The following is a 57671-nucleotide window of genomic DNA, read 5'->3' on the forward strand; positions in this document are numbered from 1 at the left end:
GGGATCGCCTCAGCATGGCCGATATCCAGATGAGCTATCCGGTGATGGCGTTGCTGTCCCGAGGCGGGATCAGCGATCTCCCACATCTGCAGGCATGGCAGAAAAAGGTCGATATGCGTCCGGCCTGGCAGCGGGCGATCCAGCAAGGCGGTCCGTTCGAGATCCCCGGCGAGCCCTGAAAATGTTATCAAATTGCGCATTGACGATAACGTTTGCGCATCCTCTGTCTACTTCTTCGCCGTCCCGATCAAATTTTAGGGGAAAACGACAAAGTTAAGTTGAAAATGCCCGTGTTTAGGCCGGATAATCGTTTGCTTTTATTTCACCACCCGATTTGTAAGCGCGAAGCTAAACGTTTGCTTTTTTATGACGCCCCCTGGTGGTCATAAATTTCGCACAAGGATATGACGTTTCGCTGGCCGTGGATTGTCCATCACGCTTACAAACGACGATTATCATTTTCAGGGGATGTTTTCTATGTCTACGCCTTCTGCGCGTACCGGCGGTTCACTTGACGCCTTCTTTAAAATTTCAGCGCGCGGCAGCACCGCGCGTCAGGAAGTGGTTGCCGGTCTGACGACCTTCCTGGCCATGGTTTACTCCGTGATCGTGGTGCCAGGCATGCTCGGCAAAGCCGGTTTCCCGCCGGCAGCGGTCTTTGTTGCCACCTGTCTGGTTGCCGGCGTCGGCTCCATCGTTATGGGTCTGTGGGCCAACCTGCCGCTGGCCATCGGCTGCGCCATCTCTCTGACCGCGTTTACTGCGTTCAGCCTGGTGCTGGGCCAGCATATCAGCGTGCCGGTCGCGCTGGGTGCGGTGTTCCTGATGGGTGTGCTCTTTACCATCATCTCTGCCACCGGTATTCGTAGCTGGATCCTGCGCAACCTGCCGCAGGGCGTGGCACACGGCACCGGTATTGGTATCGGCCTGTTCCTGCTGCTGATTGCGGCGAACGGCGTAGGTCTGGTCATTAAAAACCCGCTGGACGGGCTGCCGGTTGCGCTGGGCCATTTCGCCAGCTTCCCGGTGATCATGTCCCTGATTGGCCTGGCGGTAATCATCGGTCTGGAAAAACTGAAAGTGCCGGGCGGGATCCTGCTGACGATTGTTGGCGTCTCCATCGTCGGCCTGATTTTCGATCCGAGCGTGCATTTCTCTGGTGTCTTCGCGATGCCATCCCTGAGCGATGAAAACGGTAACTCGCTGATCGGTAGCCTGGATATCATGGGCGCGCTTAACCCGGTGATCCTGCCAAGCGTGCTGGCGCTGGTGATGACGGCGGTCTTCGACGCTACCGGCACCATCCGTGCAGTCGCGGGGCAGGCTAACCTGCTGGATAAAGACGGTCAGATTATTGATGGCGGCAAAGCGCTGACCACCGACTCCCTGAGCAGCGTATTCTCAGGCCTGGTGGGCGCAGCGCCGGCGGCGGTGTATATCGAATCCGCAGCAGGTACCGCGGCAGGCGGCAAAACCGGCCTGACGGCGATCACCGTTGGCGTGTTGTTCCTGTTGATCCTGTTCCTCTCGCCGCTCTCTTACCTGGTTCCGGCCTACGCAACGGCCCCTGCGCTGATGTACGTTGGCCTGCTGATGCTGAGCAACGTAGCGAAAATCGATTTTGCCGATTTCGTTGACGCGATGGCGGGGCTGATCACCGCCGTGTTTATCGTGCTGACCTGTAACATTGTTACCGGCATCATGATTGGCTTTGCTTCGCTGGTGATTGGTCGTCTGGTCTCGGGCGAATGGCGCAAGCTGAACCTTGGCACCGTGATTATCGCTATCGCACTGGTGGCGTTCTATGCGGGTGGCTGGGCAATCTAAGCTGTCAACTGCTTAAAAAGACGGGTGGCTCAGGCCGCCCGTTTTCATTTTCGGAACACATCTCGTTGCCTTATGCGTTACTCTGGGGACGATACACTGTGGCAAGATGCCAATGAGTTAAACGTACAGAAATCTCGCAAACAGGGAACGCATGGAAATCTTCTTCACAATACTTATCATGACCCTTTTGGTCTCCCTTTCCGGGGTAGTCACCCGCGTACTGCCCTTCCAGTTACCGCTGCCGCTAATGCAGATAGCCATCGGTGCTCTGCTGGCGTGGCCCACGTTCGGATTGCATGTCGAGTTTGATCCTGAACTGTTTCTGGTGCTGTTTATCCCCCCCTTGCTGTTCGCCGACGGCTGGAAAACGCCCACCCGCGAATTTCTTGAACATGGCCGGGAGATCTTCGGTCTGGCGCTGGCGCTGGTCGTCGTCACCGTGGTGGGGATTGGCTTTCTCATCTACTGGGTGGTGCCGGGTATCCCGCTGATCCCGGCGTTTGCGCTGGCGGCGGTACTGTCGCCGACCGATGCCGTGGCGCTGTCCGGTATCGTCGGTGAAGGGCGCATACCGAAAAAAATCATGGGTATCCTGCAGGGCGAGGCGCTGATGAACGACGCCTCCGGCCTGGTCGCACTGAAATTTGCCGTTGCCGTGGCGATGGGCACCATGGTCTTCACCATCGGCGGCGCGACCGTTGAATTCTTTAAAGTGGCGATTGGCGGCATTATTGCCGGGTTTGTGGTGAGCTGGCTGTACGGCCGCTCGCTGCGCTTCCTCAGCCGCTGGGGCGGTGACGAACCCGCCACGCAAATCCTGCTGCTGTTCCTGCTGCCGTTCGCCTCGTACCTGATTGCGGAACACCTTGGCGTATCGGGCATTCTGGCGGCGGTGGCGGCGGGGATGACCATCACCCGTTCCGGGGTGATGCGCTCTGCGCCGCTGGCTATGCGTCTGCGCGCCAACAGTACCTGGGCAATGCTGGAGTTTGTCTTTAACGGCATGGTATTCCTGCTGTTGGGCCTGCAGCTGCCGGGCATTCTTGAGTCGTCGCTGGTGGCGGCAGAGGCTGACCCGAACGTCGAAACCTGGATGCTGTTCACCGATATCGTGCTGATTTACGCCGCGCTGATGCTGGTACGTTTTGGCTGGCTGTGGACGATGAAAAACTTCAGCATGCGTTTCCTGAAAAAGAAACCGATGGAATTTGGCTCCTGGTCCACCCGTGAACTGCTGATTTCCACCTTTGCCGGGGTGCGTGGGGCCATCACGCTGGCCGGTGTGCTCTCCATTCCGCTGCTGCTGCCTACCGGTGACGTCTTCCCGGCCCGCTATGAGCTGGTGTTCCTTGCCGCCGGGGTAATCCTCTTCTCACTGTTTGTCGGCGTGGTGATGCTGCCGATCCTGCTGCAACACATGGAGGTGGGCGATCACGTTCAGCAGCATAAAGAGGCGCGGATTGCCCGGGCGGCAACGGCTGAAGTGGCAATCGTCGCTATCCAGAAGATGGAGGAGCGTCTGGCCGCTGATACCGAAGAAAACATCGATACTCAGCTGCTGAAAGAGGTGAGTTCCCGGGTTATTGGTAACCTGCGCCGCCGCGCGGATGGCCGCAACGACGCGGAGAGCTCGCTGCTGGAAGAGAATCTCGAACGCCGCTTCCGCCTGGCCGCGCTGCGCTCTGAGCGCGCAGAGCTGTACCATCTGCGCGCCACCCGGGAGATCAGCAACGAGACGCTGCAGAAACTCCTGCACGATCTCGATTTGATGGAAGCGTTGTTGATTGAGAAGCAGTAGTGCGGCCTGACGCCCTCACCCCGGACTGTACACCCGCGGGGTTGAGGGATCCCCACAAAATAATTGGCACGGTCTGCTCCCTCTCCATTCAGGGAGAGGGCTGGGGTGAGGGGGAGCATGCGGCTCCGGTGGTGGTTCCGTTCACTTTAAGTGTTGTGCTTCTCTGTCAGTCGCGTCACCCGTGAACGTGCCAGGGCGGCTCAATCGCCACCGCTACCCGGGCTCCCGGCAAGAAAATCGCCGCTTCGCGGTACCCTCAGCTTATTCCTTTCGGCTTCGGGTCGGGCGCGATCCTACATCCATGTAGGTCACGCCCTCTCGGCGCATCCCTGCGCCTTGCCCCGGCCTACAGGAAGCGCTTCGGCGATTTTCAGCCGGACAAGGTAGTCGCTGTAAGTCTCTTATTATCCTGCAATTATTCCATTGCTTTAAGGATAAGAAAATTACTGGGGATTCCTCAGCCCGCGGGTAGAGAGAGAAGACATCAAAAACGGTAACCCGGTGGTTACCGTTTTGCTTTTACCTTGAAACCCAAAACCCTTCACAGCATTTCAGCCACGCCTGGGCGCTGTGCGACAGATAGACCCCCTCCCGCCAGATCATCCCCAGCTGCCAGTGCAGATCGCTCTGCAGCGGGATCCAGCGCAGCGTGTTTTTATCCAGCCGCTCGCAGATGGGCTGTGGCAATATCGCAATCCCTACCCCTGCCTGCACCATCGCCGCCAGAAAGTCCCACTGCCCACTGCGCACCGCGATGCGCGGTTTGACGCCGTGCTGGCTGAAGAGCTGCATCAGCTGGCGGCTGAGGGCAAAATCTTCGTTGTAGATCAGTAACGGGTGCTCGGCCAGCAGCTCAGGATTGATAGTGTCGAGCGACAACCAGTTGCCGGAGCGCGGTACCAGCACGCACAGGGGATGGCTGAACAGCGGCAGCGCCGTCAGACCGCTGTCCTCCTCCACCGGGAGGGCGGTCATCGCCAGATCCAGCTCGCCGTTGATCACCGCCTGCTGGACGGTTAAGCCGCCAAATTCAGAAATTTTTAGCTCCACGCCGGGATAGCGCTGGCGAAACAGGCCGATGGGTCCGGCCATCATCATCCCCACCATCGGCGGGATCCCGAGGCGCAGTATCCCCTTGTTGAGGTGGTTGATGTCGCCAAGCTCGGCCTCCAGCTGGCGAAACTCCGCGAGGATCGCCAGCCCGCGCTCAAACACCACCCGGCCGGTGTCGGTTAACAGCAGCTTGCGTCCGTCGCGGATCAGCAGGGTGCAGTTGAGCTCATCTTCGAGGTTTTTCAGCATCTTGCTGATGGTGGGTTGGGTGACAAATAGCTTCTCCGCTGCGCGGGTAAAACTCTGCTGACGAACCACTTCGACAAAGTAACGCAGCGTTCTTATGTCCATGATTATTCCTCGAAACTATACCTTTGATGATTTTAATTCATTTCTGTCAGCTACGTGCGCTCACTATACTGGCGCCTCGTCTCATTTTAAGGAATTCACCATGACCGTGGCGTCAGTTCGCGTTACGCCTGCCGTTGTGCAACGACTCCAGGTACCGGTTCAGGTACTGCTGTACGCGGCTCTTTTCGTCTTTGCTGAATACCTTGTCGACTGGCTGCATCTGCCGCTCCCGGCCAATCTGGTGGGGATGGTGCTGATGTTCAGCCTGATCCTGTGCCGTATTATCCCCCTGCGCTGGGTGCGGGCCGGTTCCCGCTGGCTGTTGGCCGAAATGCTGTTGTTTTTTGTCCCGGCGGTGGTGGCAGTGGTGAATTATGCCCAGCTTCTGCTGGTGGATGGCTGGCGCATCTTCGCGGTGATCGCCCTGAGCACCCTGATGGTGCTGGGCTCTACCGCGTGGGTGGTGGATAAAGTCTACCGCTTTGAAATCCGCAGGCAGAAGCATGACTAATTTTCAGATTAGCGTGCTGTGCCTGGCTGTTACCCTGGTGCTCTACTTCGCCAATAAACGTCTGTATCGCCGTTTCCCAAAGCTGCCGCTGATGCCGCTGGTCCTTACGCCGCTGTTACTGGTGATGATGCTGGTTTGGGGGCATATCTCCTGGCAGAACTATATCGGCGAATCGCACTGGCTGCTGTGGCTGCTCGGCCCGGCAACCATCGCCTTTGCCGTACCGGTGTATGACAATCTCGCCATCATCAAACGCCACTGGATGTCGCTCTCTGCTGGTGTATTAACGGCAACCGTGGTGGCGGTGACCAGCTCCGTGTGGCTGGCGCGGCTGTTTACCCTGTCGGATGAGATCCAGCGTAGCCTGGCGGTGCGCTCCGTGACCACGCCGTTTGCGCTGGCGGCGGCAAAACCGCTCGGCGGACAGCCGGATCTGGTGGCCCTGTTCGTGGTGGTGACCGGGGTATTTGGCATGGCGGTGGGGGATATGCTGTTTTTGCGCCTCGCCATCCGTGAAGGGATGGCGAAAGGCGCCGGGTTTGGTGCGGCATCTCACGGCGCGGGCACCGCACGCTCTTATGAGCTGGGCCCGCAGGAGGGCGTGGTGGCAAGCCTGGTGATGATGCTCTCCGGGGTGGTGATGGTGTTGATTGCCCCGCTGGTGGCATGGATGATGTTCTGAGCCGCCTTATGACTAACGGTTCAGACGCCGCACAATGCGCTCCACCTGCTGGCGGAAATCGGCCGCCACCTGAGCAGGGGTCTGCTTGCCCTGGTCCAGTTTTTCGCGCGCGGCGGTGAACTGGTCGATCACCTGCAAATCCTCGATATACGGCGTGGCGACGACGGTGGTGTGTAACGACTGCGCCTGACGCAATCCGGCAATCACTGGATCGTTCGGGTCAATCACCCCTTTCTCGGATAGCAGCGTTTCTGCCCCCTTGTTGAGCGGGATACCGCGCTCCAGCCCTAGCGCCTCGACCGACTGTGGATCGTTAAGCAGGAAGTTGACGAGGATCGCCGCCTCTTTTGGATGTTTGGTGGATTTCGCCACCGACAGCATCTGCGCCGTTTTGAAGTACACACCAGACTCGGTGCTGCCGGGCTGCATGACGTAGTCGCCCAGCACCAGCTTCGCCGGTGGGGTCATGTTGTTGGCGAACATACGGATGGTGATGTTCCAGGTGAACAGGCCGCCCCATTCGCCGTTGATCCACGGCTTCATCTCATACAGGTTGCCTTTGCCGTAAGAGGAGAGGGTCTTAGGTGATGGCAACACATGGTCGTCGCTCAGGCGTTTCACAAAGCTGAAGGCCTCGCTCCACTGCGCCTCGTTCCAGGCAAAGGTGCCGTCGCTGTTGAACATCGGCTTCTGATGCGTCTGCATCATCCAGGCATTGAGCAGCAGAATGACGTCCTGATCGACCATGGCGTAAGGGTAATAGTTGTTGCCGAGCTTTTGCTGGAACACTTTCCCGGCGGCAAAGAACTCATCCCAGTTTTTCGGGTACGCCAGCCCGGCTTTTTGCCAGGTGAGATCGTTGTAGTAAAACACCGGCGCGTTGACCGAGATCGGCAGGCCGTTGAGCTTGCCTTTGATGGTCGTGGATTGCAGGTCGTTGGCCTGATACTGGCTTAAATCCAGCCCCGCCTTCAACTTGTCGAGATCGTAATAGCCGTCGCCGTTTTTGGAAAAGAGGATCAGCCACGGCCAGTTGGTTTGCATCACGTCCGGCTCGGTGCCGCTGGCCATCTGGGTGGTCAGGCGCGAAAGGTGCCCGTCCCAGCCGGTATATTCGGCCTTCACTTTGATATCCGGATGCGTCTTCTCAAAAGCCTCCAGCGCCTTCAGCGTGGCCTGATGGCGGCTGTTGCCCCCCCACCAAGACATGCGTAACTCAACGGGCTGCGCCCAGGCAGCGGTACAGGAAAATAACAGCGATGCGATGACACCTGATACGAGTTTACTCATTATTGTCTCCAGGACTTTTATTATTAAACAGGTGAGTAACGGCTCAATACTGACCCCTCTCCGGCGCAGCCCTCTGCCGCGCCGGGATACGGTACTTAAGGTTTCGCCAGGCGCGACACCAGCTCAAACTCCTTAAAATTCACCGGACGCTGCTGCTGCATCGAGATATTGCCCGCAATCCCGGTGAGGATCGACATCGCCCCCGCGCGATGGTCGGCCGCCCGCTGCAGTGGGTCGTTGCCAGGCTGGCCGAACAAATCGGCCAGCATCGCGTTATCGCCGCCGCCGTGGCCGCCTTCGCCGAGGCTAAATTCCGCTTTCCAGGGTTCGGCAAACATCGGGAAGACGGTGATATCGCAGGCTTCCAGGCTGCCCTCTTCGGCGCGTTTCCCCCCGGCGTTGACGTAGGACTTCTCGACAATTTTCATCTCAAGACGGCCTTCGGTACCGTTAAAGACCACGTTCAGCCCTTCCCACGGCAGGTAGGCGTTCAGGGAGTAGGTCAGCTGCACCTGGTTCTGGTATTTCACCAGCACCGACATCGTGTCTTCGATGGTGATACCGTCGCTGAACACGCTCTGGTCGCGGAAGTAGTTATCTTCATGCTCGGCGTCCAGATACAGCGCTTTAAGCTGGGCGTTGTCCGCCATATGCAGCGCGAACGGGTCATCTTGCGCTTCGGCAAAGCCGTGGGCGCGTGGGTAGAACTGCGTCACCCCGCGCTTCTCGGCGTTCTCTTTGCCGTAGAACTGCAGGCTGCCTTCGGCGTAAACGCGTTCCGGATAGCTGCCGAGCCAGAAGTTCATCAGGTCAAAGTGGTGGGTGGATTTATGCACCAGCAGGCCGCCGCTGTTGCGTTTTTCACGGTGCCAGCGGCGGAAGTAGTCCGCGCCGTGCTCGGTATTCAGCAGCCACTCAAAGTGAACGGAGGTGACGTTGCCAATTGCGCCCTGCATTAGCAGCTCGCGCACTTTGCTGTGGTGCGGGGCGTAGCGGTAGTTGAAGGCTACGCGCACGGTGTGGCCGGTCTCTTCGATGGCATCGAGAATACGCAGGGCGCGCTGTTCGTCGATGGTCATCGGTTTTTCGGTGATCACATCGCAGCCCGCGTGCAGGGCGCGGACGATATAATCATCGTGGGTGCGGTCCATGGTGGTGACGATGACAATATCCGGCCGCGTTTCGCGGATCATCTCTGCAAACTGCGCCGCTTTCCAGGTGGAGACCGGCTCCGCGCCTTCGTTTTTTAACAGTTGGTTGGCGTAGTCCATTCGCGTCTGATTAGTATCGCAAAATGCGACCATTCTGGCATTATCACGCCAGGCACCACCGATGGCGGAAATATATAAACCGGCACGACCCCCGGTACCGACTAATGCATATTTTTTCATGGCATCCTCAATTAAGATATCAACTCAAATAGCAGCAAGGTGACGCCATGAAACGTATTCCGCATCAACTGATGGAGCTGAACAGCACTTTTATCTGGCACTGGCCCTGGTTTATTCAGGGCGTTAAAAGCGCGAAACAGCATGGTTTCACTGGGATCATCCTGCACCAACAGGAACTGCTTTCTGTTCTTGCGACGCCCTCGCCGTTAAGTCAGAAACTTAACGTCGAGAACTTAATTCATCAGCAACATTACGCGTTGCAGTATTTAAAACGCGTCGACCGTTATCTGGCGGACAATAATTTATCGTTCTGGCTGCAGGGTGAAGCCGCGCCAAATGACGACATTATTAAGCGTAAATTTCCCGAACTAACCTTCGATGAAAAAAGCGCCCCGGATTTCTGGCAGCATTTCTATTCGGCAATATTGCATCCGCTATTACATTCGCTGCCACATCTCAGCGGACTTATTCTCAGTCTGACGACGCCGGACTTTCAGACCACCCGCTGGCAGCAAAGCCTGCATGATGTCTGGAGCCTGCTGCGCGGCCAGGGCAAAAAGCTGGTGCTGCGCGACTTTATCGATGACAGCTGGCCGCGACAGCAGCTGTCCAACATTCTGGCGACCTTGCCGGACGACGTGCGCGCCTCGATCAAAGCCACGGAGCTGGATTACCACCCCGGTTTTGCCAACCATCCCCACATCGCCACGCTGCCGGGGCATAAAAAGTGGATCGAGTACGATCTCTTCGGCACCGGCTACGGCTGGACCGCGCTGCCATGCTATCTGGCCGATGAAATCAGCGGCCGCTTAAGTTGGGCGCTGAGCGCCGCAGAAAACGAAGTTGAAGCCGTGACCTCGCGCGTTAGCTGGCAGTGGCTGCCCGACAGCCGGGTTATGGATTCCGCCAACGCTATCAATCTGTTCGGCCTGACCGCCGCCAACCAGACCGCCGATTCGACGCTGCCCGCCCCCTTTGAGCGCTGGGCCGAACATCATCAGCTTGGCTTTCGATCCCTGCAGGATAAACATCAGCTCGATGCGATCCTGCGTGCCAGCTACGACTGGCTGTGTAAAACACCCAACTTCCTCGGGCGACGGCTGCACTATCAAAGCCAGATCCCCGAGAGCGTGGCCCAGGCGCAGCTGCTGCTGCATATGGACACCCGCAGTGCCAACTGGATGCACGCCTGGCAGCCGCTGATGCCCACCGACGATCCTGCGCTGGGCAAAGAGCAGCGCGAGCGGGTGGCGCTGGAAAAAGAGGCCGCCTGCTTCCTGGCGTCGCGCACGGTGCTAAACCTGCGTGAACTGATGCCGCGGATAACTTGCCCGGACGACACGCTGGAGATCCTGCTGGCCGCCTGGCGCAGCGCCGAAATCTACAGCCAGATGTTCTCCCATGTCGCCGCTGCGATGACCGATGTCCTGTGGCTCGACCATTACGGCGCTGACAGCCTGCCTGCTGATACCCTGTCGCAGCATCAGCAACAATTACTGCGCTACTCCGATACCCTGGAACGCTGGCTGGTGAACCCGCCCGCCAGCGGCCCGCTGTTTCTGCCGCTGCTGCTGAATCCCGAACGCCTGAACCGTTTCGCCCGCAGTCTGAGCAAGTCGCTGTGATATAAGAATAAAAACTGTGGCTGGAGTTGTCTGTAGGGGGGGCAGAGCGAAAGCTGAGGATTGGCGTGAAAACCGGGAAAGTGTGATGGCCTTTGCGAATCACAGATAAAGCTTGTGATACGCATCGGCTTTTTTGGTTCCGGTGACGTGATAAACGTCACCAGAAGGGGAAAAAAGTGTGATCCCCGACCAGCGGCCGGGGAGGGGGATTAGTGTGCGCGGCCCTGCTCGACACCCAGACCGGTTTGCGAGCGGATAAACTGGGCGCGGAACTGACCACGCTCCAGGTTGCCTGCCGGGGAGTTATCGGTAGCCGAGAAGAACCAGATCCCGATAAACGCCACCGCAATGGAGAACAGCGCCGGGTATTCATACGGGAAGATGGCCGTGGCATGACCGAGGATTTTCACCCAGATGGTCGGACCGAGCACCATCAGGATCACTGCCGTCATCAGCCCCAGCCAGCCGCCAATCATCGCCCCACGGGTGGTCAGTTTTGACCAGTACATGGAGAGCAAAATGATCGGGAAGTTACAGCTCGCCGCAATCGAGAAGGCCAGACCCACCATAAAGGCGATGTTCTGATTCTCGAACAGGATCCCCAGCAGGATCGCCACTACGCCCAGCACCAGCACGGTGATTTTAGAGACGCGCAGTTCATCACGCTCGCTGGCACCTTTACGGAACACGTTGGCGTACAGGTCATGGGATACCGCAGAGGCGCCCGCCAGCGTCAGACCAGCAACCACGGCCAGAATGGTGGCAAAAGCGACCGCCGAGATAAAGCCGAGGAACAGGTTGCCGCCCACCGCATCGGCCAGATGGACCGCTGCCATGTTATTGCCGCCAATCAGCGCGCCCGCAGCATCTTTAAACGCCGGGTTCGCCCCCACCAGCATGATGGCGCCAAAGCCGATGATAAAGGTCAGGATGTAGAAGTAACCCATAAAACCGGTGGCATAGAAGACGCTCTTACGCGCTTCGCGGGCATCGCTCACGGTGAAGAAACGCATCAGGATATGCGGCAGACCGGCGGTACCGAACATCAGACCAAGACCAAGCGACAGCGCGGATATCGGATCCTGCACCAGCCCGCCCGGACTCATGATTGCTGCCCCTTTCGGGTGGACCGCCATCGCTTCAGTAAACAGGTTATTGAAGCTGAATCCGACGTGTTTCATCACCATAAAGGCCATAAAGCTGGCGCCGAACAGCAGCAGAACCGCCTTAATAATCTGTACCCAGGTGGTGGCAAGCATGCCGCCAAACAGCACGTACATCACCATCAGCACGCCCACCAACACGACTGCAACGTGGTAGTTCAGGCCGAACAGCAGCTGGATAAGTTTACCGGCACCGACCATCTGCGCGATCAGATACAGGGCGACCACCACCAGCGAGCCACAGGCTGACAGGGTACGGATGGGACCCTGCTTAAGGCGATAGGACGCCACATCGGCAAAGGTATATTTACCCAGGTTACGCAGACGCTCAGCAATCAGGAACAGAATGATTGGCCAGCCCACCAGGAAACCCAGGGAGTAGATCAACCCGTCATACCCGGAGGTATACACCAGCGCGGAGATCCCGAGGAACGACGCGGCAGACATATAGTCGCCCGCAATCGCCAGCCCGTTCTGGAAGCCGGTAATATTCCCGCCCGCTGTGTAATAGTCATTACGTGAACGCACGCGTTTAGACGCCCAGTAGGTGATCCCGAGGGTAAACACCACAAACACCAGGAACATCACGATCGCCTGCCAGTTGGTTGGTTGGCGCTGGACTGCACCCGTAAGGGCATCCGCCGCGTTGGCGGCGAGGGGGAGCGTGGCGGCGAGCGCCGTCAGGACTCTCTTCATGATACTTTTACCTCGCGCAGTACAGCCTTATTCAGACGGTCAAACTCGCCGTTCGCCCGCCAGATATACACCCCGGTCAGGGCGAAGGAGATCAGAATCACCCCCACGCCAATCGGGATCCCGCGGGTGACGCTGGTTCCCGCATGCAGTGGCGTCCCCAGCCAGCCAGGCGCAAAGGCAATCAGTAAAATAAAGCTGATGTACACAGCCAACATGATGATAGATAACGTGAAGGCAAACCGTTGCCGCTTATCGACGAGCTCCCTGTAGTGCGCACTATTCTCTATCTGCAGACAAATATTCTCATTCATCACAGAGTCTCCAGCGTTTTTTGTAGGGTAGTGGTTTTTATTATTCCCTCTCCCCGGAAGGAGAGGGTGAGGGCGAGGGCATCAGACCCTCTCCCAGGGGGAGAGGGAGAAAAACGGTGTTACGACGGCATGGCGATGGCTTGCTTCTCTTCAAGCAGTTTTTCCACCACACCTGGATCGGCCAGGGTTGAGGTATCGCCCAGGTTACTGGTATCGCCCGCGGCGATTTTGCGCAGGATACGGCGCATGATCTTGCCGGAGCGGGTTTTTGGCAGTGAGTCGGTCCAGTGCAGCACGTCAGGAGTGGCTAGCGGGCCGATCTCTTTACGCACCCAGTTACGCACTTCGGTATACAGCGCTGGCGACGGCTCTTCGCCGTGGTTCAGGGTGACGTAGGCGTAGATCGCCTGGCCTTTAATGTTGTGCGGAATGCCGACCACGGCTGCTTCGGCAATCTTCGGATGCGACACCAGCGCTGATTCAATTTCTGCGGTTCCCAGACGGTGGCCGGAGACGTTCAGCACGTCATCCACGCGTCCGGTGATCCAGTAGTAACCGTCCTCATCCCGGCGCGCGCCGTCGCCGCTGAAGTACATGTTTTTAAAGGTGGAGAAGTAGGTCTGCTCGAAGCGGTCGTGATCGCCAAACAGGGTGCGCGCCTGACCCGGCCAGGAGTCGGTGATCACCAGGTTGCCTTCGTTGACGCCCTCCAGCTGAGTGCCTTCGTTATCCACCAGCGCAGGCTGGACGCCAAAGAACGGACGGGTTGCTGAACCGGCTTTCAGCTGGGTGGCGCCGGGCAGCGGAGTGATCATAAAGCCGCCGGTCTCGGTCTGCCACCAGGTATCCACCACCGGGCACTTCTCGTTGCCGATCTTCTTCCAGTACCACTCCCAGGCTTCCGGGTTGATCGGCTCGCCCACGGAACCGAGGATGCGCAGGGAAGAGCGGTCGGTGCCTTCGATGGCCTTGTCGCCCTCGGCCATCAGCGCGCGGATGGCGGTTGGCGCGGTGTAGAGAATATTGACCTGGTGTTTGTCCACCACCTGGCTCATTCGCGCCGGAGTTGGCCAGTTGGGTACGCCTTCAAACATCAGGGTCGTGGCGCCGCAGGCCAGCGGGCCGTACAGCAGATAGCTGTGACCGGTGACCCAGCCCACATCGGCGGTACACCAGTAGATATCACCCTGATGGTAATCAAAGACATATTTAAAGGTGGTGGCGGCATACACCAGATAGCCGCCGGTGGTATGCAGAACGCCTTTCGGTTTGCCGGTGGAGCCCGAGGTATACAGGATAAAGAGTGGATCTTCTGCGTTCATTGCTTCCGGCTGGTGCTGGTCGCTGGCTTGCTCAATCAGGTCGCTCCACCACAGGTCGCGTCCCTCATGCCATTCCACGGCGTTGCCGGTACGTTTGAGCACAATCACGCTGTTAACGCTGTTCACATTCGGGTTTTTCAGCGCGTCATCGACGTTTTTCTTCAGCGGAACCGCGCGACCGGCACGCACGCCTTCATCGGCGGTGATCACCAGTTTTGAGCTGGAGTCGATAATGCGTCCGGCGACCGCTTCCGGCGAGAACCCGCCGAAGATCACTGAATGCACGGCACCGATGCGGGCACACGCCAGCATTGCCACGGCGGCTTCCGGCACCATTGGCATGTAAATCGCGACGACATCGCCTTTTTTGATGCCTTGCGCCAGCAGCACGTTGGCAAAGCGGCAGACGTCGCGGTGCAGTTCACGGTAGGTAATATGCTTGCTCTGGGTGGCGTCATCGCCTTCCCAGATAATGGCCGTCTGGTCACCGCGCTCAGCGAGATGGCGATCCAGGCAGTTGGCGGCCAGGTTCAGGGTACCGTCTTCATACCATTTAATAGAGACGTTACCGGGGGCAAAAGAGGTGTTCTTAACCGTTTTATAGGGGGTAATCCAATCGAGGATTTTGCCCTGTTCGCCCCAGAAGGCGTCAGGATTGCTGATGGATTGCTGATATTGCTCCTGGTATTGCTCCGGATTGATCAGGCAACGGTCCGCAATATTGGCGGGAATGTCGTGTTTGTGGACTTGGCTCATGGCTTTTGTTCTCCTTGTTGAATGTTAATAATATGTCGCATAAAAGTTAATTACAGAGGGCTGGTCAGCTTTGTTTACTATTTGGGCGGCAGATCACGAGAAAATTGTGGAGTTCAAAAAATAAGCAAATGACACTTTCAAGAAAAATAATTGCCTAAAACGATTATTTACATTTGTGGATAAAAAAGGGTTTTTATAACAAAAGGTTATTAACCATGACTAATATAAATTAGCGTAATAACCTCATTTGTCAGTCAAATGCCTTGTTGTTAAAGGCTTGCGCAGCATGCCGTGCAAATGGTACTGATACGGCGCGTTAAAAAACCCCATAAATGAACGCAACACAATTCATACCCTTTCAGTATGTGTCGTCCCCGCCGTTTTACGAGTACGAACACTTCATTGAGGAAGTCTCTTGTTATGAAAAATTTGAAAGTCAGCCTGGCCTGGCAAATTTTGCTGGCCCTTGTGCTGGGTATCTTGCTGGGTAGTTATCTGCATTATCACAGCGACAGCCGTGAATGGCTGGTCGTGAATATGCTGTCGCCTGCAGGCGATATCTTTATCCACCTGATTAAAATGATTGTTGTCCCGATTGTGATTTCGACGCTGGTGGTCGGCATTGCAGGGGTGGGCGATGCGAAGCAGCTTGGGCGTATCGGCGCGAAAACTATCCTTTATTTCGAAGTGATCACTACGGTGGCGATCGTTCTCGGCATCACGCTGGCGAACGTCTTCCAGCCAGGCTCGGGCATTGATATGTCGCAGCTGGCGACGGTGGATATTTCGAAATACCAAAGCACCACGGCGGACGTGCAGAGCCACGCGCATGGCCTGATGGGGACCATCCTGTCACTGGTTCCGACCAACATTGTGGCGTCGATGGCGAAGGGCGAGATGCTGCCGATCATCTTCTTCTCGGTGCTGTTTGGTCTGGGGCTTTCCTCCCTGCCGGCGACGCATCGCGAACCGCTGGTGACCGTGTTCCGTTCTATTTCCGAAACCATGTTTAAAGTCACCCACATGGTGATGCGCTATGCGCCAGTGGGCGTGTTTGCGTTAATTGCCGTTACTGTGGCGAACTTCGGTTTTGCTTCCCTGTGGCCGCTGGCGAAGCTGGTTCTGCTGGTGCACTTCGCGATCCTGTTCTTCGCGCTGGTGGTGCTGGGACTGGTGGCACGGATTTGTGGCCTGAGCATCTGGATTTTGATCCGCATCCTAAAAGACGAGCTGATTCTGGCGTACTCCACCGCCAGCTCCGAGAGCGTGCTGCCGCGTATTATTGAGAAGATGGAAGCCTATGGGGCGCCTGCGTCGATCACCAGCTTCGTGGTGCCGACCGGTTACTCGTTCAACCTTGATGGTTCGACGCTGTACCAGAGTATTGCTGCTATCTTTATTGCCCAGCTGTATGGGATCGATCTCTCCCTGTGGCAGGAAATCGTCCTTGTGCTGACCTTAATGGTGACGTCGAAGGGGATTGCCGGTGTGCCGGGTGTCTCGTTTGTGGTACTGCTGGCAACGCTCGGTAGCGTAGGCATTCCGCTGGAAGGGCTGGCGTTTATCGCCGGTGTTGACCGTATTCTCGACATGGCGCGTACCGCGCTGAACGTGGTCGGCAACGCGCTGGCGGTGCTGGTGATTGCCAAATGGGAACACCAGTTCGACAGCAAGAAAGCGCGGGCTTATGAACGTGAAATGCTGGGCCGCTTCGATAAGACGGCGGATCAGTAAGACAGAACCATCCTCTCCCCCAGGGGAGAGGATGGGAAATTACTCCCCGCTTAACGTCTCAAACTCTTCGCATCCTGTATCAAACCCTTCGCTACAGCTCAGATTTAACCAGTACAGCGCCTTCTGTTTGTTGGGGGTGATAAACCCAACTTCCCCCTGCTGAAACACTTTGCCCGCCCAGTACTCCGCATAGCCCGTGCGCGAGAGGGTGGAACTGCGCTTAAACCAGGTGGTGGCCTGGGCGTCATCCTGGGCGACTTCCACGCCGTTGGCATAAATCAGCCCCAGCAGCAGCTGCGCATCCACCGCGGCGTCATCCTCGGTGTTTTCTGCGGCTTTCTCCAGCAGGCTCAGCGCCTGCGGGTAGTCGGTTTTACCGGCCTGGGTATTCACCAGCAGTCGCGCCAGCATCACCGCGCCCGGCGCGCTGCCCGCCACCATCGCCTGCTGTGCCAGCCCCTTCGCCTGGACCAAATCGCCATGCTTAAACTTGATTTGCGACAGCAGCGCCATGGCGTCGACGTCACCGCCGGTGGCTGCTTTTTCGGCCCACTGTTCGGCCTGCTTATCATCGCCGGAGCTGTAATAGGTTTCGGCCAAATAATACTGGGCGCGGCTGTCACCGGCCTGGGCCTGTGCCAGGTACGGACTGCCAATCTCCTCGGCAAATGCCTGTGAGGATAAAAGTAACAACAAGAGATAAAGATGTTTCATATGCTTTTTTCGTCTGGGTACATTGCGCGAGTATAAGCGCGGTACGAGAAGAAAAAAAAGTGTCTTAGTCCCTCAACATCTAATAAGCCGGGCGGGTGATCCCGCCCCTTTTTCCCACTTTCCATTCATTAATTGTCAGCCCATCGCGGTTTCGCGTAAGCGGTTTTTGAGTTGGGTATACTCCTCGATAACATATTGCTCAGCGGAAGACTGATCGGCGATAGGTTCTACGCGCACGGCACAATATTTATATTCCGGCGTTTTGGTTATCGGGCTTAAGTTTTCCGTCACCAGCTCGTTGCAGGCGCCAATCCACCACTGGTAGGTCATGTACACGGCCCCAGGGTTTGTCCGATCGCTAACCTGAGCCCGGGTGATGACCCGGCCTTTGCGCGAATTGACCCACACCAGCGCCTCATCCTCAACGCCGAGGCGTGCAGCATCGTCGGTGTTGATCTGTACATAGCCGGGTTCATCGGCCAGCGTTGAGAGGGCCGCGCAGTTGCCGGTCATCGAGCGACAGGAGTAATGCCCCACCTCGCGCACGGTAGAGAGCACCAGCGGATAGTCAGCATCGAGCTTATCCCTCGGTGCCATCCAGTCGCAGGTGAAGAACTGCGCCAGCCCGTTCGGGGTGTCGAAGCGCTCTTCGAACAGGAACGAGGTTCCCTGGTCGTCCGGGGATTCATCCCGGCACGGCCACTGGATATACCCCAGCTCACCCATTTTTTCGTAGGTCGCCCCTTTGAACCCCGGGCACAGCTGGCGCAGTTCATCCCAGATCTGCTGGGTGTTGTCGTAGTGCATCGGATACCCCATTCGGGTGGCGATCTCACTGATAATCTGCCAGTCGGTTTTCAGATCCCACTGGGGTTCTACCGCTTTAAAGAAGCGCTGGAAGCCACGGTCTGCGGCGGTATAAACCCCTTCATGCTCGCCCCACGAGGTGGACGGCAGGACAACATCCGCCACTGCCGCGGTTTTGGTCATAAAGATGTCCTGCACAATCACCAGCTCCAGGTCATCAAAGGCTTTACGCACCGCCGACAGCTCGGCATCGGTTTGCAGCGGATCTTCCCCCATGATGTACGCCGCGCGCACCTCTCCGTGCGCAACGCGGTGCGGCAGCTCGCTGATGCGATACCCGGTATGCGCAGGCAGGCTCCCCACGCCCCAGGCGCTGGCGAATTTCTCGCGGTTTTCCGGGTACTTCACAAACTGGTAGCCCGGGAAGGTATCCGGCAGGGCGCCCATGTCGCAGGCACCCTGCACGTTATTTTGCCCGCGTACCGGGTTGACCCCGACGTGGGCTTTGCCGAGATTGCCGGTCAGCATCGCGAGGCTGGTCAGCGAGCGTACGGTCTCCACCCCCTGCCAGAACTGGGTCACGCCCATGCCCCACAGCAGCGTCGCAGTTTTGGCCCCGGCGTACAGGCGCGCCGCCTGGCGGATCTGCTGTGCGCTGACGCCGGTGACGGCCTCGACCGACTCCGGCGTGTAGCCCTCGACTATTTGACGGTATTCATCAAAGCCTTCGGTGCGGGCCGCGATAAATGCCGGGTCATACAGCCTCTCGGCAATAATGACGTGGCCAATCGCATTCAGCAGGGCGATGTTCGACCCGTTGCGTAGCGCGATGTGCAGGTCGGCAATGCGCGCGCTTTCTATCCGGCGCGGATCGCAGACGATAATTTTGGCCCCGTTGTGCTTCGCACGCAGAATATGGTTTGCGACGATAGGGTGCGAATCCGCCGGGTTATAGCCAAAAATGAACACCAAATCGGTGTTATCAATCTCGTTGATGGCATTGCTCATAGCGCCATTACCGACCGACTGGTGCAGACCTGCAACCGAGGGGCCGTGTCAGACGCGCGCGCAGCAGTCGACGTTATTGGTACCAATTACGGCGCGGGCAAATTTTTGCATCAGGTAGTTGGTTTCATTCCCGGTCCCGCGCGAGGAGCCGGTGGTCTGGATGGCATCCGGGCCGTACTGGTCCTTGATGTCGCTCAGGCGGCGGGCGACGTAGTCCAGCGCCTCGTCCCAGGAGACCGACTCCAGCTTGCCGCCGCGCGTGCGGCGAATCATCGGGGTTTTCAGGCGCGGGGTGAGGATCTGGGTATCGTTGATAAAATCCCAGCCGTAGTAGCCTTTCAGGCACAGTTTGCCCTGATTGGTTTTCCCTTCAGCGGCCTCTGCACGCACGATTTTGCCGTTTTCGACCACCAGGTTTATCTTGCAACCCGAGGCGCAATAGGGGCAAACCGTGATGACGTTTTTCATCGCTCTCGCTCCGGTAATTTAAAATAGGCGGTTGTTTTTATTATGCCGTCTTAATGCCACATTCCTGTTGTGGGATCCCCCTGACTTTACGGGTGAATCCTGGTCAATAACCTGACGGAAAGCAGGCAAGGGGCAAAATCCGTCTCTCTTTCAGGGTGGGGATGTGACGGCGGTTGAATATCCGCGAGGGAAACGCCGTTTTGGCTGGAGGCTTGCACAGAATGGGCCAGACTGATCTTTACCCCCTTAATGGAAACCGGCAATGAAACCCGCAATTCTGGTGGTTGATGACGACATCGCAGTCTGCGAGCTGTTACAGGACGTGCTCAACGAGCATGTCTTCACGGTTTACGTGTGCCATACCGGCCAGGATGCCCTGCGTCAGGCGCAGCAGGCACCGGAGATCGCGCTGGTGCTGCTGGATATGATGCTGCCGGATATTAACGGCCTGCAGGTACTGCAGCAGCTGCAAAAACAGCGCCCGGAGCTGCCGGTGGTGATGCTGACCGGGCTGGGCAGTGAATCGGATGTGGTGGTGGGCCTCGAGATGGGCGCGGACGATTACATCGGCAAACCCTTTAACCCCCGGGTGGTGGTGGCGCGGGTCAAAGCCGTGCTGCGGCGCACCGGCGCGCTGGCGGCCGAGCCCGCAGTAACGCGGGCGGCGGGGTTAAGCTTTAACGGCTGGACGCTGGATACCGCCCGCTGTGAACTGGTGGATACCCAGCGCAGCGTGGTTGCCCTGACCCAGGGCGAGTACGGTTTACTGCTGGCGCTCACGCAAAATGCCCGCCGGGTACTGAGCCGTGAGCAGCTGCTGGAGCTGACCCACAGCGAAAGCGCGGAGGTGTTCGACCGCACCATTGACGTGCTGATCATGCGCCTGCGGCGCAAAATTGAAATCAACCCTCATCAGCCCCTGCTAATCAAAACCATTCGTGGGCTGGGCTACGTCTTTGCCGCCGACGTGCAGCACGGGGATCGGGCAGCCTAAGCCTGGCGGTTTTCGTCGATAAACAGCTGCAGCTCCGGCAGCGTTTTTGCTCCGTCGATGGCGTTGGCGGCCAGCAGGCTGGCCCGGGCGCAGGCGTGGGCCATCTGGATGCTCTCCTGCAGCGACAGGGATTGATGGCAACCGTATAAGAACCCGGCGCAGAATGCATCGCCCGCCCCAACGCTGCCGATAATCTCCTGCTGAGACAAGCGCCACGACGGGATCCAGATGCCCTCTTTCCCCGGCTCCTGACCCCATGCGCCTTCCGGGCAGTGGATCACCAGCCGCGCCTTCACCCCTTCCGCCAGCAGCAGTGCCGCGGCATCGGCAATGTGGGCGATATCCGGGGCATCGCTGCTATCACGCATCGGCAGGCCGCTAAATTCACCCGCCTCCAGCTCGTTAATCACCAGATAGTCGAGATGGCGCAGGGCAGGGAGCACCAGCGGCTGGTAGCGGGGATCGCCTTTGCGCGACACCAGGTCGAGCGAGGTCTGATACCCCAGCTCGCGCATCTGTGCCAGCAGCCGCGCGCTGCGGGTGCCGAACTCCTCATCCGGCATATCCAGGCTGTCAAGCAGCAGCAAATAGCCCAGATGGAAGATCTTCATGCTGGCGTCGAGCCGGTCGAAGGCGGGCAGATCCAGCAGGCGGTTGGCCCCCGGCAGGTGGAAAAAGGTGCGCTGCCCGCTGGGATCGGTCATCACCTGCGACATTGAGGTCGGGGCGAAGGTGGTGCGCTGCACGCGCTGGCGGTTAACGTGATACTGGTCGAGCATCGCCAGAATGTAGTCCCCGTCGTGATCGTCCCCCACCAGCCCGACGGCCTGTAGCGGGATGCCAACATGCATTTTGGCCAGCGTCAGCAGGACGTTAAGCGGGGCACCGCCAGTGGCGCGTTCGCTGTGGGTGATCTCTGCCAGCCAGCCGCGCTCCGGCCACTGAACAATCTGGTGGACATGATCCACCAGCATATTGCCCGCGGCGATAATCCCCCGGCGTTCCATTACGCGAACCCCGCGCTGCCAAAGGTGCGCATCTGCGTCGCGACGGTATCGGTGATCGCCTCTTCGATGCTTAACAGCAGCTCGGCAAACTCGTCATACAGCGGCTGCCGGTTGGCCATCCGCTGTTCTACCGACGCCAGTGCGGCCTGCGACATCCCGGTATAAAAGTTAATTTTGTGAATGCCCAGCTCGATGGCGCGACGGAAATCGGCATCGCTGATCCCCGAGCCGCCGTGCAGCACCAGCGGCAGACCGGTCTGCTGACGGATAGCATCCAGACGAGCGAAATCGAGCTTCGGCTCACCCTTGTATTTACCGTGGGCATTGCCAATCGCCACCGCCAGCGCGTCAATGCCGGTCTTGTCGACAAACTCGCGGGCAAGCCCTGGATCGGTGAAAAAGGCTTCGTCGGCATGGCCGTACAGCGCCCCGCCTTCATCGCCGCCCACCGCGCCCAGTTCGGCCTCTACCGACACGCCCACCGCGTGGCACATCTTCACCACTTCCCGGGTCTGGCGGATGTTCTCGTCGTAGCTGAGCGTGGAACCATCGAACATCACCGAGCTGAACCCTAAGCGTAGCGCCCGCACTACCGCCTCAAAATGCAGGCCGTGATCGAGATTGAGCACCACCGGAATGTCGTGCCGGGCGGCTTCGAATTTAACAGCCTCCACCAGTGAATCGAGGGAGACATACTTAAAATGCACTTCGGCAATGTTGATGATAAAGGGCGAGCTCTCCTGGCGCGCGGCGGCAAACAGCGCCCGCAGGAAGTGGGAGTCGAGGACGTTAAATGCCCCCAGTGCATAGCGATGTTCGCGGGCGTGGGCCAGCCCGTCAGCGAGAGAAATAAGCGGCATGATGACTCCTTAAGGGCGAAACAGGCTGTACTCGTTGCACAGCACCAGCACGGCAGGTTCGTCTTCTTCAATGGGGTTAAAGCGGGCGGTTGGCTGCAAAAAGTGGTTGTCGTGCTCGTCGTCATTCACCGAGGAAACTTCTCCCACCAGCACGTCGCCAAAGCCGCTTTCGCCCCAGAATGTGTGATACAGCCCAGGCGGCAGGCAGATACTCTCTCCCGGCAGCAGGCGTATCTGGCTGCCCGCAATGTGCGTCTGGCGACAGCCGTCGAGGGTCACTGTGACATCGCCCTCGATCTTCTCTTCATGCGCCCCGGCGTTCCACAGCTCGATAATCAAATTGCCGCCGCCGCGATTGATGATGTCCTCACGCTTGCGCCAGTGAAAGTGCAGCGGCGTGACCTGCCCGTCGCGCACGTGCATGATCTTTTCGGCGTAGCTTTTTTCCCAGGGTACGCCGTTGGGCGAACCGTTGCGCAAGGTAAAAAGGGTTAAGCCTTCGGCGGGGAAGTTATCCCCACCGAACGCGGTCACATCCCAGCCGAGCTTGAGGTCAAACACTTCACGCCAGGCGTCAGGATCCAGCTGCCGCCAGCGGGTCGGGGGGAAGCTGGCAAAGGGCGGTAAATGCACGTCGTGCATGGAGAAAAACTGGCGCGTGTGGCCGAGGATTTCGTTAATGTCGGAGCGTTTCATAGTGACTCCTTAAGTGATGTGCAAATATTACCCCTCACCCTAACCCTCTCCCCAAAGGGGAGAGGGAACCTGAGCACCCTCTCCCCTTTGGGGAGAGGGCCGGGGTGAGGGGGAACAGGCCGCACAAGGCTTATTTCACCGTCCAGCCCTTATAATTCCCGACGTTGCTCTTATCGATCATCGTCACCGGGATCAGCACGGGCTCTTTCGGCGCCGGTTTGCCCTGCAGAATGCCGTAGCCAATCTCCACCGCTTTGGACGCCATCACCTGCGGATCCTGGGCTGGGGTGGCGATAAACAGCGAGTTCTCGCGCTTCAGCGCCTCTTCCGCATCCGGGGATCCATCCACGCCAACGATAAAGAATTCGCTACGCTGGGCCTGCTTCGCTGCCAGATCGGCCCCGATCGCCGTCGGATCGTTTATCGCAAATACCCCGTCGATCTTCGGATTGGCAGCCAGCAGGGAAGTCATCACTTCCAGCCCGCCTTCGCGGCTGCCTTTGGCGTTTTGATTATAGGACAGCACCTTGATATCCGGATGGCGCTTGAATTCGGTCTGGCAACCTTCCACCCGGTTTTGCACCGCAGACACCGGAGGACCGTTGATAATCACCACGTTGCCTTTGCCTTTCAGGCGGTCGGTAATGAGTTTACAGGCCAGCTCACCCGCCTGGGTGTTGTTGGAGGTGATGGTGGCATCGGCTCCTTCGGCCGCCACGTCAACCGCGATCACCACGATCCCGGCGTCTTTCGCCCGCTTCACCGCCGGACCGATCCCTTTCGAGTCAGCGGCATTAAGAATGATCATATCGACTTTGGCGGCGATAAAGTTATCAATCTGCGACACCTGCTGGCCGAGATCGTACCCGCTGGAGACCAGGGTCACTTTCACGTTATCACCCGCCAGCTTGCGGGCTTCCAGCTCGGCCCCTTTCGTTATCTGCACGAAGAACGGGTTCGCCAGATCGCCCACCGTCACGCCGATAGATTTCAGATCTTTGGCCTGCACAAACGGCGCGGAGGCAAGCAGTGCGCCAGCACACAGCGCGGTAACAAGAGGTTTTAATCGCATGCTTTTATTCCTCGTTCTGTAGGGTATTGTTGTTATGCACTTTGATGATGTCGGGTACGGTATTTGTCTATCAGCACTGCAATGATGATCACCGCCCCTTTGATCACCAGTTGCCAGAAGTAAGAGACGCCCATCAGCGTCATGCCGTTATTGAGGGTGGCGATGATCAGCGCCCCGACCAGCGTGCCGGTGATCGTGCCGATCCCGCCGACAAAGCTGGTGCCGCCGAGGATCACCGCTGCGATCGCATCCAGCTCGTAGCCGGTGCCTAAGTTGCCGTTGGCGCTGTACAGCCTGGAGGCGCTCATCACCCCGCCAAGACCCGATAGCAGACCGCTCATGCCATAGACAAACAGCAGCACCAGCCACACTTTGATGCCCGTCAGGCGCGCCGCCTGCATGTTGCCGCCCACCGCGTAAATATGGACCCCCAGCGTGGTACGACGCAGGATAAACCAGCAGATGGCGATCACCGCCAGCGCAATCACCACCAGCCACGGCACCGGCCCAAGGTAGTTATTACCGATCCACTCAAAGCCGATACTGGAGTTAATCACCGTGGTGCCATCCGCCAACAGATACGCCGCGCCGCGCAGGGCCGTATAGGTGCCGAGCGTGACAATAAACGGCGGCAGTCCGGCAAAGGCCACCAGCGCCCCGTTGATGGTTCCCAGCGCCAGCCCGAGCATCAGCGCCGCCGGGACCGACAGCATCGACAGCTCCGGCATCAGCGATACCACCATCGCCGCCACCGCGGTGGTGCCCAGAATCGAGCCCACCGACAGGTCGATCCCGCCGGTCAAGATAATGAAAGTCATCCCCGCCGCCAGTACGATATTGATCGACGCCTGGCGGGTGATGTTCAGCAGGTTGCTTTCAGTGAAGAAGTTGGGCGCAATAAAGCCAAATACCGCGACAATCAGGATCAAAATCGGCAGGATGCCGACCGTTTGCATCAGATCGCCCATCAGCATCTTTTTGGCAGAAGCGGATTTGGCTTCCTGCTGCGGATTGGTTGAGTGAGTCATGGTGTTACCGCCTGGTGATGAGAGTCGTTAACGCCGGTTGCCAGCGTCATGATGTTTTCCTGGGAGATGTCGTTTCGGTGCAGCTCCCCGGCGATGCTACCTTCGCGCATCACATACACGCGATCGCTCATGCCGACCACTTCCGGCAGTTCGCTGGAGATCATCAGGATCGCCACCCCTTTGCGCGCCATCTGGTTCATGATCCGGTAGATCTCGCTTTTGGCACCGACATCCACACCGCGCGTCGGCTCATCGAGGATCAGAATGCGTGGGCCAATCGCCACCCAGCGCGAAATCAGCAGCTTTTGCTGATTGCCGCCGGACAGTCCGCCCGCGCGCACCTGGGCATGGGGTACGCGGATGTTCAGCAGGGCAATGGCGTCATCAGAAATTGACTGTGCCTTCTTGCGATTCAGCATCCCCCAGTTGGCGTCGCGTTCCAGCGTCGCCATGGTGATGTTGTCCTGCGCCGCCAGTTCCAGAAACAGCCCCTGCTCCTTGCGGTTCTCGGTTAAAAAGCCGATCCCGTGGTCGATGGCGGCGCGCGGGGAGTGGATCACCACCGGCTCGCCGTCCACCTCAATCATGCCGCCGGTGGCTTTGCGCACGCCAAAAATCAGCTGTGCCAGCTCGGAGCGCCCGGCACCCACCAGCCCGGCCAGGCCGACGATTTCGCCCGAGCGCACCTGCAGGCTGCACGGCTGCACTTTGCCGCCGTCGGTCAGGTGATGCACGTTGAGGCGCGGGCTGCCGAGGGGGATGTCGCGCTCTTTGTTAAACAGATCGCTTAAGGGTCGGCCGACCATCATACGCACCAGTTCGGTGGCGTTGAGCTTGTCGCGGGTCAGGCTGCCGACGTACTGGCCGTCGCGCAGCACGCTGACCCGGTCGGAGAGTTCATACACTTCCGCCATACGGTGGCTGATATAGATGATCGCCATCCCTTCGTCGCGCAGGCGCAAAATCAGTTCGAACAGGCGCTGGGTTTCGCGCGACGACAGGGCGGCGGTGGGTTCATCCATCACCAGAATGCGGCTGTTACGGTGCAGGGCGCGGGCGATTTCCACCTGCTGCTGCTCGGCAATGGTCAGCTTCATCACCAGGTCGGTGGCCTTGAAGTGCGCCCCCAGCCGATCGATAACCGCCTGCGCCTGCGCCGCCATGGTTTTGCGCTGCACCAGTCCGCCGCGCGACAGCTCGCTGCCCAAAAAGATGTTTTCCGCCACCGTGAGGTTCGGGGCCAGCTGCATCTCCTGGTAGATCAGGGTAATGCCCGCTGCAAGGGCATCTTTCGGCCCCTTGATGTGGAACGGCTGGCCGTCAATCAGGATCTCGCCACCGCTGGCGGTATACGCCCCGGCGAGAATTTTCATCAGCGTGCTTTTTCCGGCACCGTTTTCGCCCATCAGGGCATGGATCTCGCCGGGGAAGACCGTCAGATCCACACCCTTGAGCGCGTGGAAGTTGCCAAAGGTTTTGGCAATATTGCGCATCTCTAAAACCGGGGTCCTGCTCATGGCGGATCTCCTGTGAAGGTCGATATCCGCACTTCATCACAGCCTGATAAATGCAAAATGTCAGAAGTCGTTCATATTTGTCATAGTTATGAATAGTTAACGGGCGTCACAATTTTCCCCGTCATGGAGCCAACATGCCTTCACGCCGTCCCCCCTTTTTCGCCAGCGCCCGCGGGCGCCTGCTGATTTTCAATCTGCTGGTGGTGGCGGTAACGCTGATGGTCAGCGGCGTGGCAGTGCTGGGCTTTCGTCATGCCAGTCACATTCAGGAGCAGGTCCAGCGCCAGACGCTGGACGACATGACCGGCAGCATGAACCTGGCGCGCGAAACCGCCAACGTGGCGACGGCGGCGGTGCGCCTGTCGCAGGTGGTGGGAGCGCTGGAATATAAAGGGGAAGCCGAGCGGCTAAAACAGACCCAGACCGCACTGCGCGGTGCGCTGGAACAGCTTGCCGATGCTCCGCTGGCGCAGCAGGAACCGGCGCTGGTGGCGCGGATTATCCAGCGCAGCAATGAGTTACAGCAAAGCGTGACCGGGATGCTGGAACGCGGGCAGCGGCGTCATCAGGAACGCAACGCGCTGCTCAGCTCTCTCTACCAGAACCAGAGCTATCTCCGCCATCTGCAGGACATTAACCACCGCTACGCCAGCAACGTGCCGGACGCGCGGCTGCTCAGCGAGATGGATCGGCTGATAGCGGCCGCCATCGAAACCCCTTCACCGCGTGCGACCATTCAGCAGCTGGATACGATAACGGCGATGATCCCCCGGCAGGCCACCCAGCCGGTGGTGAACTTCGTGCTGCCCGATTTCAACGCCGAACTGAACAAGCTCGGCCCGCTTTCCCGGCAGCTGGAAGAGAGCGATCTGGCGATCGGCTGGTATATGTTCCATATCAAGGCGCTGGTGGCGATCTTAAACACGGATATCAATCAGTACGTGGAGCAGGTCGCCGAAGCCTCGCAGCTGCGCACCGCCCAGAGCCATCAGGAGCTGCGCTCAATCAGCGTCTTTATCTCGGTGTTTGCCGTCCTGGCGCTGATCATTACCGCCTGTGCCTGCTGGTATATCTACCGCAATCTGGGCTCCAACCTGACGGCGATCTCCCGGGCGATGTCGCGGCTGGCCCACGGCGAACAGGATGTGTCGGTGCCTGCGCTGCAGCGGCGGGATGAGCTGGGCGAGCTGGCGCGGGCATTTAACGTCTTTGCCCGCAATACCGCCTCGCTGGAGCACACCACCCGATTGTTGAAAGAGAAGACCTCGCAGATGGAGATCGATCGCCTTGAGCGGCAGGGGCTGGAAGAGGCGCTGCTGCACAGCCAGAAGATGAAGGCCGTTGGGCAGCTGACCGGCGGGCTGGCGCATGATTTTAACAACCTGCTGGCGGTGATCATCGGCAGCCTGGAGCTGGTAAACCCGGATTCGCCGGACGCGCCGCGTATCAGCCGGGCGCTGAAAGCCGCCGAGCGCGGGGCGCTGCTGACCCAGCGCCTGCTGGCGTTCTCGCGCAAACAGTCCCTGAACCCGCATGCGGTGGAGATGAAGCCGCTGCTGGAAAACCTCGGGGAGCTGATGTGCCATTCGCTGCCCTCCACGCTCACCCTCGAGATCGAAGCGCAAACCCCGGCGTGGTCCGCGTGGATTGACGTCGGCCAGTTGGAAAACGCCATTATCAACCTGGTGATGAATGCCCGCGACGCAATGGACGGACAAAACGGTGCGATCAGAATTCGCACCTGGAATCAGCGGGTGACCCGCAGCGATGGCCGCAGACAGGATATGGTGGCGCTGGAGGTGATCGACCACGGATGCGGCATGTCGCAGGCGATCAAGTCCCAGGTCTTCGAACCCTTCTTCACCACCAAGCAGACCGGCAGCGGCAGCGGGCTGGGGCTGTCGATGGTGTACGGCTTTGTGCGCCAGTCCGGCGGGCGGGTCGAGATTGAAAGCGCGCCAGGTCAAGGCACCACCGTGCGCCTGCATCTGCCCCGCTCGACGCTGCAGGCGCTTCCTCAGCCGGAAGCGCTGGCCACGGCCACCGCGCCGCAAAGCGATCGGCTGGTGCTGGTGCTGGACGATCAATCCGACGTCCGGCAAACCCTGTGCGAACAGCTCCACCAGCTGGGTTACCTGACGCTGGAGGCCGAAACCGGCGAGCAGGCGCTGCAGATGCTGGCGGCATCGACGGATATCGAAATGTTTATCAGCGACCTGATGCTGCCCGGCAGCCTGAGCGGCGCAGAGGTGATCCAGCATGTCCGCCAGCACTTCCCGCATCTTCCGGTGCTGCTGATGAGCGGCCAGGATCTCCGCCCGGCGCACAACCCACAGCTGCCGGAGGTGGAGCGGCTGCGCAAGCCGTTTACCCGGGCGCAGCTGGCGCAGGCGCTGCGTAAAATCGGAACACGTGCAGAAAAAAATAAGCGATATGTTTAAGAATTAATCAATCGCGTCATCGAAGTCAGTGATGCTAATCTGCGCAAAATTGAGTGGATTGGGATATAAAGGGAATTATGCCAGTACTGACGAGAGGGGACTCACATATGATCGTGATGCCTACAACCTATAGCCCGATGACCGTCGCACGCGCCTTCAAACGGGTTGAAGAGTTCGAGCTTTCTGGGCGTTTGCTGCATGTCATTTATGATAGTCAGACGCCCCGGGCTGCGATTATAGAAGCGGATATCGAAGTCTTTGAGGGCGTTCCACGCCACCGGGTTGTGGCGGCGCTGGATTTACAGCGCAAACCAACGCTCGGCAACGATATCGTTGCCGTCGAGCGCTGCTGGGAAGAGGCCAATGTTGTTCAGGTTGAAGGAGTATGCGTTGACCCTGGCGAGCGTGATAAAGGGCTGGCAACAAGGCTGTATGAGGCCCTGGTACTGCAGTGTGGCATGACGTTGATCAGCGACTTTGATCAGTACGAAGGTGGGAAAATGCTTTGGCAAAAGATTGCTCGTGAGTCGGATCAAATCGCTGTTTTCGTGCTGGATACCGAACAAGGTGCATTTTGGCCTTACGATGGCAGTAAGGTGATTTACGATGGCGGTTGTATTCCTGAGGATCGCATCTGGAGCCTTTCCCCTGACCAAAAATGCCGTGGTGTTGTTTTGGTTGCTGAGAATAAACAGAGAGCTAACCAGATGATGGAGGAGTCACCTCAGTACAGAATTTGAGATTCCTCCGCTACTTCCTTTTGTCACACTTTATTAACCTGAAGCCAGCCCACCCTGTGAGACTGGCTTTATGAAATCGACATCCCTTCCTCTGTTTTTTGTGCTGCTGACACTTATCAACCCGCTGGCGCAGGCCGATCTTATTGACGACGCGGTGGGCAATATCCAGCAGGCGATCAATGACGCCTATAAGCCGGACAATAGCCGCAGCGATGATGACGATCGCTATGACGCGCGGCGCAATAGCGACAGTCGGCAATATAACGATCGTCGCAAACAGCTTGAAGACCGACGTCAGCGTTTAGATGAGCGTCAGCGCCAGCTGGATGACGATCGACGTCGGCTGGAAGATGACGAGCGCCAGTTAGAGAATGATTACGATCGCTAGCGGTCGGGCCCCTGGGTTATAACGGCATACGTTTGTGTCGTCTCGCCACGAAAGGGCAGAGACGGCACAATCCACCCCATCATCATTCCGGCCATTAAGCCAGGTCCGACCGACATCCAGATAAATGCTTCATCCATCGCGCTGATAAAAACCAGCCAGACAATTGACGCGATGGCTGCCCCAATCGCACCGCAAATGAGCACTCTTTGCCAGACACACGCGTAAATCCGCGGCGGGAGACAGGCCATTGCAATACCGGTCAGTAAGGCAGGAACACCGCCGATAACCCATGTTAATACGATGAAAATGGGCAAAATACTGAGTATCTCCAGCAGGAACTGGCCAGGTGTGAGGGTAGTGCTTTGCATTTCCTCTGCGAGGGTGACCAGCACCCCAATATGTGGCCCCAACAAAGCAAACCAGCAGGCGTGATGGATGATGCGGCGTGTTTTCGTCATGTAATGTCCCTCCAGGGTATTGATTCTGAAGGGGAGGATAATCAGCGTAAGTGAAGAGACGGTGAAGTGATGTTAATCCAGCACCAGCACCATGCCGTCGTACCCCGCTTCAATTCCCTCCGGCAGCGGGTTGTTCATCATCCACACGTCGAACTGATGGCTGATGTGGGTCAGGATAACCTGCGGGCAGCCAATCACCTCATTCAGCGCGATAACGGTATTGAGATCGCAATGGTTGCGCGGGGTTTCTTCGCGCGGTTCGTGGCTGCAATCAATCACGATGACCTGCGGCTGATTATTGAGTAAAAACTTCAGCGTTTTTTCCGGCAGTCCGGCGGTATCAGAGAGCCACGCTACCCGGCTGTGGGCGCTTTCCAGTAAATAGCCATACGTCAGCTTCGAGTGGTTCAGCGGCAGCGGCGTGACCCGCAGGCCCTGCAGCTCAAACACCACAAAGGGTGCCATCGTATGGCTAAAATCCAGAATTCCCGGGTGTTTAAACAGGTCGTCACAGCCCGCGTCGTCCGGCGGGCCGTACACCGGGATCGTCGCCCCCACGCCCCAGCGCAGCGGGAACAGTCCCTGGACGTGATCCATGTGGTAGTGGGTGAGTAAAATCTGCTGAAAACTGCCCGCCGGCCAGTCGTCCATCAGGTGCGGGATCCCCGCGTCCAGCAGGGTCACCGCATCGTTGAATTTGACCACCGCGCTGCAGGGGCGACGGCGATACGCCTCCTGCAACCGCGCCCGACGGCAGGCCTGGCAGTCACAGCCAAAGGCGGGCACCAGCTGCGCACCGCCGGTGCCGGTCAGGGTGAGGGTCAGACTCATGGCGCCGCCTTACAGAGGTTTGGTGAAGCGGAAGTGGCTCTGCGCATAGCCTTCGCGCAGATAAAAGCGGTGCGCATCATGGCGCTTCACGCTGGTGGACAGTTCCGTCATCTCCGCCCCGGCCTGGCGGGCTTCGTGTTCTGCCCAGGCCAGCAGCTGGCTGCCGACCTTCAACCCGCGCGCCTGGGGCATCACCACCAGCTCCTGGATCTCGCCGATCCAGTTGGCGTGATGCAGGTGGAACTGCATATGCAGGCCGATCATGCCGACAATGTGCCCGTCCTGCTCGGCCAGCTGATAGCGCATATTGTGATCCTGCAGATTGGCGGCGAACCCGGCGTGAAACGCCGACCGGTCCAGCTCCGCCTGTTTGAGCTCGCAAATCAGGCCGTACACGGCCTCAACGTCCTCAGGGGTAGCCGGACGCAACGCACACTCAGGCATGGTTTTTCTCCTTCTGATGAATGAGTGAAAGCAGGTTGTCGACTGACTGTAGCAAACTTCCGTCGTTATCCAGTACCGGACACTGAGACGGCGTGTAGCGGGCCGCGCGTTCCAGCCGCTGGTCGATCTCTTTGGCGTTCTCCCGGCCGCGGCTTTGCAGTCGGCTACGCAGGATATCCGGTGAAACCTGCAGGCAGACCGGCAGCAGCGCCTTCGCGTAGCGCGCCTGCGCCTGGGGCAGATGCGCGCGCGAACCGTTCACGACGACGTCGAACCCGGCGTGCAGCCACAGGTCAATCTCCAGGCCCACGCCATAATAATAGCCGTTGGCGTGCCAGCTCAGGGCAAACAGCTGCTGCCCGGCGCGGGTAAAAAACTCCGGCTCGCTCAGGGCGATATGGTTTTCGCTGCCCGCATTGGCGGCGCGCGTAATGTAGCGGTGCGCCACCAGCAGCTGCGGGTGTGACTGCTGGCGCAAGGCCGCCAGCAGGCTGTCTTTTCCGGAGCCCGACGGCCCCATCAACCAGATAAGTCTTCCCATCAGAACACCCGTTTTCCCTGACGCCAGACGTGGTCAATATGAATGTGCTCACCTTTACGATGCGCCAGCACCAGGTCAGCCCGTTTACCTTCGGCGATGACACCACGATCCTGGAGATCGAGCGCCTGCGCCGGGTTGCTGGTTACCAGCCGGATCGCCTGCGGCAGCGTAAAGCTGTTGCCCTCGTCGTCGGCGACGCGGAACGCCGCATCCAGCAGGCTGGCCGGGTAGTAATCGGAGGAGAGAATATCCAGCAGGCCGAGGGTCGCCAGCGTGCTTGCCGCCACGTTGCCGGAATGCGATCCGCCGCGCACGATGTTCGGGGCGCCCATCAGCACGTTCATCCCGTGCTGGCGTGAGGCTTCTGCCGCCTCGAAGGTGGTGGGGAATTCGGCGATGACGCTGCCCAGCTGCTGGGATTCACGTACATGATCCGCAGTGGCGTCGTCGTGGCTGGCGAGGGCGATATTTCGTTCCCGGCAGATTGCCGCAATGGCCTGGCGGTTGGGCTGCGACCAGCGCGCCGCCAGTGCCAGTTGCTCCTCTTCGTAACGCGCCATCTGCTCGTCATTGAGGGAATATTTGCCCTGATAATATTCGCGGTACTTGTTGATATTGGCGAACTGGCGCTGGCCCGGGGAGTGATCCATCAGCGACACCAGGGTCACCGGCTCGCGGCCCACCAGCTTTTCGAACAGCGGCAGCGTAGTGTGATGCGGCAGCTCGCAGCGCAGATGCAGGCGGTGCTCGGCGCGGTTGAGGCCGCGCTTCTGCGTCTCTTCCACGGCGTTGATCATCTTCTCCAGATTCTCCAGCCGGTCGCCGCCGTCGCGCACGTCGCCAATCGCCACCGCATCCAGCACGGTGGTGATCCCGCTGGCGACCATCATCGCGTCGTGGCTGCTCATCGCCGAATGGGCAGGCCAGTCGACCTTCGGGCGCGGGGTAAAGAACTTGTCCATGTTGTCAGTGTGTAGCTCAATCAGCCCCGGCAGCAGCCAGCCGCCTTCGCCGTCCATCGCCTCTGGCAGGCGGCTGTGGGTTTCGGCAAAGGCGCGAATAACGCCGTCCTGAATATCAATCGAACCGTCGACGACGTCGTTTTCCAGCACCAGCTTTACGTTATTAATGATCATGCGGTGATCCCCATCGGGTGCAGACGATCCGCCACGCGATCGCGCACGGCGTCGTCGTGGAAGATCCCGACGATCGCTGCACCCCGCGCTTTGGCTTCTTCGATCAGTGCGATAACCGCCGCGCTGTTTTTGCCATCCAGCGAGGCGGTCGGTTCATCGAGCAGTAAAATCGGATAGTCGACGATAAAGCCGCGGGCGATGTTCACCCGCTGCTGCTCACCGCCGGAAAAAGTGGAAGGGGCGAGGTGCCACAGGCGCTCCGGTACGTTCAGGCGGGTCAGCAGGCTGGCGGCTTTGGCGGCGCAGACCTCGCGCGGCACGCCCAGATCCAGCAGCGGCTGCATCACCACGTCCAGGGCGCTGATGCGCGGGATCACCCGCAAAAACTGGCTTACCCAGCCGATGGTCGTGCGCCTGACGTCGCGCACCTTGCGTGCCGGGGCATGCACCAGGTCCACCCATTCGTCGCCGTGACGAATATGAATGTGGCCTTCATCTGGCAAATAGTTGGCGTACAGCGAGCGCAGCAGGGTTGATTTACCGCTGCCGGAATGGCCGTGCAGCACCACGCATTCGCCAGGTGCCACATGCAGAGAAGCATCTTTCAGCACCGGCAGGCGCACGCCGTTTTGCTGGTGCAGGACAAAGGTTTTACTGACGTTTTCTACGCGGATCATGTTGACCTCTTAGTTTTGCAAAACCGATGACACCAGCAGCTGAGTGTACGGATGGTGCGGGTCGTCGAGTACCCGGTCGGTTAATCCACTTTCCACCACCTGGCCGTTCTTCATCACCAGCAGGCGGTCGGCCAGCAGGCGGGCAACGCCCAGATCGTGGGTGACAATCACCACCGCGAGGTTCAGCTCTACCACCAGCCCGCGGAGCAGATCCAGCAGGCGCGCCTGCACCGACACATCCAGCCCGCCGGTGGGTTCGTCCATAAACACCAGCTGCGGATGGGTGACCAGGTTGCGGGCAATCTGCAGACGCTGCTGCATGCCGCCGGAGAAGGTGGTCGGCAGGTCGTCGATGCGCGAGGCGGGAATTTCAACCTCTTCAAGCCACTTCTGTGCGGTGGCGCGGATGTCGCCGTAGTGGCGTGCCCCGGTGGCCATCAGCCGCTCGCCGATATTGCCCCCCGCCGACACCTGGCGGCGCAGGCCGTCCATCGGATGCTGATGCACCACGCCCCACTCGGTGCGCAGCAGGCGGCGGCGCTCGGCTTCGCTCATCCCGTACAGGGAGTGATCCTGATACAGGATCTCGCCATTTTGCGGCGCCAGACGGGCGGAAATCGACTTTAACAGGGTGGTTTTGCCGGAGCCGGACTCGCCGACAATCCCCAGCACTTCGCCCGGCCACAGGTCGAAGGAGACGTCGCTAAAGCCTTTGCCCGGCGCGTAAAGGTGGGTCAGGTTGTTGACCGAAAGCAGCGGTTTCATTGGCTGTTCGCCTCGCTCTGTTGGCGGCAAAAATCGGTGTCGGAGCAGACAAACATCCGTTTGCCCGTATCGTCCAGCACCACTTCATCAAGATAGCTGTGTTTTGAGCCGCAAATCGCGCACGGCTCGTCCCACTCCTGCACCGTAAACGGGTGATCGTCGAAGTCGAGGCTCTCGACGCGGGTAAACGGCGGCACGGCGTAAATGCGTTTTTCGCGCCCGGCACCAAACAGCTGCAGGGCAGGCATCATGTCCATCTTCGGGTTATCGAACTTCGGGATCGGCGACGGGTCCATCACATAACGCCCGTTAACTTTCACCGGGTAGGCGTAGGTGGTGGCGATATGGCCGAAGCGGGCGATATCTTCATACAGTTTCACCTGCATCACGCCGTACTCCTCCAGCGCGTGCATGGTGCGGGTTTCGGTCTCGCGCGGCTCGATAAAGCGCAGCGGCTCCGGGATCGGCACCTGGAAAATCAAAATCTGATCTTCCGTCAGCGGCGTCTCCGGGATGCGATGCCGGGTCTGGATCAGCGTCGCATCTTCGGTTTTCTCGGTAGTGTTGACCCCGGTGACGCGCTCAAAGAACTGGCGGATCGACACCGCGTTGGTGGTGTCGTCTGCGCCCTGGTCGATGACTTTCAGCACGTCAGACCCGCCAATCACGCTGGCGGTGATCTGGATCCCGCCGGTACCCCAGCCGTAAGGCATTGGCATCTCGCGGCCACCGAACGGCACCTGATAGCCGGGGATGGCCACCGCTTTTAAAATGGCGCGGCGGATCATGCGTTTGGTTTGCTCATCCAGATAGGCAAAGTTGTAGCCGCTGAGATTAGCCATGGTTGTGCTCCCGTTGCAGACGTTTCAGCAGTTCCAGTTCGGCCTGGAAATCGACGTAATGCGGCAGTTTGAGGTGCGAGACAAACCCGGCGGCCTCGACGTTATCCGCGTGGGCCAGCACAAACTCTTCGTCCTGCGCCGGGCCAGCCACCGTCTCATCGTAGTCCGGGGCCTGTAGCGCCCGGTCCACCAGCGCCATCGCCATCGCCTTGCGCTCGCCCATCCCGAACACCAGCCCGTAGCCGCGGGTGAAATGGGGGGCGTCATCCTGAGGGGTGACGAAGCCGTTGACCATTTCGCACTCGGTCATCAGCAGTTCGCCGACGTTGACCGCAAAACCCAGCTCTTCCGGCACGATAGAGACATCGACATGGCCGCTGCGGATCTCTCCGGCGAACGGGTGGTTGCGCCCGTAACCGCGCTGGGTGGAGTAGGCCAGCGCCAGCAGATAGCCTTCGTCGCCGCGCATCAGCTGCTGCAGGCGCGAGGCGCGCGAGCACGGATACACCGGCGGGGTACGGGTGATGTCGTCAGGCTCGCTGCCGTTATCCTCTTCTGCCTTTGCCAGGCCCTGGTTCGCCAGCAGGCTAAAGACGTGCGGGGCGGTATCCTGCGGCGCATCGGCGGTTTTCAGGGTTGGCGCTTCACCATTCGCCAGCAGGGTGAAATCGAGCAGGCGATGGGTGTAGTCGTAGGTCGGACCGAGTAGCTGACCGCCGGGTATGTCTTTGTAGACGGCGGAGATCCGCCGCTCCAGGCGCATGTCGGCGGTCTTCAGCGGCTCGCTGACCGCCAGCTTTGCCAGCGTGGTACGGTAGGCGCGCAGCAGGAAGATGGCTTCGATGTTATCGCCGCTGGCCTGCTTGAGCGCCAGCGCAGCCAGCTCGCGGTCGGCGATGCCGCCTTCGGTCATCACCCGGTCCACGGCCAGGTTTAACTGCTGCTCAATCTGGGCCACGCCCAGCTCGGGAAGCTGGTCATCACCCCGGCGTCTGTGTTCCTGCAGCGCGTGGGCGGCGGCTATCGCCTTCTCGCCCCCTTTGACGGCAACGTACATCAGCACACCTCCACGTGGGTGGTTCGCGGAATTGCCAGCAGGCGTTCGCCGCAGGTGAGGATCAGGTCAATGCCCAGCGGGAACGGGTGCGGACGTTCGGTCAGCTCATGAATGATGCACTCCGGCAGCTGCGGGGCGACCATCCGCTCTTCGGCGATCCCGGCGCCGGTCAGGCGCAGCATGCGGCCGCCGCTGAGGCTTGCGACCTGCAAAATCAGGGTAGCGCTGGTCTCCGGGGCCACGGCGCTGCCTGCGCTGAGGGCGTTCAGCTGTTCGTGGCCGATCTGCTCGTTTGCCACGGCGAAGACGGCCAGCTGGGGCTGATCCACCCGCGGGGCGCTGGTGTGAAAGCGCAGGTTGGTGCTGACCAGATCGTTATTCAGCGCGCCGGAGATCCACACCGGGGTGTCGTTATCCGCCAGGGTCAGCAGCACGCTGGTGGTGGCGAGGTTCAGCGGCTGCCAGCCGTGCTTAAGCTGATGCAGTGAGACGATGACGCCCGGTTCGCTCATCGCTTTCAGCAGACGGCGAAAACTGTGCTGGGCATCCGGTACGGCGTGGGTAAAAGCGGGTTGAAGGGTCATGCGTTGTCTCCGCGAACGAGCGTAAAGAAGTCGACCCGACTGGCGTTGGTTTCGGCCAGGCGGGCGGCAATGCGCGCCGCGCGGTCGGCTTCCAGCGGGGTAATTAAGGTTTCCATCAGGGTCTGAAAATGGGCGGTTTCCTGCAGCAGGGCGTCAATAACGGCGCACTGCTCGGCATGGGGTTTGTTGCGCCCAAGCTGGTAGCTGTAGCCGAGCGTGCCGCTGGCGAGGCGCACCACGGCGCGGGTCAGGGTGGCATCACCCGCAAAGTAGCGTGCGCCAGTGCCGCCCATCCGCGCCTGGATCTGCACCAGACCGGTTTCAGGGGCACGGATAAGCTCATAAGAGGGCGCCAGGTTCAGCGCCGTCATGCGTGCGGCAAGGGCGGCAGGCTGGCTGTGGGCCAGTACGGCCATCCAGCGCTGACGGGTGGAGGTGTCGAAGTGCATTCAGTGCTCCATCGTAAATTCAATCATGTCGGCGCGGGTCAGGCTGACGGAGTATTCCGTCGCGTTGATCTCGCCGTCACGGTGGTTAAGGGTGCGTACGCAGAGCAGGGGGGCCATGTTGGGGATCTCCAGCACTTTGCTCTCTTTGGCCTTTGCGCGGCGGGCGCTGATCCGCGTCTGGGTGCGCTTCAGGGCGATACCTGACACTTCAAACAGAAAGTCGTGTAGCGATCCGCTGGTGAAGTTTTGCAGCACTGGCCACAGCGTCAGCTCGGCGAAGTAGTGGTCGATCTGGCACAGGGCGATGCCGTTGACCCGGCGCAGGGTGCGCAGGTGCACCACGTTGTCACCCTCCTGGATCCCCAGCGCATCGGCGACGTGGTGGGAGGCCGGGCGCAGCACCGAGAGCAGTTTTTCACTGGTGGGATGGCTGCCCTGATCGAGCAGATTCTGGCTAAACCGCGCCTGGGCGTTGAGCGGGTAATCAAACGGGCGCATCAGCACCAGCACGCCAACTCCCTGACGGCGCTGCACCCAGCCGCGCTCCACCAACTGGTCGATGGCGCGGCGCAGGGTGTGGCGGTTCACTTCGTAGCGGTCGGCAAGCTGTTGTTCAGCAGGTAAGTAGTCGCCACAGCGGTAGTGGGCGCGGAGTTCCACTTCGAGCTTTGCCGCAATCTCTTCCCAGCGGGTGGGGTAACTGGTCGGATGTCTGGATAAGTGCATATCGATCAATGCCTCGCTTATCAGATGAAGTGCTTACGCAGTCGTTGTGAGAGGAAATCCAGCAGGCTGACCGTCACGATGATGAGCACCATCAGGGCGCAGGTTTGCTGGAACTGGAAGCCGCGAATGGCTTCCCACAGGGTGACGCCAATCCCCCCTGCTCCCACCATCCCCACGACGGTGGCAGAGCGGACGTTGGATTCAAAACGGTACAAGGAGTAGGAGATCAGCAGCGGCATCACCTGCGGCAGGACGCCGTAAAGAATTTCTTCGAGCTTGTTGGCCCCGGTAGCGCGAATGCCTTCGACCGGGCCGGGTTCAATGGCTTCGACCGCTTCGGAGAGCAGTTTGGAGAGCACGCCGGTGGTGTGAATAAACAGCGCCAGTACCCCGGCGAACGGCCCCAGACCGACGGCGACCACGAACAGCATCGCAAAGACCATTTCGTTGATGGCGCGACAGGCATCCATCAGGCGACGCACCGGCTGGTAGATCCACCAGGGCACGATGTTGTCGGCGCTCATCAGGCCAAACGGAATCGAGAGAACGACTGCCAGCGCGGTACCCCAGACGGCGATTTGCAGGGTGATGGCCATTTCGCCGAGGTAGTCCTGCCACTGGCTAAAGTCCGGCGGGAAGAAGTCGGCGGCAAAGGTCGCCATGTTGCCCGCATCGGTGTAGAGGGTGAGCGGGTTCATCTCCGCGCCCTTCCACGAGATAACAAGCACCGCCAGCAGTACGGCCCAGCTGATGAGCGAGAACCAGCTGCGTTTTGGCGGTGGGAGGGTGATGGTTTGCATGTGGGCTCCTTTGGGTTTAGTCCCCTCTCCCTTGAGGGAGAGGGTTAGGGTGAGGGGGAAATGTGTGCGCTGATGCCCTCACCCCGGCCCTCTCCCACAGGAGAGGGAGAAAAGCGTTACTGCACCGCTTTATTCACGCTGGTCATGGCGCCCAGCGCGGCGGTCAGGCGGTCGAGATCGTCCAGCTGCGCCTGGATGGCAGAGACTTTGCTGGTCTTCTCTTCCTCCTTCAGGCCTTTGTTATCCTTCACGCCCTGGATCTGCTTGAACAGCGCCAGCTGGCGAATTGGCACCAGCTGCAGGTCGCTGGAGGCGCGGAACGGTGCCCAGCCCAGACGTTCCAGCACGGTTTTCTCTTCGGCCGTTTTGCCGTAGTTCATAAAGAAGTCGTACACCTTGTCCTTGGTGCTCTCGGAGAGGTTTTTACGCCATACAATCGGGTCGCCAGGGATCAGCGGCGATTTCCAGATCACCTTCAGCTCTTTCAGCTTGTCCGGGGCAGACGTCTTCAGTTTGTCGAGGTTTTCGGTGTTGTTGGTGGCAACGTCCACCTGCTTATTGGCAACGGCCAGGGCGTTGGTTTCATGCCCGGCGTTGACCGTGCGCTTGAATTCGTTGGGGGTGATGTTGTTTTTGGCGAAGACGTAATAGCCCGGCACCAGGAAGCCCGAGGTGGAGTTCGGGTCGCCGTTGCCAAAGGTCAGGTCTTTACGTTTGGCGAGCAGGTCGTTGAGGTTGTTGATCGGACTGTCTTTGTTGACGATCAGCACGCTCCAGTAGCCTGGCGAGCCGTCTGCGGCAACGGTTTGGGCAAATACCTGGCCGTTGGCGCGGTCTACTGCTTCCATTGCGGAAAGGTTGCCGTACCAGGCGATATCGACTTTGTTAAAGCGCATCCCCTGGATAATGCCCGCGTAATCCGGGGCGAAGAAGGCGTTTACTTTGATGCCCAGTTTGCTTTCCATATCTTTCAGGAACGGTTCCCACTGGGGTTTCAGGTTCTGCTGTGATTCTGTCGAAATAATGCCAAAGTTCAGTGCCTTTTCCTGCTCCTGCGCGAAAGCGGGGCTGACCAGGGTAGTGATGCTGAACATGCTGGTAAACGCCAGCGCGGCAACGGCCTTATAACTCATGTCGGGTCCTCAGGTCGGGAAGGTTTAAGCAGCCTGCGCGTTCTCTTCGACGCGGTTGATGCTGCGATAGAGATGGTCAAAGCGTTCGTTATCAAATGCCTGGCTTGCGCCGTCGTAAAACACATGTCCCTGACGCAGCGCGACGATGCGCTCGCAGTAGCGCAGGGCGTAATCCACCTGATGCAGCGTCACCACCACGGTGATGCCGTCGTTCTGGTTAATGTCGCGCAGGGTTTCCATCACGATGCGGGCGGATTCCGGGTCGAGTGAGGCAATCGGCTCATCGGCCAGAATGATTTTGGCTTTCTGCATCAGCGCGCGGGCGATGGCGACACGCTGCTGCTGGCCGCCAGAAAGCGTCGAAACGCGCTGGTGGGCGAAGTGCACCATCCCGACGCGAGTCAGGGCCTGTAGCGCCTGCTGTTTTTGTTCGGCGGAGAACCAGCGTAAGCAGGTGCGCCAGAAGGGGGTACTGCCGAGGGCGCCGATCAGCACGTTGTCCAGCACCGTCAGGCGATTCACCAGGTTGAACTGCTGGAAGATGTAGCCGGTTTGCGCGCGGCTTTTGCGAATGTCACTCGCCAGGCGGCCCGCACGCTGCACGGTATCGCCCAGTAGCTCAATGTGGCTCTCTGGCGTTTTATCGCCGATGATCAAGCCGCTCAGATGGCGCAGTAGGGTCGATTTTCCTGAACCGGAAGGCCCCAGCAGTGCCACCATTTCGCCCTGCCGGACCGCCAGATCCACGGCATGGAGCGCCTTGTGATGTGCAAAGGTTTTGCTCAGTTTCTCGACGCGGATGACAGTTTGCATAGTGAGGCCTCGATTCAAATGTGGCCTCATGCTGGCGGATCAATGTGACATTTAGGTTAAGTCTCTGTTGCGGGAGTTTGAAGAGTTGGCGTGAAAGCGATGACAGGCGAGAGCAGGCGCTCCCGCCGTCAGGATTACGGCTGTTTAACGACGTTGATCATCCAGGGCACGCCGTATTGATCGGTCACTTTGCCGAACCCGTGCGCCCAGAAAGTCTCCTGCCAGGCCATCTCGACCGTGCCGCTGGCCGCCAGGCTGTCGAACCAGCGCTTGCCTTCGGCCACGTCCTGGGTATCGAGCACCAGCGTAAATCCCGAATAGTGAGCATTGCCGCTGAGCGTACCGTCACTCATCATGATATCGCTGCCGGCGATGCGCAGGTTGGCGTGGGCGATGGCGGTGTCGGGGAACTGCATGCCGGAGGGGCAACCTTCATCACTGCTTTGCCCGTCTTTGGGCATCTCGCCGAAGGTCATTTGATAGAGGAGTTCTGCACCGAGCGACTGCTGGTAGAAGGCCATCGCCTCTGTGCAGTTACCGGCAAAAGAGATGTAAGGACTTAATGGCATAATCTTTACCTCAGGTAAGAGAAGCCCATTAAGTTTAGTTGGCATAGGCCCGGTGAGCGAAGCGCAGCCGGGCGTATACCAGGATTATTAGTTCTTTTTGACGAACTCGGATTTGAGTTTCATTGGACCAAAACCGTCGATTTTGCAGTCGATGTTGTGATCGCCTTCGACCAGACGGATCCCTTTCACTTTGGTGCCAATCTTCAGCATCGACGAGCTGCCTTTAACCTTCAGGTCTTTGACCACAGTGACGTTGTCGCCGTCTGCCAGCAAATTGCCGTTGGCGTCTTTCACGATTAACACATCGCTATCTTGCGCGGGTTCTGCGTTATTCCATTCGTGGGCGCATTCCGGGCAGATGAACATGCCATTGTCTTCGTAAGTGTATTCAGAACTGCATTTTGGACAGTGTGGTAATTGCATGGTGTTCTCCTCAAAATAGTGCGAACCGGCGGCAATATGGCCCGCCAAAAATCGACAGATTGTCGAAAAAGGCGGCAAGTATAGCGCATGTCCTTACTGTTGTCGGTGATATTGTTTTTTATCCGCTGCTAAAAAAAGTGTTACCGGTGACATCACCTGTCGGCGACCTGAGTTCAGATACCCCATAGAAACAGCGGTCATTAAAAGCGAGAATATTTTATTGCGGCAAATTGATACGCCGGGGCATTTCGGATAAGGTGAAGACTCTTAAGATTTTTATTGCACTTGTCTGACCTGCTACGTTCTGTCTGGCAGGATGGATCCCCCCCATTTTGGGTGGGTAATAATGATTTAACCTGAATTTCCCAGAAATTGGTCTACGCTCTTATTCTTTCGGTTTCCCTGACCGAAGGAACGTGTGCCAACGGCTTACGCTATTAAGAATATATTTTGTCTGCGATCCGGGAATTATATTTCATTAAACATCTTTGCCGCACGTAATCATAAAAACCGAGCCTTCATTCTTAAAACTATTCGGTTAAATAAAATTTGTGTTAAGGGAACCTTTTGTTATGCACACACAGACAATATTTGAATTAAGCCAGGAAGCTGAGCGGCTACTCCAGCTCTCTTTACAGAATCTTGAGGCGCTGAGCGCGATGCCTGCAGCAATGCTGGAGAGCACAACTGCAGCCATGACCGGCGAAGTAAGCAATATTATTCCTTTGCATTTCAATGCCCGCGGCCTGGAAGCCCAGCAGTCAATGCTGAACAACGAGCTGCGTAAAATTACCCGTCTGGAGATGGTGCTGGCGATCGTCGGCACCATGAAGGCCGGGAAGTCGACCACCATTAACGCGATTGTTGGGACCGAAGTGTTGCCGAACCGCAACCGCCCGATGACCGCGCTGCCGACGCTGATTCGCCATACCCCCGGACAAAAGGAGCCGGTGCTGCATTTTTCGCACGTTGCACCGATCGATACATTAATAAGGCAGATGCAAAAGAAGCTCGCTAATTACGATCGTGGCAAGCTGGCGCAGCAGCTGGAAATTGATAAAGACATGAATGCGCTGCTTGGGCGCATTGAATCCGGCGAAGCGTTTGAAAAGCATTATCTCGGTGCTGAACCTATTTTTATCTGTTTAAAAAATTTAAATGATTTAGTGCGCCTTTCTCAGGTGGTGGGTGCTGACTTCCCTTTTGCTGCCTATGCGGCGATTGAAAATATTCCCGTTATTGAGGTGGAATTTGTCCATCTGGCCGGTCTCGATACTCATCTTGGGCAATTAACGTTGCTTGATACCCCCGGCCCCAATGAAGCCGGGCAGCCGCACCTGCAAAAAATGCTGACCGAGCAGCTCTCCCGCGCGTCGGCGGTGCTGGCGGTGATGGATTATACCCAACTGAAGTCGATTTCTGATGCTGAGGTACGTCAGGCCATTTCTGCCGTCGGCAAGTCGGTGCCGCTGTACGCGTTGGTGAATAAGTTCGATCAGAAAGACCGCAACAGCGATGACGAAGAGCAGGTGCGGGCGATGATCTCTGGCACGCTGATGAAGGGGCATATTTCCCCCGGGCAAATTTTTCCGGTGTCATCGATGTGGGGCTATCTGGCGAACCGCGCGCGTCACGAACTGGCGCTCTACGGCAAGCTGCCCAATCCGCAGGCGCAGCGCTGGGTGCAGGATTTTGCCGAAGCCGCACTGGGGCGCCGCTGGCGGACGGCCGATCTGGATGATATTGAACACGTTCGTCATTCTGCCGATCTGCTGTGGGAAGACTCCCTTTTCGAACAGCCGATCCGCAAACTGATCTACGCCGCCTACGCCAACGCCTCGCTGTATGCTCTGCGCTCTGCGTCGCATAAGCTCCTTAACTATGCCCAAAATGCCCGCGAGTATCTTGATTTTCGCTATCAGGGACTGACCATTGCCTTCGACGAGCTGCAGCGCAATATTACGCGGCTGGAAGAGGACATGGCGCTACTGCACAACCGGCAGGAGGTGGTCAGCGATGAGGTGAGGCATGAGGTGGAAGAGGCGCTGGAGGCGACGGAGATCTTTATCGCCACCCAGCAGAACGAGATCCTGTGCGCGATCGCCCCTATTTTCAGTCGGGAGAATATCCTCGATCTGGCGGGTCATGATGCCGCCAGCGTGCGCGCCGATGAACAGACCGCGCCGGAACAGCTGGTGCTGGACGACGAAGGGCAGGCGCAGATCCTGCTGAGTAAAATCCACTCCTCGTGCGAGCTGATACTGTTCGATGCCCAGAACAAAATTGCCCGTGAGCTGGGGCTGCGCTTCGATCAGCTGGAGTCGACGCTGGCCCGCTCGCTGAATGACGCTATGCGCCCGATTGAGCTGCGCATCAAGGATGAGCTAAGCCACGCCGGTTTTCGTGCGCGGATCAGCTTCCCGGCTTTCCAGGCGAATCAGCTTAACTTTAATACCCGGGGGTTGTTCAACGACGCCATTGCCCCTGAGAGCCCAACCAGCGGCCGGGGGCAGGGCGTGGGCGGCGTGCGTGATACCGTCTCACGCTGGCTGAATAATCCAGGCTGGGGCTGGGACGATTATGTGGTGACGCGCACCCGATACGTTATCAACGTGTCACAGCTGCACGAAAAATTTAAACGTCATATCGCGCATTTTTGTGAACAAATCCGTAAAGCTTTGGCCGCCCAGGTCGATGTCTCTGTTACAGCAGGCATGGCGACATTCTTTGCCGAATTCTCCTTATGTCTTGCAGGGTTACAGGAAAGCTTGCGTGATAGCCTCGCGGTGCGTCAGCAAAATGAGCATGCCACTCGTGCGCTCAGCCAGCTGTTGCAGCAGTGTATTACTACCGCGACGTGGATTCAGGAAGATACCCGACTGTTACGCGATGATATTCAAACGCTATTCGCGGCAGAGCAACCATGACAAAACAACTACTGGACGGTCCCGGGCGGACGCTGGAATGTATTCATCCTAAATTTATGGTCGACCTGGTTCAGGGCGGGGACGCGATGCGTCACGCCCCGCTGGCGTCGAAACAGCAGCAGTTTCGTGAACGTTTAAGCCAGGAGATCATGGCGCAGACGCAGCTTCGCCAGTGGGCGATGGGGGGAATGTTCAACGAAAATGCTGTGCTGCGGCTGGGACTGGCAGAGAAGCTGGCCGGGATGCTCGACCCCGGGCATCTTGCGCTGACCCGCATGACCCACACCTTAACCACGCTGAGCCAGCAGGCCAGACTGCGCAACCAACCGCCCATCGGCCTCGTACAGCAGTACGACATTCTCTCCTCACATTTTCATCAGCGCGCCGCCTTCAAAGAAAAAGCCCTCAGCCAGCGTGGCTTAACGGTGCAGGCGGGCGAGCACAGCGAACAGATTTTTACCCGCTGGCGCGCCGGGCACTACGACGGCTGGTCGCTGGCCGGGCGGGGCTATGTAGTGCTGGAGGAGCTGCGCTGGGGAGCATTTGGTGACGCCTGTCGGCTGGCGAATGCGGATGTCAGCGCGATGCTTAAAGACAATCTCCAAAGCATGGTGGCCAACTATCTGGCGCTGGGCATTAATGCCGCGCCGGCCACCCGCCATTTTTATCATCAGTGGCTGAACACGCCCAGTACCCCGGGCATTATCGACTATAAAGACATGCTGGGCTGGCTGGGAGACTGGTGCGATGGCGATCGCCATCCGGTGTGCTGGTCTGTGACGCAGAGCTGGCAGAATGTGGCGCTGGGTATGCCGAGACTCTGTTCGGCGACAAGGCTGGCAAAGGCGATGGTGGAAGAGGTGTTTGGCGAGTAGGTCAGGCAAGTTCACCCTCTCCCCGGCGGGAAGAGGGTGAAAAACTTAGTGGTGCAGAGACTCAGCCGGTGCAGGCTCGGCATCTTTAACCGGAATGTTGCCATAACGTTTGGCATACAGCGCGGTGATGATAGGCACCAGAATCGCCGTGACGATGACGCTTGCAGCAACCAGTGCAGTAGCGGAAGCCGCAACCGGTTCGAACGCCGGGTTAATCTGAGCGATAATCATCGGGTTCGCCACCGCAGCACCTGCGGCTGACGACGCGGCGACCCCCGCAGTACCGTTACCCCCACCAATGACGCGGTCGGCAAAAATCAGCGGAATACCGGTGATCACGATAACCGCTACACCCAGCGCAATACCCAGCAGGCCGGTCTGCATGATGACGTTCAGGTTAATGGTGTTACCCAGCGCGAAGCCGAAGAACGGGATCAGCACCGGTGTTGCTTTGCTGAAGAATTCGCGGAAATCGTGGTCCAGGTTGCCGAGGGCGAAACCGATCAGGAACGGCAGGACTGCGCCAATAAAGTGGTGCGGTTCAAACGATGCCAGACCTGCGGAACCGAGGATCAGCATGGTGACCAGCGGGCCGGATTCCAGCGACATCAGAACGAATGCACCGGACTCTTCTTTGGTGCCGTACTGGTTCATCAGGCTGGCGTACAGACCGCCGTTGGTCATGTCCATGGCTGAAACAATCGCCAGCACTGACAGGCCTGCGAAGAAGCCGGTCTGAATGCCATTTTCCGGAATAAACATCGCGCAGAGCATGGCGACAATCCAGGCAACGGCAATTTTGGTAATGACCAGGGTGCCGGATTTACGTAAAACGGTGCCCGTTGCGCGTAAATTAATGGAGGCGCCGATACAGAAGAACCAGACCGCCAGAATAGGAACCGTACCGGTAATCATCCCTTTGGTGAAACCACCAAAATAGGCCCCAGTATCAGGTGCTAACGTATTTAAGATTGCTCCCAGTACCAGCGGGACCAGCATCATCCCACCCGGAATGCGTTCAATCGCGGCTTTAATCTTCATCATCTACCCTCAGAACTCACCTCGCCAAACCCGGCGGGGGAGCTATAAAATAATCAAAATAAATTCAACGAGTTGCGACTAATGCTTGTCAGGATACCCGTGATTTTTGCTGTAAACATAATGCGTTTGGTATTGCTTACCTTCGCCTGAAGGCGGCCATACCGTCTGAACCGCAGTTATGATGCGATCGTTGGAATAATGATTCAATGAAAATAAAACAGTGTTTTAGTTATGTGGATCACATATTTTGCGGAAACCTACGATCCTCAACTTGATTATTAAAAAGTCTGTAAATTTGATGTGAAAAAATATGATGAACTTTTGATTTCATGGCAAATAATAACGCATGAAATATTATTTATCGGACCATGATTAAGGCTCGTCTGATAACGAAATCGTCAGAATCAAGACAATTGAGGAGTAACCCTGCAAAATATGTGTGAAGTTGATCACAAATATAAACGCTGGTAGGGTAAAGAGACCCCTAACTCTCCAGACAGGCGTCAACAGGTTCGGTTGTACTGTCAAGACAGGTCAGTGTAAGTAAACCTGCTACGCTTGATTAAGGAGAATGCGCATGAGGCGCTTCCCGGGTTCCACAGGCCGCATTTTTTCGTGCCGTGGTGAGATCGGGGCTTAGTCTACGAGGATAGCAATGCTTAAAAGGAAAAAAGTTAAACCCATAACCCTGCGCGACGTCACAATTATTGACGACGGTAAATTGCGCAAAGCGATCACCGCCGCCTCCCTCGGTAATGCGATGGAGTGGTTCGATTTTGGTGTGTACGGCTTCGTGGCCTATGCGCTAGGTAAAGTCTTCTTCCCCGGTGCCGATCCCAGCCTGCAGATGATTGCCGCGCTAGGGACCTTCTCTGTTCCTTTCCTTATTCGTCCGCTGGGCGGTCTGTTCTTCGGCAGACTGGGGGATAAATACGGCCGTCAGAAAATCCTCTCCATCACCATAATCATTATGTCGATCAGTACCTTCTGTATCGGCATGATCCCGTCGTATGCCAGTATTGGCATCTGGGCGCCGATCCTGCTGCTGCTTTGTAAGATGGCGCAGGGCTTCTCGGTAGGCGGTGAGTACACCGGCGCATCGATTTTCGTTGCCGAGTATTCCCCGGACCGTAAGCGCGGCTTTATGGGCAGCTGGCTCGACTTTGGCTCGATTGCCGGGTTTGTGCTGGGCGCGGGCGTGGTGGTGTTGATTTCCACCGTGGTGGGCGAAGAGAACTTCCTTGAATGGGGCTGGCGTATTCCGTTCTTCCTGGCGCTGCCGCTGGGTATTATCGGCCTCTATCTGCGTCACGCGCTCGAAGAGACCCCGGCGTTCCAGCAGCACGTGGATAAGCTGGAGCAGGGCGATCGCGAAGGCCTGCAGGAAGGTCCGAAGGTTTCGTTTAAAGAGATTGCCACCAAACACTGGCGCAGCCTGTTGACCTGTATCGGTCTGGTGATCTCCACCAACGTGACCTACTACATGCTGCTGACCTATATGCCGAGCTATCTGTCGCATAACCTGCACTACTCAGAAGATCACGGTGTGCTGATTATTATCGCCATCATGGTGGGGATGCTGTTTGTGCAGCCGATTATGGGCCTGCTGAGTGACCGCTTCGGCCGTCGTCCGTTTGTTATTTTCGGTAGCGTGGCGCTGTTCTTGCTGGCTATCCCGGCCTTTATCCTGATTAACAGCAACATGCTCAGCCTGATTTTCGCCGGTCTGTTGATGCTGGCGGTGATCCTGAACTGCTTTATCGGGGTGATGGCCTCGACGCTGCCGGCGATGTTCCCGACGCATATTCGCTACAGTGCGCTGGCGGCAGCGTTTAATATCTCGGTTCTGATTGCCGGCCTGACCCCGACTCTGGCGGCCTCGCTGGTGGAAAGCACCCAGAACCTGATGATGCCGGCTTACTACCTGATGGTGGTTGCAGCTATCGGTCTGGTGACCGGCCTGACGATGAAAGAGACCGCCAATCTGCCGCTGAAAGGGGCGACCCCGGCCGCGTCGGACCTGCAGGAAGCAAAAGAGATCCTGCGCGAGCATCACGACAATATTGAGCAGAAGATAGAAGATATCGATGCAGAAATTACCGCGTTGCAGGCCAAGCGCACGCGACTTGTCGATCAGCACCCCCGAATTAACGAGTAACCTTCAAGCCTGACTCCGGTCAGGCTTTTTTTTTGTTTTGTCGATGCCCCCCTGCAACGCCCTCAGCCGCGAAAGTTTATTGGCGCTTTTATAAGAACGTGCATACGCTATATGTAAGTTAATGCCCTTTTTTCAGCGACCACTGCGTCGGGACCCATACTTGTAAATATTCACGGGGCGTTATTATTCATTTTGATAATTTTTATGTGCGACTCCGCTCAATCATCGAGACATTATGGTGTTTTCTTGATGGCACAGGGTAAGTAAGGCTGAACTAAAAAAATAATAAGTGAGTCTGTTTATGCTGAGAAATTCGCAAAAGATTACTCATGGACGATATCCACTCATTATTAAATTAATTGATTTTTTCGCAATTAATTTCATTCTGATCGCCAGCGCGTGGTTCTTGAAAATAGAGCCCTTCGATACTGTTATTCTGATCAGCTTATTGTACTCGACGGCTTTTTTACTGTTTGGTGAGTACACCCAGTGCTATCAGTACCGCCCGAAGAACAACAAAATACGTAGCCAGCGGCGTCTGTTCTTAACCGCGTTCTTAGCCATTCTGTTTATCGGTTTTGTGCGTATTCTGGTCTCCGAACTGCATTCCCGTGGTTACCTGAGCGCAATGGATGTCCGTGATATTCCTGCGTCACCGTTCTGGTATGCCGCGCCCGTTGTTTTTTTGTATGCCGTGCGTCTGGTCATCTTCAAGCTCTCTGCGAAAAAAAGGATCCGGGTGGCCATTATTGGCATTACCGACAATGGCCTGGCGGCGGAAATGGCGCTGCGCAAAGAGTATTCCGACATTCAGCTGGAACTGGCCTTCTATGACGAACGGGAACCTTCGCGGCTGGGGGAGCTGGCGAAAAAAATCACCAGCCCCTATGAGGGGTCGGTGCTGAATTTGGTTGAAGCCGCGCAGGCGAGCAAGGTTGACGAGATTTATATCGCCCTGCCAATGGTGGCGCTGGAGCGCATCCGTCATTTTCTGGCGATGATGTCGGATACCACGGTCAATACCTATATCGTGCCGGACTTTTACGCCTACAGCACCAATATGTCGCAGTTACGCTCGATCCATAATTTGCAAACCATTGGCATCTTCGCTTCTCCGCTGGATGGGGGAGGCTCGTTTATTAAACGCGCGGAAGATCTGGTTCTGGGCAGCGTAATTATGCTAATGATTGTGTCGTTAATGCTGGTGATTGCCATTGGAATAAAGCTCACGTCGCGTGGGCCGGTGTTCTTTAAGCAGGATCGCTATGGCCTGAGCGGGCAGAAAATAAAAGTCTGGAAGTTCCGCACCATGAAAGTGATGGAAAATACCGACACGGTGGTGCAGGCGACGCGGGATGACCCTCGGGTGACGCGCTTTGGCGCATTCTTACGCCGGACCTCACTGGATGAACTTCCGCAGTTCATCAACGTGTTGCAGGGGAATATGTCAATTGTCGGTCCGCGGCCGCACGCTGTGGCACACAATGAACTTTACCGTAAGCAGGTCGAAAACTACATGATTCGCCATAAAGTGAAGCCCGGTATCACCGGGTTAGCACAAATTAAAGGTTATCGTGGGGAAATTGACGCGCTCTATAAAATGGAAAAACGGGTTCAGTACGACATTGAATATATTCAAAATTGGTCCTTGTGGTTAGATATAAAAATTATCATTAAAACCATTTTTAAGGGATTTGTCGGCAAGAATGCATATTAAAATAATGGTTATCGCCGGAATCATGGTGTCTCCGGTTGCCTGGGCAGAATTAACACCTAAATCACACATTGGCTTTGCGGGCATCGACTTCCAGAGCAACGTTGCCGCGGACTACGGTCAGAACGATAACGTCACTTATCAACCCCATGACAGCGATGCGAAAAGCTCCGCGTTTATGGGCCTGCGGCCGGTGATCACCCTGACCGGCGAGCGCTATCAGGATCAGTATCTGCTGATGTACTCCGGCGACTATCGGCAGTATTCCAGCGATTCTGCGGATAACTACGACGATCACTTCTTCCGCTTCAATGGGGCATGGCGCTATGGCCTGATGCACGGTCTGAGCCTGAACCTGCAGGATTCCCTTGGGCACGAGCAGCGGGGCCGCGGCGTGACGGAGGGTTTTCTGCCGGACCAGTTCCGCCAGTACGGCATTCGTTCCCCGCTGACCACTAATTTCTTCGACAGCGAACTTCGTTACAGCTACGGTGCGCCAAAAGGGCGGGGCAAGGGCGAAATCGCGCTGGGTCATAAAAAGCTGACCTACGGCAATACCCAGGATGCGCAAAATGCGAGTGCCGATTTTTATCAGTACATTCGTGAAGAAGAATGGGATGAAAATAGCCTGGTCGCAGAAATTTTCGATCAGTACACATCTCAGACGCGTTTTCGCTATAGTTTTATTACCAACCAGCGTCGTTACGATAATGACCCGGAAAAAGACAGTAATGAATACTATTTGCGTTATGGCGTAAAGACGCAGCTGACCGGGAAAACAAACGTCGATGCGAACCTGTCGTGGCTGTATAAAACGTTTGAGAATAACCCAGGTTCGAAGGACTTTAATGGACTGAACTGGGACATTCAGGGCGAATGGAAGCCGCTTAAACAGTCGACATTTACCTTACGCACCTCGCAAAGTATTTCTGATCCTTCGGAGGCGGGTGGATATATTTTAGTGACCCAGTATGGTCTTTCATACAAACATTTATGGATGAACGACCGGCTCTCGACTTTGGTTGATTACACCTATACGACAGAAGACTATAAAGACCAGAACAAGGATCGTCATGATAAGAACGGGTTATTCACCGTTGCGGTGAGTTACGATCTGACGCCATCTATCAATTTTGGCGTTGAATATCATCTAGATACGCTTAAGTCTAATAAAGAGACAGATTCATTCACCATCGGACCCAATGACGATCAGGTCGTGCTGAGAACGTTGGGCTATGACGCATCTTTAATTATGCTTACAGCTAAGGTACAGATTTAAAATGAAAATAATGAACCTGTGCGTCCTTGTGCTACTCAGCGCCCTGTTGGCGGGCTGTTCGACGTCTCCTCCGCCATTAATGGATGATACGACGGTGAATGCCGACGAGTATTTACTCGGTGCCGGTGATACCGTCAATATTAATGTGGCTAATCAGCCTGACTTAACCATGCGCGTTGTCCTCGATAATAGTGGGACGATTAATTATCCCTATATCGGCAAGCTGGTATTAAAGGGTAAAACCGCAAGCCAGGTTGATGCGGAGATTACCCAGCGTCTACTCAAAGGTTATCTGGAACGGCCAATGGTGACCGTCAATATTGCTGAGTTCCGCAAATTCTATATCTCAGGCGAAATCGAGAATCCGAACGGTTATGCCTATGAACCCGGTATGACCGTCGAAAAAGCCATTGCCCTCGGCGGCGGTTTTACCGATCGCGCAGACCGCAAAGATTTAAGCCTCCGCAAGGCCAGCACGGGCGAGTTACTCAACAATGTTGATGTCACTCACTCTGTTCACCCCGGTGATATCCTTATTATTGGTATGGGGTTCTTCTGATGACGAAACTCTCAATGGTGGAAAATGGCAAAACACGGGAAAGCGCTATCGCTGTCTCAAAATTTGCCGGCGAAATTAGACAGAACCTGTGGAAAATTGTCCTGGTCGGCATTATTGCCGGGGCGATAGCGTGGGTTTTAATGAGTTTTATGTCATCGAAGTATATTTCGACGGCAACGGTGTTGATCAAAGCTCAGCCCGATAATGTGACGCCATTCCAGCAGGTTGAGGGCTATGACTCTACCCGAAACGGCTATTACGAAACGCAAAACGCGCTGATGCAGTCGCGCGTGGTGCTGGAGCAGGCCGTTCGCTCCCTGAAACTCGATCAAAATCCGGCGTTCATCGGTACCAAAACCGACAGCGCCTCGGCCAATGACAGCGAGCAGCAGCGAATCGATCGGGCGCTGAAAACGATGCAGAAAGACCTCACCATCAGCAGCGTGCGCACTACCCACCTGGCGACGGTGTCGTATGAATCCACCTCGCCTCAGCTGTCGGCAGATGTCGCCAACGGCGTGGCGCAGGCATTTATCAATTACACCCTTGCCCTCAAGCAGCAGAAAACCGGCAAGGCCCGGGATGATAACCAGCAGAAGCTGCAGGAACTCCAGCAGCAAATTGTTAAGCAAAAGGCCGCGCTGGATGCCTACCTGGCAAAAGAGGGGCTGTTGACCTTCCGCGGCGTCGACGGGTTTGAAACCGAACAGATGGGGATTGTCACCAACCGTCTGGCGGATGCGACCCAGCGTCGCGTGGCGGCCGAGTCGCTGTATAACGAAGTCCGCGCAGGGCGTTCATCGGGAAGCGTGATTTCGCTGCCGTCGGTGTCGAACCATGCCCAGATCCAGGATTTACGCATCGCGCTGATTCAGGCCAACAGTGCGCTGTATGAGCTGCGCAAATCCTACGGGCCGCAGCATGAAAAAATCCTCCAGGCGCAGGAGCGTATCCGGGCCATTCAGGATCAAACCGGGATGGCGTTAAGAGAGCAGCAGATTGGTTTGCGCCAGAGCTACGAGGCCGCGCTGGCGGACGAGAAAAATTATCAGCAGCAGCTGGAACAGCAGAAAGCGAACTTCCAGAAGATGTCGATGAAGCGCGACGGTTACAACGACCTGAAGCTGACGCTGGATAAGACCGAAGAGATGTATAAAGTGGTCTATCAGCGTACCCAGGAGCTGACATTGCCGGGCTCGTATACCGATGCCGATGCGGTGATCTACGATCCCGCCGTCCCGGCCGAACGGCCAGCAAAACCGAATAAGCCGCTGCTGTTGCTGATGGTTGTTCTGCTGGTGATGGTCTTCTACATGCTGTACTTGATTGTTAAAGCGGCGATGGATCGCTCGGTGAACACCCTCAGCCAGATGCAAAAACGCCTTGGCCTGGCGCCGCTGGGGGAGATCCGCCGCTTTACGGGGGCAGACGGGCGCAGCAACATTCGCAACCTGATTACCAACGATCCGCTTAATGCCGACATCATTCACAGCATCCGTACCCACATCATTCTGCATCAGCTGCCGCTGAAGGTGATAGCGATCGCCTCGACCGAGGGCGGGGAAGGGCGTTCTCTGCTGGCGAACCTGCTGGCGAACTCCCTTAGCTTTGACCAGAAGACGCTGATTATCGATATGGATTTCTTTAACAGCGATGGCCTGTCGGGCGAGCTGGGTTCACCGAAGGCACCGGGCGTGGCGGAAGTGTTGTGCGGCGAGAGCAGCGTTGACAATGTGCTGGTGACACTCAGCGACAGGCTCGACTTCCTGCCGCGCGGCACGAGCAGGGTCTCGTCTTTGCTGTTGCTGTCGCCGGAACGTCTCAAGCCGCTATTGGCGACCCTGCGTACCCGCTACCAGCGCATCATCATTGACGTGGCGGCGGTTAATCAGAGCCAGGATGTGCAGCTGATTAGCCCGGTGACGGATGGCCTGATCTTCGTCCTGAAAGCGGGTCTCTCGTCTTCCGATACCATTGGCGCCGCCATTGATAAGGTCACCCTCAATCGCGGGGTCGTGATTGGTGGGGTGATAAATCAGGTGGTGGATAAAAACCTGGAAACCAAAGAGGGGTTACGTTCACTCAATCACCATACCCATGAACTGATGAACAGCACAGGTCGGGCATGAGTTTACTGAAGAGCGCATCCACGATAGCTGGATCGTCAGTGATTTCTCAGCTGATCGGCGCCCTGTCGATCTGGCTGATTTCACATAAGTACGATCTGGGTGAAGTGGGGCTGTATGCGCTCAACTACAGCATTGCCTTGATTGGCGCGCAGGTGTGTACCTTTGCCTCGCAGCTGCTGATCCCCCGGCAGCCGGATGATGAACTCACCCAGAACGTGGTGTTTTGTCTTCTGCAGAGCCTGCTGGTCGCCGTGCCATACGCCGTGCTGACGGCCTGGTTGTTTGATCAGAATGTGTTCTTCCTCTACCTGCTTACCCTGTCGAATACCTGGGTGCTGGTGGCGGAAAACCTCTCCCTGCGCACGGCCAACTTCCGCTTTCTGGTGGTCCAGCGTATTTCCGTTTCGGTGGTGGTGGTGCTCTCGGTGCTCCTCACCAGCCAGGTGATGGCTTTTTACTGGGCGTGGGCGGTGTCGATGATGGTGCTGACCGCGGCCTGCATTCTGTGGGCATTTGATGTTCGCAGCATTACGCTGCATCACCTGCTTCCCGCCAGTAATCTGGCATTTCTCAGAAAACATATCCACCACCTCAGCAAAGTCGGCAGTGCCGAAGTGCTGGCGATGGCCAACAGCAACCTGCCGATCATGCTGATCAACTTCTGGTTCTCGGCCCTGACGGCGGGCTATTTTTCGGTGGTCAGTCGCTTCTGTCTGGCCCCGGTGGTGATTGTGGGCAACGCGGTGCGCAATACCATTTTCTCGAAATGGTCGATTGATTTCAGAAACAACGTATTCAATTACCAGGAGTATACGAAGGTGCGTATGCTGCTGTTAACGCTGGGGATTATCTGCACGCTGGGGGTTTTTATTTTTTACCCGATCGTGATGAATCTGGGCTTCAGCGAGGAGTGGATTAACTCGGTCCCCACGTCGCGCTATATGCTGCCGTACCTGTTCCCGGCGCTGGCGGTCTGTCCGCTGACGGTGATTGAGCTTATCTTCGGCTCGCACCGGTATTTTCTGCGCATTCAGCTCGAGCAGCTGGCGATTGTGATCATGGCTTTTGTGGTGGTGCCGTATTTTTACAATGACTACGCCACCGCCATTATTCTCTTTTCGATTCTGACGTTTGTTCGCTACGCGTTTATCTACCTGAAAGTGAATAAGCGCGCCGATATGCTGAAAAACGGGTCGGTGACATCATGAATCTCAATACCGGACATTACTTACAGACCTTCGCCCTGTTAACCCTGATGGTCTGCGGGCTGGTGCAGTATTTTACCGGCGCGCAGGCGGTGCTGTGGCTGCCCTTTTTCATGACCCTGCTGATGAGCGGCCTGCTGGTACTCCAGACCCGGGATGAACCCCTGCAACTGGATGCCCAGGAGACCATTATTCTGGCGCTGTACATTTCATTTCTGGCGCTGGTCGGCATTTCGACCCTGTTCCAGGGCGGGGCGTTGATTACGCTGATTGGCTTTAAAAATGAGCTTGCGCTGTCGCTGGTGATGGTCAGCCTGCTGCTGGGGTTCTGCCGCGAGTCGCAGATCTATCGGGTAACGCGCGGGATGTACTGGGTGTTTTACGCCCAGTTCCCGGTGGCGCTGTACCAGCTGATCGTTGTTCTGCCGCAGCGTGTGGCGCTGCACGGTGAAGAGGAAAAGTGGGACTCCGTCGTGGGGACCTTCGGCGGTGACCCGATGGGCGGTGGGAATACCGCCGCCATGGGTTTGTTTTGTCTGCTGATCATGCTGCTGAAAGTCTCGGAATATAAACATGGCCTGACGAGCTTCAAATCTATGGCCCTGCATATCGTGCTGGGGTTTGTGATGTGTATCGTCGGCGAGGTCAAATTTGTGATCCTCCTGTCGCCGCTGCTGCTGGCGTGGGTATGGCTGATGCCGTCTTACGTTAAGGACGTGAGTAAAGTCAGCCTGACCGTGCTGTTGTCCATTTTTGCCGGAATGGCGCTGCTGATCGGGCTGGCGATTGTGGTCCTCGCCTACGGCTATGCATCGGCGTTTGGCAGCGATCCGACGCTGAGCGCCTTCACCATCTTCCTGAACTCGATGGACTATATCTTCGATCCGAATTACATCATGCCCAGCGGGGAGGTCGGCCGTATTACCACGCTGCTGTTCTGGCTGAAAAACAGCGATTTGTCCGGGCTGCCGGGCACGCTGTTTGGCTACGGTCTGAATGCCACCAACAGCGGCAGCGCCTTGTCTCCCGGCTTCCTCAACCGGGTCTACAACTTGATCCTCGATTCCACCTCGTTGAGTATGCTGCTTTGGGAAGTGGGGGTCATCGGCACGCTGATGTTTATCGGCCTGTTTGTCTACATTCTGAAAGTGATCCAGCCTGAACCGCTGCTGTCGCTTGAACAGCTCGACAAAGCCGATCTTCATCTGCTGAGTTTTGCCCCAGCCTTTAACGTCTTTTCCATCGCCTGTTTATTGAGTCTGCCGTACAGCCAGATATTGATGATC

Annotated in this window: 52 protein-coding genes (2 of these 52 cut by a window edge); 20 read left to right on the forward strand and 32 right to left on the reverse strand. The window is 57.5% G+C overall.

Annotated features, from left to right (window positions below; translation table 11 throughout):
• The 3 genes from ACRDD5_RS01825 to ACRDD5_RS01835 form a co-directional block, all read left to right on the forward strand.
• On the forward strand, positions 1-179 hold the final stretch of the coding sequence (locus tag ACRDD5_RS01825; RefSeq protein ID WP_438675727.1) for a glutathione S-transferase family protein. It extends 493 nt beyond the left edge of the window; the window shows 179 of its 672 coding nt (coding positions 494-672); its start codon lies off the left edge, out of view; it ends in the stop codon at positions 177-179.
• A gap of 298 nt (positions 180-477) precedes the next feature.
• Positions 478-1827 (forward strand): guanine/hypoxanthine transporter GhxP, encoded by a 1350-nt coding sequence (gene ghxP, locus ACRDD5_RS01830; protein ID WP_271281304.1) that lies wholly within the window; start codon positions 478-480, stop codon positions 1825-1827.
• Positions 1828-1978: 151 nt separating this feature from the next.
• A complete protein-coding gene (locus tag ACRDD5_RS01835) occupies positions 1979-3625 on the forward strand; it encodes a Na+/H+ antiporter (protein WP_271281305.1) in 1647 nt (548 codons plus the stop codon).
• 519 nt (positions 3626-4144) lie between these two features.
• On the opposite strand, the gene ACRDD5_RS01840 is transcribed toward ACRDD5_RS01835, so the two are convergent.
• A complete protein-coding gene (locus tag ACRDD5_RS01840; protein ID WP_438675728.1) occupies positions 4145-5029 on the reverse strand; it encodes a LysR family transcriptional regulator in 885 nt (294 codons plus the stop codon).
• A 100-nt stretch (positions 5030-5129) separates the two neighbouring features.
• On the opposite strand from ACRDD5_RS01840, the gene ACRDD5_RS01845 reads away from it, so the two are divergent.
• Both ACRDD5_RS01845 and ACRDD5_RS01850 read left to right on the forward strand, forming a co-directional pair.
• Positions 5130-5540, forward strand: coding sequence for a CidA/LrgA family protein (locus tag ACRDD5_RS01845; RefSeq protein ID WP_271281307.1), 411 nt, complete (start codon positions 5130-5132; stop codon positions 5538-5540).
• Entirely contained in the window at positions 5533-6222 is a 690-nt protein-coding gene (locus tag ACRDD5_RS01850; protein WP_271281308.1) for an LrgB family protein, read from the forward strand. Before ACRDD5_RS01845 ends, ACRDD5_RS01850 begins: the two co-directional genes overlap by 8 nt.
• Positions 6223-6234: 12 nt before the next feature.
• On the opposite strand, the gene ACRDD5_RS01855 is transcribed toward ACRDD5_RS01850, so the two are convergent.
• Complete coding sequence (locus tag ACRDD5_RS01855) at positions 6235-7515, reverse strand: ABC transporter substrate-binding protein (RefSeq protein WP_438675759.1); 1281 nt, start codon at positions 7513-7515, stop codon at positions 6235-6237.
• Positions 7516-7607: 92 nt separating this feature from the next.
• Positions 7608-8903 carry a Gfo/Idh/MocA family protein gene (locus ACRDD5_RS01860; RefSeq protein WP_438675729.1) on the reverse strand — a complete coding sequence of 432 codons (1296 nt, stop codon included), beginning with the start codon at positions 8901-8903 and terminating at the stop codon, positions 7608-7610.
• Between the two features lie 47 nt (positions 8904-8950).
• On the opposite strand from ACRDD5_RS01860, the gene ACRDD5_RS01865 reads away from it, so the two are divergent.
• Positions 8951-10528: a hypothetical protein gene (locus tag ACRDD5_RS01865; protein WP_438675730.1), complete on the forward strand. Its 1578-nt coding sequence runs from the start codon at positions 8951-8953 to the stop codon at positions 10526-10528.
• Between the two features lie 209 nt (positions 10529-10737).
• On the opposite strand, the gene actP is transcribed toward ACRDD5_RS01865, so the two are convergent.
• The 3 genes from actP to acs form a co-directional block, all read right to left on the reverse strand.
• Positions 10738-12387, reverse strand: a complete 1650-nt coding sequence (gene actP / locus ACRDD5_RS01870) for a cation/acetate symporter ActP (RefSeq protein WP_438675731.1) — start codon at positions 12385-12387, stop codon at positions 10738-10740.
• Positions 12384-12698 carry a DUF485 domain-containing protein gene (locus ACRDD5_RS01875; protein WP_271281313.1) on the reverse strand — a complete coding sequence of 105 codons (315 nt, stop codon included), beginning with the start codon at positions 12696-12698 and terminating at the stop codon, positions 12384-12386. Before ACRDD5_RS01875 ends, actP begins: the two co-directional genes overlap by 4 nt.
• A gap of 119 nt (positions 12699-12817) precedes the next feature.
• Positions 12818-14776, reverse strand: coding sequence for an acetate--CoA ligase (acs, locus tag ACRDD5_RS01880; RefSeq protein WP_438675732.1), 1959 nt, complete (start codon positions 14774-14776; stop codon positions 12818-12820).
• A 420-nt stretch (positions 14777-15196) separates the two neighbouring features.
• Between acs and gltP the strand changes: the two genes are divergently transcribed.
• Entirely contained in the window at positions 15197-16510 is a 1314-nt protein-coding gene (gene gltP, locus ACRDD5_RS01885; protein WP_438675733.1) for a glutamate/aspartate:proton symporter GltP, read from the forward strand.
• 39 nt (positions 16511-16549) lie between these two features.
• Here gltP and ACRDD5_RS01890 read toward each other — a convergent pair whose 3' ends face one another.
• Together ACRDD5_RS01890 and fdhF are read right to left on the reverse strand one after the other, a co-directional pair.
• Complete coding sequence (locus tag ACRDD5_RS01890; protein ID WP_438675734.1) at positions 16550-17224, reverse strand: tetratricopeptide repeat protein; 675 nt, start codon at positions 17222-17224, stop codon at positions 16550-16552.
• Positions 17225-17359: 135 nt separating this feature from the next.
• Positions 17360-19507: a formate dehydrogenase subunit alpha gene (gene fdhF, locus ACRDD5_RS01895; RefSeq protein WP_438675735.1), complete on the reverse strand. Its 2148-nt coding sequence runs from the start codon at positions 19505-19507 to the stop codon at positions 17360-17362.
• A gap of 262 nt (positions 19508-19769) precedes the next feature.
• Between fdhF and ACRDD5_RS01900 the strand changes: the two genes are divergently transcribed.
• On the forward strand, positions 19770-20501 hold the full coding sequence (locus ACRDD5_RS01900) for a response regulator (RefSeq protein WP_271281318.1): 732 nt from the start codon (positions 19770-19772) through the stop codon (positions 20499-20501).
• Here the strand turns inward: ACRDD5_RS01900 and ACRDD5_RS01905 are convergent.
• The 6 genes from ACRDD5_RS01905 to ACRDD5_RS01930 all read right to left on the reverse strand — a co-directional run bounded on the left by ACRDD5_RS01905 (position 20498) and on the right by ACRDD5_RS01930 (position 26681).
• The gene (locus ACRDD5_RS01905; protein WP_271281319.1) at positions 20498-21508 is read right to left on the reverse strand and encodes a carbohydrate kinase family protein; all 1011 of its coding nucleotides are present in this window, start codon (positions 21506-21508) and stop codon (positions 20498-20500) included. The two genes, ACRDD5_RS01900 and ACRDD5_RS01905, sit on opposite strands and share 4 nt — an antisense overlap.
• On the reverse strand, positions 21508-22368 hold the full coding sequence (locus tag ACRDD5_RS01910; RefSeq protein WP_271281320.1) for a ketose 1,6-bisphosphate aldolase: 861 nt from the start codon (positions 22366-22368) through the stop codon (positions 21508-21510). Before ACRDD5_RS01910 ends, ACRDD5_RS01905 begins: the two co-directional genes overlap by 1 nt.
• A gap of 9 nt (positions 22369-22377) precedes the next feature.
• Entirely contained in the window at positions 22378-23064 is a 687-nt protein-coding gene (locus ACRDD5_RS01915) for a D-lyxose/D-mannose isomerase (protein WP_438675736.1), read from the reverse strand.
• 130 nt (positions 23065-23194) lie between these two features.
• Positions 23195-24136 carry an ABC transporter substrate-binding protein gene (locus ACRDD5_RS01920; RefSeq protein WP_271281322.1) on the reverse strand — a complete coding sequence of 314 codons (942 nt, stop codon included), beginning with the start codon at positions 24134-24136 and terminating at the stop codon, positions 23195-23197.
• Positions 24137-24168: 32 nt separating this feature from the next.
• Positions 24169-25164, reverse strand: coding sequence for an ABC transporter permease subunit (locus tag ACRDD5_RS01925; protein ID WP_271281323.1), 996 nt, complete (start codon positions 25162-25164; stop codon positions 24169-24171).
• Positions 25161-26681 (reverse strand): sugar ABC transporter ATP-binding protein, encoded by a 1521-nt coding sequence (locus ACRDD5_RS01930; RefSeq protein ID WP_271281324.1) that lies wholly within the window; start codon positions 26679-26681, stop codon positions 25161-25163. The genes ACRDD5_RS01925 and ACRDD5_RS01930 overlap by 4 nt, the downstream gene beginning before the upstream one ends.
• A gap of 134 nt (positions 26682-26815) precedes the next feature.
• Here ACRDD5_RS01930 and ACRDD5_RS01935 point away from each other — a divergent pair, with 134 nt between their 5' ends.
• From ACRDD5_RS01935 to yjdP, 3 genes are all read left to right on the forward strand, one after another.
• Positions 26816-29122: an ATP-binding protein gene (locus ACRDD5_RS01935; RefSeq protein WP_438675737.1), complete on the forward strand. Its 2307-nt coding sequence runs from the start codon at positions 26816-26818 to the stop codon at positions 29120-29122.
• 107 nt (positions 29123-29229) lie between these two features.
• A complete protein-coding gene (locus ACRDD5_RS01940; protein ID WP_438675738.1) occupies positions 29230-29862 on the forward strand; it encodes a GNAT family N-acetyltransferase in 633 nt (210 codons plus the stop codon).
• Positions 29863-29932: 70 nt separating this feature from the next.
• Positions 29933-30250, forward strand: coding sequence for a DDRRRQL repeat protein YjdP (gene yjdP / locus ACRDD5_RS01945; RefSeq protein ID WP_271281326.1), 318 nt, complete (start codon positions 29933-29935; stop codon positions 30248-30250).
• Here yjdP and ACRDD5_RS01950 read toward each other — a convergent pair.
• From ACRDD5_RS01950 to ACRDD5_RS02030, 17 genes are all read right to left on the reverse strand, one after another.
• Positions 30247-30708 carry a hypothetical protein gene (locus ACRDD5_RS01950; protein ID WP_438675739.1) on the reverse strand — a complete coding sequence of 154 codons (462 nt, stop codon included), beginning with the start codon at positions 30706-30708 and terminating at the stop codon, positions 30247-30249. The two genes, yjdP and ACRDD5_RS01950, sit on opposite strands and share 4 nt — an antisense overlap.
• A gap of 72 nt (positions 30709-30780) precedes the next feature.
• Positions 30781-31539, reverse strand: coding sequence for a phosphonate metabolism protein PhnP (phnP, locus tag ACRDD5_RS01955; RefSeq protein ID WP_438675740.1), 759 nt, complete (start codon positions 31537-31539; stop codon positions 30781-30783).
• Positions 31540-31548: 9 nt separating this feature from the next.
• On the reverse strand, positions 31549-31983 hold the full coding sequence (phnO, locus tag ACRDD5_RS01960; RefSeq protein ID WP_271281329.1) for an aminoalkylphosphonate N-acetyltransferase: 435 nt from the start codon (positions 31981-31983) through the stop codon (positions 31549-31551).
• On the reverse strand, positions 31976-32527 hold the full coding sequence (phnN, locus tag ACRDD5_RS01965) for a ribose 1,5-bisphosphokinase (protein ID WP_271281361.1): 552 nt from the start codon (positions 32525-32527) through the stop codon (positions 31976-31978). The genes phnO and phnN overlap by 8 nt, the downstream gene beginning before the upstream one ends.
• Entirely contained in the window at positions 32524-33660 is a 1137-nt protein-coding gene (gene phnM / locus ACRDD5_RS01970) for an alpha-D-ribose 1-methylphosphonate 5-triphosphate diphosphatase (protein WP_438675741.1), read from the reverse strand. Before phnM ends, phnN begins: the two co-directional genes overlap by 4 nt.
• On the reverse strand, positions 33657-34337 hold the full coding sequence (gene phnL / locus ACRDD5_RS01975) for a phosphonate C-P lyase system protein PhnL (protein WP_438675742.1): 681 nt from the start codon (positions 34335-34337) through the stop codon (positions 33657-33659). Before phnL ends, phnM begins: the two co-directional genes overlap by 4 nt.
• Positions 34338-34346: 9 nt before the next feature.
• The gene (phnK, locus tag ACRDD5_RS01980; protein WP_271281332.1) at positions 34347-35102 is read right to left on the reverse strand and encodes a phosphonate C-P lyase system protein PhnK; all 756 of its coding nucleotides are present in this window, start codon (positions 35100-35102) and stop codon (positions 34347-34349) included.
• The gene (gene phnJ, locus ACRDD5_RS01985) at positions 35099-35944 is read right to left on the reverse strand and encodes an alpha-D-ribose 1-methylphosphonate 5-phosphate C-P-lyase PhnJ (RefSeq protein WP_271281333.1); all 846 of its coding nucleotides are present in this window, start codon (positions 35942-35944) and stop codon (positions 35099-35101) included. Before phnJ ends, phnK begins: the two co-directional genes overlap by 4 nt.
• Positions 35937-37001, reverse strand: coding sequence for a carbon-phosphorus lyase complex subunit PhnI (locus ACRDD5_RS01990; protein WP_438675743.1), 1065 nt, complete (start codon positions 36999-37001; stop codon positions 35937-35939). Before ACRDD5_RS01990 ends, phnJ begins: the two co-directional genes overlap by 8 nt.
• The gene (gene phnH / locus ACRDD5_RS01995) at positions 37001-37585 is read right to left on the reverse strand and encodes a phosphonate C-P lyase system protein PhnH (protein ID WP_271281335.1); all 585 of its coding nucleotides are present in this window, start codon (positions 37583-37585) and stop codon (positions 37001-37003) included. Before phnH ends, ACRDD5_RS01990 begins: the two co-directional genes overlap by 1 nt.
• A complete protein-coding gene (gene phnG, locus ACRDD5_RS02000; RefSeq protein ID WP_438675744.1) occupies positions 37582-38034 on the reverse strand; it encodes a phosphonate C-P lyase system protein PhnG in 453 nt (150 codons plus the stop codon). Before phnG ends, phnH begins: the two co-directional genes overlap by 4 nt.
• Positions 38035-38760 (reverse strand): phosphonate metabolism transcriptional regulator PhnF, encoded by a 726-nt coding sequence (gene phnF / locus ACRDD5_RS02005; protein WP_438675745.1) that lies wholly within the window; start codon positions 38758-38760, stop codon positions 38035-38037. It abuts the gene before it with no gap.
• Between the two features lie 20 nt (positions 38761-38780).
• A complete protein-coding gene (phnE, locus tag ACRDD5_RS02010) occupies positions 38781-39560 on the reverse strand; it encodes a phosphonate ABC transporter, permease protein PhnE (RefSeq protein ID WP_438675746.1) in 780 nt (259 codons plus the stop codon).
• Positions 39561-39676: 116 nt separating this feature from the next.
• A complete protein-coding gene (gene phnD / locus ACRDD5_RS02015; RefSeq protein WP_438675747.1) occupies positions 39677-40693 on the reverse strand; it encodes a phosphonate ABC transporter substrate-binding protein in 1017 nt (338 codons plus the stop codon).
• A 24-nt stretch (positions 40694-40717) separates the two neighbouring features.
• Entirely contained in the window at positions 40718-41506 is a 789-nt protein-coding gene (phnC, locus tag ACRDD5_RS02020; RefSeq protein ID WP_438675748.1) for a phosphonate ABC transporter ATP-binding protein, read from the reverse strand.
• A gap of 134 nt (positions 41507-41640) precedes the next feature.
• The gene (gene yjdN / locus ACRDD5_RS02025; protein ID WP_438675749.1) at positions 41641-42075 is read right to left on the reverse strand and encodes a VOC family metalloprotein YjdN; all 435 of its coding nucleotides are present in this window, start codon (positions 42073-42075) and stop codon (positions 41641-41643) included.
• Between the two features lie 87 nt (positions 42076-42162).
• On the reverse strand, positions 42163-42498 hold the full coding sequence (locus tag ACRDD5_RS02030) for a zinc ribbon domain-containing protein YjdM (protein ID WP_271281342.1): 336 nt from the start codon (positions 42496-42498) through the stop codon (positions 42163-42165).
• A gap of 572 nt (positions 42499-43070) precedes the next feature.
• On the opposite strand from ACRDD5_RS02030, the gene crfC reads away from it, so the two are divergent.
• Both crfC and ACRDD5_RS02040 read left to right on the forward strand, forming a co-directional pair.
• The gene (gene crfC / locus ACRDD5_RS02035; RefSeq protein ID WP_438675750.1) at positions 43071-45425 is read left to right on the forward strand and encodes a clamp-binding protein CrfC; all 2355 of its coding nucleotides are present in this window, start codon (positions 43071-43073) and stop codon (positions 45423-45425) included.
• Complete coding sequence (locus ACRDD5_RS02040; RefSeq protein ID WP_271281344.1) at positions 45422-46300, forward strand: diguanylate cyclase regulator RdcB family protein; 879 nt, start codon at positions 45422-45424, stop codon at positions 46298-46300. The genes crfC and ACRDD5_RS02040 overlap by 4 nt, the downstream gene beginning before the upstream one ends.
• Before the next feature lie 45 nt (positions 46301-46345).
• On the opposite strand, the gene kdgT is transcribed toward ACRDD5_RS02040, so the two are convergent.
• Positions 46346-47341, reverse strand: coding sequence for a 2-keto-3-deoxygluconate transporter (kdgT, locus tag ACRDD5_RS02045; RefSeq protein WP_271281362.1), 996 nt, complete (start codon positions 47339-47341; stop codon positions 46346-46348).
• Between the two features lie 655 nt (positions 47342-47996).
• Between kdgT and proP the strand changes: the two genes are divergently transcribed.
• The 7 genes from proP to ACRDD5_RS02080 all read left to right on the forward strand — a co-directional run.
• Positions 47997-49499 (forward strand): glycine betaine/L-proline transporter ProP, encoded by a 1503-nt coding sequence (gene proP / locus ACRDD5_RS02050; protein WP_438675751.1) that lies wholly within the window; start codon positions 47997-47999, stop codon positions 49497-49499.
• Positions 49500-49800: 301 nt separating this feature from the next.
• The gene (locus ACRDD5_RS02055; protein ID WP_438675752.1) at positions 49801-51216 is read left to right on the forward strand and encodes an undecaprenyl-phosphate glucose phosphotransferase; all 1416 of its coding nucleotides are present in this window, start codon (positions 49801-49803) and stop codon (positions 51214-51216) included.
• The gene (locus ACRDD5_RS02060) at positions 51206-52492 is read left to right on the forward strand and encodes an outer membrane beta-barrel protein (RefSeq protein WP_271281347.1); all 1287 of its coding nucleotides are present in this window, start codon (positions 51206-51208) and stop codon (positions 52490-52492) included. Before ACRDD5_RS02055 ends, ACRDD5_RS02060 begins: the two co-directional genes overlap by 11 nt.
• A 1-nt stretch (position 52493) precedes the next feature.
• Positions 52494-53051: a polysaccharide biosynthesis/export family protein gene (locus ACRDD5_RS02065; RefSeq protein WP_271281348.1), complete on the forward strand. Its 558-nt coding sequence runs from the start codon at positions 52494-52496 to the stop codon at positions 53049-53051.
• The gene (locus ACRDD5_RS02070; protein ID WP_438675753.1) at positions 53051-55180 is read left to right on the forward strand and encodes a GumC family protein; all 2130 of its coding nucleotides are present in this window, start codon (positions 53051-53053) and stop codon (positions 55178-55180) included. The genes ACRDD5_RS02065 and ACRDD5_RS02070 overlap by 1 nt, the downstream gene beginning before the upstream one ends.
• Positions 55177-56388: a lipopolysaccharide biosynthesis protein gene (locus ACRDD5_RS02075; RefSeq protein WP_271281350.1), complete on the forward strand. Its 1212-nt coding sequence runs from the start codon at positions 55177-55179 to the stop codon at positions 56386-56388. The genes ACRDD5_RS02070 and ACRDD5_RS02075 overlap by 4 nt, the downstream gene beginning before the upstream one ends.
• Positions 56385-57671, forward strand: partial view of a capsular biosynthesis protein gene (locus ACRDD5_RS02080; protein ID WP_438675754.1) — the 5' portion only. It continues 90 nt past the right edge of the window; 1287 of the gene's 1377 nt are visible here — the first part of the coding sequence; the start codon lies at positions 56385-56387; the stop codon falls past the right edge of the window. Before ACRDD5_RS02075 ends, ACRDD5_RS02080 begins: the two co-directional genes overlap by 4 nt.

Source organism: Silvania sp., assembly GCF_051656365.1.
Lineage (GTDB): Bacteria > Pseudomonadota > Gammaproteobacteria > Enterobacterales > Enterobacteriaceae > Enterobacter > Enterobacter hatchlandensis.

Bases quoted from the DNA above. Each gene is read 5' to 3' on its own strand.
- ghxP (WP_271281304.1), top strand. From the start codon at position 478: ATGTCTACGCCTTCTGCGCGTACCGGCGGTTCACTTGACGCCTTCTTT.
- ACRDD5_RS01835 (WP_271281305.1), top strand. From the start codon at position 1,979: ATGGAAATCTTCTTCACAATACTTATCATGACCCTTTTGGTCTCCCTT.
- ACRDD5_RS01840 (WP_438675728.1), bottom strand. From the start codon at position 5,029: ATGGACATAAGAACGCTGCGTTACTTTGTCGAAGTGGTTCGTCAGCAG.
- ACRDD5_RS01845 (WP_271281307.1), top strand. From the start codon at position 5,130: ATGACCGTGGCGTCAGTTCGCGTTACGCCTGCCGTTGTGCAACGACTC.
- ACRDD5_RS01850 (WP_271281308.1), top strand. From the start codon at position 5,533: ATGACTAATTTTCAGATTAGCGTGCTGTGCCTGGCTGTTACCCTGGTG.
- ACRDD5_RS01860 (WP_438675729.1), bottom strand. From the start codon at position 8,903: ATGAAAAAATATGCATTAGTCGGTACCGGGGGTCGTGCCGGTTTATAT.
- ACRDD5_RS01865 (WP_438675730.1), top strand. From the start codon at position 8,951: ATGAAACGTATTCCGCATCAACTGATGGAGCTGAACAGCACTTTTATC.
- actP (WP_438675731.1), bottom strand. From the start codon at position 12,387: ATGAAGAGAGTCCTGACGGCGCTCGCCGCCACGCTCCCCCTCGCCGCC.
- ACRDD5_RS01875 (WP_271281313.1), bottom strand. From the start codon at position 12,698: ATGAATGAGAATATTTGTCTGCAGATAGAGAATAGTGCGCACTACAGG.
- acs (WP_438675732.1), bottom strand. From the start codon at position 14,776: ATGAGCCAAGTCCACAAACACGACATTCCCGCCAATATTGCGGACCGT.
- gltP (WP_438675733.1), top strand. From the start codon at position 15,197: ATGAAAAATTTGAAAGTCAGCCTGGCCTGGCAAATTTTGCTGGCCCTT.
- ACRDD5_RS01890 (WP_438675734.1), bottom strand. From the start codon at position 17,224: ATGAAACATCTTTATCTCTTGTTGTTACTTTTATCCTCACAGGCATTT.
- ACRDD5_RS01900 (WP_271281318.1), top strand. From the start codon at position 19,770: ATGAAACCCGCAATTCTGGTGGTTGATGACGACATCGCAGTCTGCGAG.
- ACRDD5_RS01905 (WP_271281319.1), bottom strand. From the start codon at position 21,508: ATGGAACGCCGGGGGATTATCGCCGCGGGCAATATGCTGGTGGATCAT.
- ACRDD5_RS01910 (WP_271281320.1), bottom strand. From the start codon at position 22,368: ATGCCGCTTATTTCTCTCGCTGACGGGCTGGCCCACGCCCGCGAACAT.
- ACRDD5_RS01915 (WP_438675736.1), bottom strand. From the start codon at position 23,064: ATGAAACGCTCCGACATTAACGAAATCCTCGGCCACACGCGCCAGTTT.
- ACRDD5_RS01920 (WP_271281322.1), bottom strand. From the start codon at position 24,136: ATGCGATTAAAACCTCTTGTTACCGCGCTGTGTGCTGGCGCACTGCTT.
- ACRDD5_RS01925 (WP_271281323.1), bottom strand. From the start codon at position 25,164: ATGACTCACTCAACCAATCCGCAGCAGGAAGCCAAATCCGCTTCTGCC.
- ACRDD5_RS01930 (WP_271281324.1), bottom strand. From the start codon at position 26,681: ATGAGCAGGACCCCGGTTTTAGAGATGCGCAATATTGCCAAAACCTTT.
- ACRDD5_RS01935 (WP_438675737.1), top strand. From the start codon at position 26,816: ATGCCTTCACGCCGTCCCCCCTTTTTCGCCAGCGCCCGCGGGCGCCTG.
- ACRDD5_RS01940 (WP_438675738.1), top strand. From the start codon at position 29,230: ATGATCGTGATGCCTACAACCTATAGCCCGATGACCGTCGCACGCGCC.
- yjdP (WP_271281326.1), top strand. From the start codon at position 29,933: ATGAAATCGACATCCCTTCCTCTGTTTTTTGTGCTGCTGACACTTATC.
- ACRDD5_RS01950 (WP_438675739.1), bottom strand. From the start codon at position 30,708: ATGACGAAAACACGCCGCATCATCCATCACGCCTGCTGGTTTGCTTTG.
- phnP (WP_438675740.1), bottom strand. From the start codon at position 31,539: ATGAGTCTGACCCTCACCCTGACCGGCACCGGCGGTGCGCAGCTGGTG.
- phnO (WP_271281329.1), bottom strand. From the start codon at position 31,983: ATGCCTGAGTGTGCGTTGCGTCCGGCTACCCCTGAGGACGTTGAGGCC.
- phnM (WP_438675741.1), bottom strand. From the start codon at position 33,660: ATGATCATTAATAACGTAAAGCTGGTGCTGGAAAACGACGTCGTCGAC.
- phnL (WP_438675742.1), bottom strand. From the start codon at position 34,337: ATGATCCGCGTAGAAAACGTCAGTAAAACCTTTGTCCTGCACCAGCAA.
- phnK (WP_271281332.1), bottom strand. From the start codon at position 35,102: ATGAAACCGCTGCTTTCGGTCAACAACCTGACCCACCTTTACGCGCCG.
- phnJ (WP_271281333.1), bottom strand. From the start codon at position 35,944: ATGGCTAATCTCAGCGGCTACAACTTTGCCTATCTGGATGAGCAAACC.
- ACRDD5_RS01990 (WP_438675743.1), bottom strand. From the start codon at position 37,001: ATGTACGTTGCCGTCAAAGGGGGCGAGAAGGCGATAGCCGCCGCCCAC.
- phnH (WP_271281335.1), bottom strand. From the start codon at position 37,585: ATGACCCTTCAACCCGCTTTTACCCACGCCGTACCGGATGCCCAGCAC.
- phnG (WP_438675744.1), bottom strand. From the start codon at position 38,034: ATGCACTTCGACACCTCCACCCGTCAGCGCTGGATGGCCGTACTGGCC.
- phnF (WP_438675745.1), bottom strand. From the start codon at position 38,760: ATGCACTTATCCAGACATCCGACCAGTTACCCCACCCGCTGGGAAGAG.
- phnE (WP_438675746.1), bottom strand. From the start codon at position 39,560: ATGCAAACCATCACCCTCCCACCGCCAAAACGCAGCTGGTTCTCGCTC.
- phnD (WP_438675747.1), bottom strand. From the start codon at position 40,693: ATGAGTTATAAGGCCGTTGCCGCGCTGGCGTTTACCAGCATGTTCAGC.
- phnC (WP_438675748.1), bottom strand. From the start codon at position 41,506: ATGCAAACTGTCATCCGCGTCGAGAAACTGAGCAAAACCTTTGCACAT.
- yjdN (WP_438675749.1), bottom strand. From the start codon at position 42,075: ATGCCATTAAGTCCTTACATCTCTTTTGCCGGTAACTGCACAGAGGCG.
- ACRDD5_RS02030 (WP_271281342.1), bottom strand. From the start codon at position 42,498: ATGCAATTACCACACTGTCCAAAATGCAGTTCTGAATACACTTACGAA.
- crfC (WP_438675750.1), top strand. From the start codon at position 43,071: ATGCACACACAGACAATATTTGAATTAAGCCAGGAAGCTGAGCGGCTA.
- ACRDD5_RS02040 (WP_271281344.1), top strand. From the start codon at position 45,422: ATGACAAAACAACTACTGGACGGTCCCGGGCGGACGCTGGAATGTATT.
- kdgT (WP_271281362.1), bottom strand. From the start codon at position 47,341: ATGAAGATTAAAGCCGCGATTGAACGCATTCCGGGTGGGATGATGCTG.
- proP (WP_438675751.1), top strand. From the start codon at position 47,997: ATGCTTAAAAGGAAAAAAGTTAAACCCATAACCCTGCGCGACGTCACA.
- ACRDD5_RS02055 (WP_438675752.1), top strand. From the start codon at position 49,801: ATGCTGAGAAATTCGCAAAAGATTACTCATGGACGATATCCACTCATT.
- ACRDD5_RS02060 (WP_271281347.1), top strand. From the start codon at position 51,206: ATGCATATTAAAATAATGGTTATCGCCGGAATCATGGTGTCTCCGGTT.
- ACRDD5_RS02065 (WP_271281348.1), top strand. From the start codon at position 52,494: ATGAAAATAATGAACCTGTGCGTCCTTGTGCTACTCAGCGCCCTGTTG.
- ACRDD5_RS02070 (WP_438675753.1), top strand. From the start codon at position 53,051: ATGACGAAACTCTCAATGGTGGAAAATGGCAAAACACGGGAAAGCGCT.
- ACRDD5_RS02075 (WP_271281350.1), top strand. From the start codon at position 55,177: ATGAGTTTACTGAAGAGCGCATCCACGATAGCTGGATCGTCAGTGATT.